This window comes from Streptomyces sp. bgisy027, assembly GCF_057710365.1.
The window spans coordinates 283547-326606 of sequence record NZ_JBYIVZ010000003.1; the positions used below are offsets into that span (position 1 = coordinate 283547).

At 71.7% G+C, this 43060-nt stretch carries 33 protein-coding genes and 2 pseudogenes (1 of these 35 only partly in view); 11 read left to right on the forward strand and 24 right to left on the reverse strand.

Translation table 11 applies throughout. The features are described from left to right. Window positions 1-244 carry the beginning of an SDR family oxidoreductase gene (locus tag AC3ETA_RS05010; RefSeq protein ID WP_432191576.1) on the reverse strand. 878 nt of this gene lie to the left of the window's left edge, so 244 of the gene's 1122 nt are visible here — the first part of the coding sequence; its start codon is at window positions 242-244; its stop codon lies beyond the left edge, outside the window. 192 nt (window positions 245-436) lie between these two features. Here AC3ETA_RS05010 and AC3ETA_RS05015 point away from each other — a divergent pair, with 192 nt between their 5' ends. Then, the gene (locus tag AC3ETA_RS05015; RefSeq protein ID WP_432191577.1) at window positions 437-1885 is read left to right on the forward strand and encodes a zinc-dependent metalloprotease; all 1449 of its coding nucleotides are present in this window, start codon (window positions 437-439) and stop codon (window positions 1883-1885) included. Continuing rightward, window positions 1882-2403, forward strand: a complete 522-nt coding sequence (locus AC3ETA_RS05020; RefSeq protein ID WP_432191578.1) for an NUDIX hydrolase — start codon at window positions 1882-1884, stop codon at window positions 2401-2403. Before AC3ETA_RS05015 ends, AC3ETA_RS05020 begins: the two co-directional genes overlap by 4 nt. 75 nt (window positions 2404-2478) lie before the next feature. Here AC3ETA_RS05020 and AC3ETA_RS05025 read toward each other — a convergent pair whose 3' ends face one another. From AC3ETA_RS05025 to AC3ETA_RS05040, 4 genes are all read right to left on the reverse strand, one after another. Continuing rightward, complete coding sequence (locus AC3ETA_RS05025; protein WP_432191579.1) at window positions 2479-3234, reverse strand: AIM24 family protein; 756 nt, start codon at window positions 3232-3234, stop codon at window positions 2479-2481. Window positions 3235-3253: 19 nt separating this feature from the next. Further along, window positions 3254-3934 (reverse strand): AIM24 family protein, encoded by a 681-nt coding sequence (locus AC3ETA_RS05030; protein WP_432191580.1) that lies wholly within the window; start codon window positions 3932-3934, stop codon window positions 3254-3256. Between the two features lie 11 nt (window positions 3935-3945). Then, window positions 3946-5667: a TerD family protein gene (locus AC3ETA_RS05035; RefSeq protein ID WP_432191581.1), complete on the reverse strand. Its 1722-nt coding sequence runs from the start codon at window positions 5665-5667 to the stop codon at window positions 3946-3948. Window positions 5668-5877: 210 nt separating this feature from the next. Then, a complete protein-coding gene (locus tag AC3ETA_RS05040) occupies window positions 5878-6474 on the reverse strand; it encodes a M48 metallopeptidase family protein (protein WP_093747224.1) in 597 nt (198 codons plus the stop codon). 314 nt (window positions 6475-6788) lie between these two features. On the opposite strand from AC3ETA_RS05040, the gene AC3ETA_RS05045 reads away from it, so the two are divergent. Next, the gene (locus AC3ETA_RS05045; RefSeq protein WP_432191582.1) at window positions 6789-8009 is read left to right on the forward strand and encodes a TOMM precursor leader peptide-binding protein; all 1221 of its coding nucleotides are present in this window, start codon (window positions 6789-6791) and stop codon (window positions 8007-8009) included. After that, the gene (locus AC3ETA_RS05050; protein WP_432191583.1) at window positions 8002-9372 is read left to right on the forward strand and encodes an ABC1 kinase family protein; all 1371 of its coding nucleotides are present in this window, start codon (window positions 8002-8004) and stop codon (window positions 9370-9372) included. Before AC3ETA_RS05045 ends, AC3ETA_RS05050 begins: the two co-directional genes overlap by 8 nt. An 85-nt stretch (window positions 9373-9457) precedes the next feature. On the opposite strand, the gene AC3ETA_RS05055 is transcribed toward AC3ETA_RS05050, so the two are convergent. From AC3ETA_RS05055 to AC3ETA_RS05075, 5 genes are all read right to left on the reverse strand, one after another. Continuing rightward, window positions 9458-9679 carry a hypothetical protein gene (locus AC3ETA_RS05055; protein WP_432191584.1) on the reverse strand — a complete coding sequence of 74 codons (222 nt, stop codon included), beginning with the start codon at window positions 9677-9679 and terminating at the stop codon, window positions 9458-9460. Window positions 9680-9816: 137 nt separating this feature from the next. After that, the gene (locus AC3ETA_RS05060) at window positions 9817-10140 is read right to left on the reverse strand and encodes a hypothetical protein (protein WP_432191585.1); all 324 of its coding nucleotides are present in this window, start codon (window positions 10138-10140) and stop codon (window positions 9817-9819) included. Next, window positions 10137-10505 carry a WhiB family transcriptional regulator gene (locus tag AC3ETA_RS05065; RefSeq protein ID WP_030947035.1) on the reverse strand — a complete coding sequence of 123 codons (369 nt, stop codon included), beginning with the start codon at window positions 10503-10505 and terminating at the stop codon, window positions 10137-10139. Before AC3ETA_RS05065 ends, AC3ETA_RS05060 begins: the two co-directional genes overlap by 4 nt. Window positions 10506-10680: 175 nt before the next feature. Continuing rightward, entirely contained in the window at window positions 10681-11007 is a 327-nt protein-coding gene (locus AC3ETA_RS05070) for a hypothetical protein (protein WP_432191586.1), read from the reverse strand. A 165-nt stretch (window positions 11008-11172) separates the two neighbouring features. Beyond that, the gene (locus AC3ETA_RS05075; RefSeq protein WP_432191587.1) at window positions 11173-13425 is read right to left on the reverse strand and encodes an ATP-dependent DNA helicase UvrD2; all 2253 of its coding nucleotides are present in this window, start codon (window positions 13423-13425) and stop codon (window positions 11173-11175) included. Window positions 13426-13553: 128 nt separating this feature from the next. Here AC3ETA_RS05075 and AC3ETA_RS05080 point away from each other — a divergent pair, with 128 nt between their 5' ends. Further along, the gene (locus tag AC3ETA_RS05080; protein ID WP_030947039.1) at window positions 13554-13796 is read left to right on the forward strand and encodes a mycoredoxin; all 243 of its coding nucleotides are present in this window, start codon (window positions 13554-13556) and stop codon (window positions 13794-13796) included. A 91-nt stretch (window positions 13797-13887) separates the two neighbouring features. Here AC3ETA_RS05080 and nudC read toward each other — a convergent pair whose 3' ends face one another. From nudC to AC3ETA_RS05105, 5 genes are all read right to left on the reverse strand, one after another. Then, window positions 13888-14832: an NAD(+) diphosphatase gene (gene nudC, locus AC3ETA_RS05085; protein WP_030947042.1), complete on the reverse strand. Its 945-nt coding sequence runs from the start codon at window positions 14830-14832 to the stop codon at window positions 13888-13890. A 156-nt stretch (window positions 14833-14988) separates the two neighbouring features. Further along, window positions 14989-16392 carry a dipeptidase gene (locus AC3ETA_RS05090; RefSeq protein WP_432191588.1) on the reverse strand — a complete coding sequence of 468 codons (1404 nt, stop codon included), beginning with the start codon at window positions 16390-16392 and terminating at the stop codon, window positions 14989-14991. A 10-nt stretch (window positions 16393-16402) separates the two neighbouring features. Next, the gene (locus tag AC3ETA_RS05095; RefSeq protein WP_432191589.1) at window positions 16403-19882 is read right to left on the reverse strand and encodes an ATP-dependent helicase; all 3480 of its coding nucleotides are present in this window, start codon (window positions 19880-19882) and stop codon (window positions 16403-16405) included. 114 nt (window positions 19883-19996) lie between these two features. Further along, window positions 19997-23572 carry an ATP-dependent helicase gene (locus AC3ETA_RS05100; protein WP_432191590.1) on the reverse strand — a complete coding sequence of 1192 codons (3576 nt, stop codon included), beginning with the start codon at window positions 23570-23572 and terminating at the stop codon, window positions 19997-19999. A gap of 311 nt (window positions 23573-23883) precedes the next feature. After that, entirely contained in the window at window positions 23884-24312 is a 429-nt protein-coding gene (locus AC3ETA_RS05105; protein ID WP_432191591.1) for an MGMT family protein, read from the reverse strand. Window positions 24313-24498: 186 nt separating this feature from the next. Here AC3ETA_RS05105 and AC3ETA_RS05110 point away from each other — a divergent pair, with 186 nt between their 5' ends. From AC3ETA_RS05110 to AC3ETA_RS05120, 3 genes are all read left to right on the forward strand, one after another. Then, window positions 24499-27321, forward strand: a complete 2823-nt coding sequence (locus AC3ETA_RS05110) for a lysylphosphatidylglycerol synthase transmembrane domain-containing protein (RefSeq protein WP_432191592.1) — start codon at window positions 24499-24501, stop codon at window positions 27319-27321. 195 nt (window positions 27322-27516) lie between these two features. Beyond that, window positions 27517-29067 (forward strand): alpha/beta fold hydrolase, encoded by a 1551-nt coding sequence (locus AC3ETA_RS05115; protein WP_432191593.1) that lies wholly within the window; start codon window positions 27517-27519, stop codon window positions 29065-29067. Window positions 29068-29255: 188 nt separating this feature from the next. Continuing rightward, window positions 29256-30806 (forward strand): alpha/beta hydrolase, encoded by a 1551-nt coding sequence (locus tag AC3ETA_RS05120; protein ID WP_432191594.1) that lies wholly within the window; start codon window positions 29256-29258, stop codon window positions 30804-30806. An 83-nt stretch (window positions 30807-30889) separates the two neighbouring features. Here the strand turns inward: AC3ETA_RS05120 and moeZ are convergent, their stop codons facing one another. The 9 genes and pseudogenes from moeZ to AC3ETA_RS05165 all read right to left on the reverse strand — a co-directional run bounded on the left by moeZ (window position 30890) and on the right by AC3ETA_RS05165 (window position 41308). Next, window positions 30890-32068, reverse strand: coding sequence for an adenylyltransferase/sulfurtransferase MoeZ (gene moeZ, locus AC3ETA_RS05125; RefSeq protein ID WP_107903077.1), 1179 nt, complete (start codon window positions 32066-32068; stop codon window positions 30890-30892). A 63-nt stretch (window positions 32069-32131) separates the two neighbouring features. Then, window positions 32132-32911 (reverse strand): spherulation-specific family 4 protein, encoded by a 780-nt coding sequence (locus AC3ETA_RS05130; protein WP_432191595.1) that lies wholly within the window; start codon window positions 32909-32911, stop codon window positions 32132-32134. Next, window positions 32899-33918: an SDR family oxidoreductase gene (locus AC3ETA_RS05135; protein ID WP_093747213.1), complete on the reverse strand. Its 1020-nt coding sequence runs from the start codon at window positions 33916-33918 to the stop codon at window positions 32899-32901. Before AC3ETA_RS05135 ends, AC3ETA_RS05130 begins: the two co-directional genes overlap by 13 nt. Window positions 33919-34528: 610 nt before the next feature. Next, a complete protein-coding gene (locus tag AC3ETA_RS05140; RefSeq protein WP_432191596.1) occupies window positions 34529-35842 on the reverse strand; it encodes a hypothetical protein in 1314 nt (437 codons plus the stop codon). A gap of 149 nt (window positions 35843-35991) precedes the next feature. Continuing rightward, complete coding sequence (locus AC3ETA_RS05145; protein WP_432191597.1) at window positions 35992-37701, reverse strand: DUF3492 domain-containing protein; 1710 nt, start codon at window positions 37699-37701, stop codon at window positions 35992-35994. 295 nt (window positions 37702-37996) lie between these two features. After that, a pseudogene (locus AC3ETA_RS05150) lies at window positions 37997-38206 on the reverse strand (ABC transporter ATP-binding protein); the annotation flags it as partial. 190 nt (window positions 38207-38396) lie between these two features. Beyond that, window positions 38397-38447: pseudogene (locus AC3ETA_RS05155) on the reverse strand (Ms4533A family Cys-rich leader peptide); the annotation flags it as partial. Window positions 38448-38552: 105 nt separating this feature from the next. Next, window positions 38553-40043 (reverse strand): DUF3152 domain-containing protein, encoded by a 1491-nt coding sequence (locus AC3ETA_RS05160; protein WP_432191598.1) that lies wholly within the window; start codon window positions 40041-40043, stop codon window positions 38553-38555. A 233-nt stretch (window positions 40044-40276) separates the two neighbouring features. After that, window positions 40277-41308 (reverse strand): alpha/beta fold hydrolase, encoded by a 1032-nt coding sequence (locus AC3ETA_RS05165; protein WP_432191599.1) that lies wholly within the window; start codon window positions 41306-41308, stop codon window positions 40277-40279. A 236-nt stretch (window positions 41309-41544) separates the two neighbouring features. On the opposite strand from AC3ETA_RS05165, the gene AC3ETA_RS05170 reads away from it, so the two are divergent. From AC3ETA_RS05170 to AC3ETA_RS05180, 3 genes are all read left to right on the forward strand, one after another. Continuing rightward, window positions 41545-41769 (forward strand): hypothetical protein, encoded by a 225-nt coding sequence (locus AC3ETA_RS05170; protein ID WP_432191600.1) that lies wholly within the window; start codon window positions 41545-41547, stop codon window positions 41767-41769. 265 nt (window positions 41770-42034) lie between these two features. Further along, window positions 42035-42676, forward strand: a complete 642-nt coding sequence (locus tag AC3ETA_RS05175; RefSeq protein ID WP_432191601.1) for a TetR/AcrR family transcriptional regulator — start codon at window positions 42035-42037, stop codon at window positions 42674-42676. Window positions 42677-42827: 151 nt separating this feature from the next. Continuing rightward, a complete protein-coding gene (locus AC3ETA_RS05180; RefSeq protein WP_432191602.1) occupies window positions 42828-43055 on the forward strand; it encodes a DUF3107 domain-containing protein in 228 nt (75 codons plus the stop codon). Window positions 43056-43060: the final 5 nt, after the last annotated feature.

Here is a 43060-nt window from a genome sequence, read left to right on the forward strand (position 1 = left end):
TCTCGGCGATGGCGGGGTCCCGTACGTCCAGGATGTGCCACTGCGCCGCGGCGCAGTCTCCGCGCCGCTCGTCGATGGCGATGACCTGCTTGACCTCGTCCGACGCGACCAGCCGCTCGGTGAGCAGCGCGCCGATCCCGGACGCGGCACCGGTCACCGCGACGACGGGTCCGCGCACGGCGCGCGCGGCGTGCGGGGTTGACTCGTTTCGCGCTGCGCGAACCTGCGGATCAGGGGAACTCACCGGGCGTCTCCAGCGGTTGTCTTTAGTACGAACGCGAGTGACGCGTACGTACCAGGTGGCATCCATCCTGCCGCAGGCCGAGAGTCGGCGAAGCACCGAGGCCCGATCGGCTCGCGGTGTCTACGCTGGGTGGTGTTATCAGGCAGTCGTGCCGTCGGCGTCAGCCGGTGGCCTTACCAGCCGAGGAATCCCGTGAGTGACACCCCATTCGGATTCGGCCTTCCGCCGGAGGAGCCGGAAGACGGCGACGAGGGCAAGAAGAAGGACCAGCAGAGCGGTGGTGGTCAGGGCCCGGCCAACCCGTTCGGTTTCGGGCTGCCGGGCGCCGGAGGCATGGGAGGAGGTGCGGACAATCCGTTCGCGGCCATGTTCGGCTCGCTGAACCCCACCGACCTCGGGGCCGCGTTCCAGCAGCTCGGGCAGATGCTCTCGTACGAGGGCGGCCCGGTGAACTGGGACATGGCCAAGCAGATCGCCCGCCAGACGGTCTCCCAGGGCACCGCGGACGGCACCAAGGACGCGAGCGTGGGCGCCTCCGAGCGCACCGCCGTCCAGGAGGCCGTGCGCCTGGCGGACCTGTGGCTGGACGACGCGACGTCGCTGCCGTCCGGCGCGAACACCGCCGTCGCGTGGAGCCGTGCGGAGTGGGTCGAGGCGACCCTGCCCGCGTGGCAGGAGCTCGTCGACCCGGTCGCGGAGCGGGTCGGCACCGCGATGGGCGACGTCCTGCCGGAGGAGATGCAGGCCATGGCGGGCCCGCTGATCGGCATGATGCGTTCGATGGGCGGCGCCATGTTCGGCACGCAGATCGGGCAGGCCGTCGGTGTGCTCGCGGGCGAGGTCGTCGGGTCCACCGACATCGGCCTGCCGCTCGGCCCGGCCGGCAAGGCCGCGCTGCTGCCGGTGAACGTCGAGACGTTCGGCAAGGACCTGGGCGTGCCGAAGGAGGAGGTACGGCTGTATCTCGCCCTGCGCGAGGCCGCCCACCAGCGCCTCTTCGCGCATGTGCCGTGGCTGCGCTCGCACCTGTTCGGCGCCGTCGACGGCTACGCGCGCGGGATCAAGGTCGACACCGCCAAGCTGGAGGACGTGGTCGGCCAGTTCGACCCGCAGAACCCCGAACAGATTCAGGACGCTCTCCAGCAGGGCATGTTCCAGCCAGAGGACACCCCGGAGCAGAAAGCGGCCCTGGCCCGTCTGGAGACGGCTCTGGCGCTCGTCGAGGGCTGGGTCGACGCGGTGGTCCACGCCGCCGCCAAGCCCCGTCTGTCGTCCGCCGACGCGCTGCGTGAGACGCTGCGCCGCCGGCGTGCCTCGGGCGGCCCGGCCGAGCAGACGTTCGCCACGCTGATCGGTCTGGAACTGCGTCCACGGCGCCTGCGTGACGCCTCCCGGCTGTGGGCCTCGCTCACGGACGCGCGCGGTGTCGACGGCCGGGACGCCCTGTGGGCGCACCCGGACATGCTGCCGACGGCCGGTGACCTGGACGATCCGGACGGATTCGTGCACCGCGAGCAGATCGACTTCTCCGAGCTCGACAAGATGCTCGGCGAGGCCGCGAGCGGCGCCGGCGAGAAGCCGAACCTGAAGAAGGACGGCGACTCCGAGGGCGGCGACGGCAAGGGCGACGGCACCGAGTGAGCCTGTACGACGACGCGGTCCTCGTACTGAAGGCGTACGAGGACCAGGAAGAGCTGCGCCGGACGTATCTGGAGCATCTGGAGACGCACCCGGACGGCATGTGGAAGGCCTGCGGCGACGGGCACATCACGGCGAGCGCGCTGGTGATCGACCCCTCACGCGGGCGGGTGCTGCTCACCCTCCACAAGAAGCTGCGCATGTGGCTGCAGATGGGCGGCCACTGCGAGCCGTCCGACGACACGCTGACGGCGGCGGCGCTGCGCGAGGCGACCGAGGAGTCCGGCGTCGCGGGGCTGTCCCTGCTGCCGGGCGGCCCGGTCCGCCTTGACCGCCATCACACGCCGTGCGCCTGGCATCTCGACGTCCAGTACGCGGCGCTCGCCCCGGCCGGCGCCGTGGCTGCGATCAGCGACGAGTCGCTGGACCTGCGCTGGTTCGCCTACGACGAGGTGGCGGACGTCGCGGACGGGTCGGTGGTCCGCCTGCTGGAGGCGACGCGGGCGAGGCTCGCGGTCTGAAGCACCGGCCGCTGCCGACAGACGTGTAAGGGGCGACCGCCCGGGCGGTCGCCCCTTACGTCTGCTTCCGGACGGTCAACTCCAGACGTTGCCCTGGTTCTGACCCCGTGCCCCTTGCTGCCCCATGCCGTACTGGGCGGCGAGGCCGGAGCCGATCTGGGCGTTCTGCGGCGGCAGCAGCTCGCTCGGCTGGACCAGCGCGAAGCCGGCACCCATGAAGCTGAGCTCCCAGCCCTCGCCGGTGCTGCCGCGGCGCCGCCACACTCCGGAGGAGTGCGTCTGGGCCTGCATCTGCACTCGCAGGGCGGTGGACCAGGCGACGATCGCGTCGGCGTCGCAGTTGACGTACTTGTCGGGCGTCACCTGCATCAGCAGCGGCATGCCGGAGGTCATGAGGGCGACCTTGCCGCGGCCGGTGATGTTGAGCTGGTACTTGCCCGAGCCGGAGATGCCGTAGAGGCTGTCCACGGCGATGACCTCGTGGTGCAGCGAGGATTCCATCGCCAGCACATAGCTGCTGTCGACGGTCAGCCCGTCCTGGTCGACATCCATGACATGGATGTGCTGCTTGAGGTTGGCGAGGTAGACCGTGCCCTGTCCGTGACAGCGCATGAGGTCGAGGCCCTCACCGGTGTGCGCACGCGAGCGTGACTGCTGGTTGTTCTGGTACTCGGCGTCGAACTCGACGAGTCCCTGATAGGCGACCATCGTGCCCTTGCGGGCGAGGAGGTCGTCGTGACCCTCCAGGTTCACGCGGAGCATCTGCTTGTTCTGCAGGCTCCAGCGGTCCTGGGTCTGCTGGTCGTTGTAGGCGAAAATCGGGCTCTGCATGGCGTTCTCTCGCTCCCCCTCAGCCCCGGACCCGGAGACGGTCGGTGCTGTCCTCGCTGGGCTGTACGACGACGATGCCCTGGCCGGAGAAGGCCATCTGGTAGGCCTCGCCGCTGCCCCGGCCGATGAGCGACTGCGCCTTGAAGCTGCGCTTGCCCTTCACCTTGAGGTTCGGGGACCAGGCGACGAGCGCGTCCGGGTCGACGTACGTCTCGTCCTCGCCACCGCCGCAGTCGACGACGATCGGCTTGCCCCGGGAGGTCAGCGCGACCCAGCCCTGCCCGGAGATCTTGGTGTTCCACAGGCCCTGCCCGGCGAACTTCGCCAGACCCTTGACCCGCTCGACGCCCCACGTCAGATGCGCGTCGAAGGCGAGCAGGTTGGTGGCGTTGACGGAGATGCCGTCGCCGTTGAGGTTGATCACGACGACGTTGGCGCCGTAGTCGGCGAGGTAGAGCAGTCCGTCGCCGGAGCACTTCATCAGGGGCGCGCCCTCGCCGGTCATCCAGTCCTTGGCGATCTGGCGCACGGCCGGCGGGTTGGGCTCGTACTGGACGAACCCTTCGTAGGCGACCATCGAGCCCACGCGCGCGAGGAGGTCGTGCCCGCTCTGCATGGCGACCTTCAGCATGTGGTTGCCGTGGTTCTCCATGCGGGCGGTGACAGGTGCGGGGGCGTAGCCCGCGAGTGGCTGGTTCATGACGGGCTCCCTCAGATCTCGTACGGCTGGACGACGATGAAGTTGCCGGGAGCGGCCCGGAACTGGAGGTTGACGCTCTCGCCGGTGTCGCCGGGGTAGGAGTTGCGGCGCATGCGGACCTGACTGGAGACGACCACCTGGGCGGCGGACGACCAGGCGACCACGGCGTTGCAGTCGGCGAACGTCGTGGGCGTCACCGGCAGCACCACGGGCGTGCCGTGCGTCTTGACGACGATGGTGCCGGTGCCCGTGAACTGCATCGTGAACAGCGCGCCGCCAGGGATGCCGTGCCCCTCGATACGGCGGACCTCGTACTGGAGGCCCTCGTCGAAGGCGAGGACGTTCTCGGCGGAGACACAGATGCCGTCGCCCTGGAGCTCGATGGGATGCACCATCGAGTTGTTCTCGGCGAGGAAGACCTGGCCCTGGCCGGAACAGCGCATCAGCTGCATCTCCTGGCCGGTGGCGTTGCCCACGATCCGGCCGGCGAATCCGGCGCCCTTGTAGCTGAAGTCGACCTTGCCCTGGTAGAGCACCATGCTGCCCTGGCGGGCGAGCACGGACTGGCCGCCGATGCCGAGGTCGACGCGGACCATCTTCTTGTTCTGCTGCGTCCAGCGCTGACCGGTCGGCGTCTCCTTGAACTGCTGGAGCGCGGCGGCCACACCGGGACCCTGAGGTGCGCCTTGCGGGGCACCCTGGGGGGCTCCGTAGGGCGCCGCCTGGCCCGGGACCTGCCCGTAGGGGGGCTGCTGGCCGTAGCCGGGAGGCGGGGTCGGCTGGCCGTAACCGGGCGGCGGGGCCGGGGCCTGCGGCGCCTGAGGTGCCGCGGGCGCCTGGGGGTAGCCGTAGCCGGGAGGCGGCGGCGCCGAGGGCTGGCCGTACGGCTGCTGTCCCGGCTGGCCGTAGGGCGCGGGCGCCGGGGCGGGCGGCGGTGGGGCGCCTCCGGGCGGCGTCATGGGCGCGACGATGGTCGGCTGCGCGTGCACCGGGGGCGCCGGGCTCGGCGGCGGGGTGGATCCAGGCGGGGGCGCGAAACCCTGTGCGGCCGGGGCCGGCGCGGGCGCCGGAGGGGCCGGCTGCGGGGCCGGCGCGGGAGCTCCGGCCGGGGCACCGAACGCGGGCGGCGCGGCGGCCTGGGCGGGGGGCGCGAAGCTGGGAGACGCACCGGCCTGGGGCTGCTGCGGGGCGGCGGGCGCCTCCTCCTCGGCGACCTCGCCGCCGAAGTTCTTCAGCAGCGCCTCGAGACCGCCGTCGAAGCCCTGGCCGACGGCCGCGAACCGCCAGACGTCCTTCAGGTAGAAGTCGCCCAGCATCACGGCGCGCTCGGTGGTGAACTCCGAGCCGTTGAAGGCGTACCGGGCCACCTCCTCGCCACCTGCGACGATGCGGATGTATCCGGGGCTGATCTGCGACATCTGTCCGGCGCCGTCGATCGTCGCCGTGAAGGACAGCTTCTGGATCTGCGGGGGGATCCTGTCGAGCGTGACCCGGAAGGACTCCGTGTCACCGGCCTGGGTACCGAGGAGCTGGATGGACTCCTCGGGGGACTTCGGCTGGTTGAAGAAGACGAAATAGCGGTCGTCCGAGAGCCGTTCGTCGGCGTCGAGACCGAAGCAGCTGATGTCGAAGCTCAGCCCTGGGGCGGCGATCTGTACCCCTACGTACAGATCCGTGCCCGCGGTGAGGTCACTGATCCTGGCCTTGTGGCCGCGTTGGAATTCCCTGGCCATGCGTAACGACCGTCCCCCATCCCGAATGTAAGTGCGTCGCGCCAGGCTAACGGCAAACTCGGACATCGGACGAAGCCGGTACAGACCCGGTACACAACCCGCGCCCGGCCGAAGCGGAGGCACCACCAGGCGGCCGCCTTCCGGCCTGCCCCATGGGCTGCCTCAGGGGCTCCTTCGGAGAACGGAGCGGCGCCGCAGCGAAACCGGGCCCTACTCGCCGCGCGCGCCGGGCAGATGGGGCAACCGCTCGGCGGCGACCACGCCTTCGAGGTAGCCCTTCGCCCGCTCGGTGCGGGGATACGCCTCCAGCAGCCGCCAGAAGCGTGGCCCGTGGCCGGGCACCAGGAGATGCGCGAGCTCGTGCAGGAGGACGTAGTCGACGACGTACTCGGGCATTCCCTGCAACCGGTGCGAAAGCCGGATACTGCCCTCGGCCGGGGTGCACGAACCCCAGCGGGTGTTCTGGTTGGTGACCCAGCGCACCGAGTTGGGCCGAGCACGGCCTTCCAGATACTGGCCCGACAACCGCTCGGCACGCTCCGCCAGCTCCGCGTCGCCGATGACCCGTTTGCTCTCCTGTGCGGCCAGCTTGTCCAGCATGACGTTCACCCAGCGTTGCTCCTCGGCCTCGGACATCCGGGCAGGGATGAGCACGACGGTGCGATCGCCCTCTCGGTACGCCGAAACCGTCCGGCGACGCCGGGCGCTTCTGCGGACCTCGATCGCGTTCGCCCCCGAGCCGCTCGGCGGCGGGCTCGTCGTACTGCGCTGTGGTGTTCCGGCGCGGTGCAGTGGGTCGGCGGACACGCCCCGACGTTACCCGTTGCGCATGGGGGAAGTCCCGACTCCGGGACGGTTCGATCCCGATCCCCCACCATGCGTTTGATTTGTACGACGAATATCCACTGCCTGTGGACAACTTTCGGCACCGGTCGCCGTGTCGAGGCATGCTGACAGGCGTCGGGGAAGCCGTGACCGAGCCTCTTCGGCACACGGGGATGTTCCACGACGGCTACGGGGGCCAGTTCATGCATGCAACGGATTCGACCAATTCAGGCATTTCAACCGGGCGGTCGCGGTCGACGCCTCCAGCCGCAGCCGCGCTTGCTCCAGCGACACCAGTGGCTCCGCTGGTGAAGCCGTCCCTCAGGCGCGGCTGGCGCGATCTCAACACCGTCCAATTCGGGATGACTCCGGCACATGCGCTGACGCTGGGTCCGATGGACACCGCGACGGGCAGCTTCCTCGATCTGCTCAACGGCACGCGCGGACTGGAGCTGTTGCGCGAGGAAGGCCGCCGCATGGACCTGCCGGACGGCCATGTCGACGGGCTGGTGCGACGCCTGGCGGGGGCCGGGCTGCTCGACGACGCGAAGGGCGGCGGCCCGGCCGGCGACACCCTTCGCCGCAAGAAAGAGGTACTGGACCGCCTGCGCCCCGATCTGGCCTCACTGTCCCTGACCACATCCGAGCCGGGCGAGGCGATGAGCCGCCTGACCGCGCGCCGCTCACTGCGCGTGCAGGTACGAGGCGCCGGCCGGGTCGGTTCGATGATCGCCTCGCTGCTGTCGGCGGCCGGTGTGGGCGAGGTCGACGTGCGTGACGTCGGCCGGGTCGAACCCTGGGACGTGGCGCCGGGCGGGCTGCCCGCGGAGACGGTCGGTGACCGCAGGGACGAGGCCGCGCGACGCATCGCACGCCACTGCGCACCGGACCGCCCACCACGCCGCGGCCCCCGCTCACCCCTGGGAGAGGAGAGCACCGGCCGCTCCCTGGTGATCATCGCGCCCCGGGACGACGTCGCCGTGCACGCCCCCTCCCCGTCCGCCGCCGAACCCCTCATCGCCTCCGGTACACCGCATCTGTACGCCGGTGTCGTGGAGGGAACCGGCGTGGTCGGCCCGCTCGTGCTGCCCGGCGAGACCGGCTGCGCCGGCTGCCTGAACGAAGGACGCACGGACCGGGACCCCGCGTGGCCGCGGCTGGTCGCGCAGTGGCGCTCGGGTTCGAGAAGGGCAGGTGAGGTGCGGCCCTGCGACCTCACTGTGGCCACCACGGTCGCCGGTCTGGCCGCCGCGCACGCCCTGACCTTTCTGGACGGCCGGGTTCCGTCCAGCGCGGGTGCACGCTGGGAAGTGTCACTACCCGGTCTGACCTGGCACGCCCGGCCGGTGTGGGCGCATCCGGCATGCTCGTGCGGCGCCACGGAGAAAGGTGAGGGAGAACACCCCTCCGAGGAGGCGGGGCGGCACGAGACAATGGCGGAGCAGCGGCCGTCGAAGGAGTCACGCCGTAGGGCAGACGCGGAGCGGCTGGCTGGGACCTGGAGGGCGCATGTCTGATCTTCCCCGCAAGGCGGTCACCCGCACCGCCAAGCTCGCCGCGCTCCCGCTCGGCTTCGCCGGACGGGCCACCTGGGGACTCGGCAAGCGGATCGTCGGCGAATCCGCAGAGCTCGTCGGCCGCGAGCTGCAGCAGCGCACTGCGGAGCAGATGTTCAAGGTGCTCGGCGAGCTCAAGGGCGGTGCCATGAAGTTCGGGCAGGCCCTGTCCGTCTTCGAGTCGGCGCTGCCCGAGGAGATCGCCGGCCCGTATCGTGCGGCGCTCACCAAGCTCCAGGAAGCGGCGCCTCCCATGCCGACGCGCACCGTGCACTCGGTGCTGGCGGAGCGGCTCGGCGAGGACTGGCAGGACCTCTTCGAGGAGTTCGAGGACAAGCCGGCCGCGGCCGCCTCGATCGGCCAGGTGCATCGCGGGGTGTGGCACGACGGCCGTGAGGTGGCGGTCAAGGTGCAGTACCCGGGAGCCGGCGAGGCGCTGCTCTCCGACCTGAACCAATTGAGCCGCTTCGCCCGGCTTCTGGGCCCGCTGATCCCCGGCATGGACATCAAGCCGCTGATCGCCGAGCTCAAGGACCGGGTCTCGGAAGAACTGGACTACGGCCTGGAGGCACAGGCTCAGCAGGCCCACGCGGACGAGTTCGCCGACGATCCGGACGTCGTCGTCCCCGCGGTGGTCCATCAGTGCGAGCAGGTCCTGATCACCGAGTGGATCGACGGCATCCCGCTCTCGGAGGTGATCTCCGACGGCACCGAGGAGCAGCGCAACCGCGCCGGCCAGCTCCTGGCCCGCTTCCTCTTCTCCGGCCCGGCCCGCACAGGCCTGCTGCACGCCGACCCGCACCCCGGGAACTTCCGCCTCCTGCCGGGCGGCCCGGACGGCGAGGACGAGTGGCGACTGGGCGTCCTGGACTTCGGCACCGTCGACCGCCTCCCGGGCGGCCTGCCGACACCCATCGGCGACTCCCTGCGCATGACCCTGGACGGCGACGCGGACACGGTCTACGAACTCCTCTGCGAGGAGGGCTTCGTCAAGGAATCCATCGACCTGGACCCCGACGCCGTCCTGGACTACCTGCTGCCGATCATCGAGCCGGCCCAGGTCGAGGAGTTCACCTTCACCCGCGGCTGGATGCGCAGCCAGGCCGGACGCGTGGCCGACCCCCGCTCCCCCGCCTACCAACTGGGCAAACAGCTCAACCTTCCCCCGGCGTACCTCCTCATCCACCGGGTCACGCTGAGCACGATCGGTGTCCTGTGCCAGCTGGGCGCGACGGTACGGCTGCGCGAGGAACTGGAGGATTGGCTACCGGGATTCGTCCTGGATGAGCCGACCGCTGAGGAGGGGTCGGCTGCGGAGGCATGATCTGAGGCGGTGTGCTTGGAGGGGCTGGGGCGGGGGGAGGGAGGGGGCGGGGGGAGCCCCCAGTGGTGAAACAGCCGCTGCCGCCCTACCACCAAGCCGAGTCCAACCGCCCCTCGATCGCTCTCAGGTTCTCCCGTGAGCACGTGTCACAGAAGTAGCGTCGGGTGCCGTTCTCCACGGAGCAGGTCCAGGTGGGCTGCGGGGACCGGGCCTCGGTGCCGCATCGGGCACATCTGAGGGGCCGGGGCTCGGGGGCGGAGCCGCCGTTTTCACTGCCTCTGTCACTGCCTCCGGAAAGACTCGTCACTCGGCGACGATACCGCCGCCTGATCCGATCGCCGGAACAACGCACCGCGGGGGCCGGTCCGTTCGTACGGACCGGCCCCCGCGGGGTGGAGTCACCGCCTCCCTGATCGGGAGGCAACCGCTCGGCGGTGGGGTCGATTACTGCATGACCGCCATGGCGAGCGCGCGGCGGGCACGCAGCGAGGCGCGCTCGGCACGGCGCTGCATCCGTCGCGCGGACACCAGGCGCATGGCCCGGCGTTCCCGCGCGGCCTCGTGCTGTCGCTCGTGCATATGCGCACGTGCCAGGGCTTCTTGGATGAGTTGCATCTCTCGGTTCCTGTTCTGACGCGAGTCGTTCGCGCCACTGGTGGTGAAGTCTTCAGGCGCGGAGCCTGTGAGTTCGCTGGTGGACGGCTTCATCGGGGCCTGCTTCTGGGGGTCGTGCGTGAGGGGACGGTCGATCGTGCCTGCGGTGTTCATGCCGTGACCGGGTTCTTGCGCGGGCGACCACGCGGCCGCTTCCGGGCGACGACAACACCCTGGACGAACAGCTCGCCACCCCAGACGCCCCAGGGCTCACGCCGCTCCTTGGCGCCGGCGAGGCAGGCCTCGATCAGCGGGCAGGTGCGGCAGAGGGACTTGGCGTACTCGACGTCCGCCGGCGACTCGGCGAAGAAGACCTCCGGGTCGTAGGAACGGCAGGGGACGGGTACGCCGAGGTTCTCGATGGCGTCGTCGAGCGCGGTGAGCGCAGTGAGCGGGGTCAAGGTCGTGTCCTCCGTGGGGCCGGGCTTGGGGATCGCTTCTGAGGGCGGTACTGACGGGGCGTGCGCTTCGAGTTGCACGGTTGGTCTTCCTCGTCTGTTCGTTCCGGCCCTGTTGGGCCGGGTGGCGGCTGGTACCGGGTTTTCCTTTGTCCCGAGGCCCCTTCGCCCTGTCATCCCCGTTCGAGGACAAACAGAAGGGCCGCGGATCCCGGATGGGGTTCCGCGGCCCTGAAGGCGCCGGCCTGATCGGCTGTCAGGCTGGATCACTCCAGGGTTCTGGCCCACGGAAGGCCCACATCTGGTGGTGCTGCGTCGTCTGCTTCCGGAATCCGGCACCGGTCGCTGCAAAGGCATAGGCGTGCGCCCTTGCCTCTACTGCCGCTTCCAGTGCCTTGGTCGGTCGCTCATTGCGCTCACGGATGGGAAGACCCGCGAGAGACACGGAGGACGCCGGCAGGACGGCACGGATGCCGGACAGACCGGTGCCCTGGTTCGAGGCGCCGAGCATGCACAGGGAAGCGACGACCGAGCGATCGGTCATTTTGACGTTGCTGATGGAGCTGGCGTTGATGCTGATCACTGGACTCGCCTCCTCTCGGCGTCTAGGGGGACTGGGGTGAGCCAGTCCGACGGGTATGCAAGTACAACACGGAATTGGGGCCTCCGAGAAGGCCTCCGTTCCCGTGGCTAAGAACCTATGGGGATTGCTGGGGCATGCGCAAACTATTTTTTCGACGAGTTCGTTTCATTCCCCGTCCGGACCCTGCTCAAGCTCCTGGCCTGCGCAGATGGCCAGCACATCGTCTCCGTAGCGGTCGAGCTTGCGCTTGACGACTCCTGGGATGCGGGACAGCTCATCCGGAGTGGTCGGCTCCGTCTCGGCGATGGCCATCAGGGTCTTGTCCGTGAAGACACAGAAGTCGGGCTGTCCGCTGAGCCGTGCCTGGACGCCCCGCCATTCGCGGAGGCGTTCGTAGAGGCCCTCGTCCATGTCGGACGGGCAGTCCTCGCAGCGCATCAGCTTCATTTCGCCTGCGTCGGTGAGCGTGCGCCCGCAGACGCGGCAGCGGGCGGGGCTGCGCTGTGTCCGTCTCGGGGCGGCGTCGGGTCTGCTGTGGAATCCTCGCTCGACACCGCCGGAGCCGCGGGCGGCCGTTCGACCGGCGGTGGCGGTCGAGCCGGGGCGCAGTCCGTCGAGGAAGCGGCTGGGGCGGCGGTTGGGGCGGCCGCCGGGGGCGCGGGTGAGCGCCCAGGAGACGTGGAGATGACGGCGGGCGCGGGTGACGCCGACGTACAGGAGGCGGCGTTCCTCCTCGACCTGCTCGTCGGTCCTTGCGTAGGTGATCGGCATCATGCCCTCGGCGACACCGACGAGGAAGACGACGTCCCACTCCAGGCCCTTGGCGGAGTGCAGGGAGGCGAGGGTGACGCCCTGGACGGTCGGGGCGTGCTGGGCGTTGGCGCGTTCGTCGAGTTCCGCGACCAGGTCGGCGAGGGTGGCGCCGGTTTTGGCGGCAGCGAAGTCCTGGGCGAGGTTCACCAGGGCCGCCAGCGACTCCCAGCGCTCTCTGACGGCGCCGGAGCCGGCCGGTGGCTCGGTCGTCCAGCCCTCTCCCGAGAGGACGGCACGCACCTGGGAGGGCAGGTCGACGGCGTCGTCGAGGAGGGTGTCGTTGCCGCCGAAGCGGGCCGCGCCGCGCAGGGCGATGCCGGCCTTGCGCACTTCGGGCCGGTCGAAGAAGCGCTCGGCGCCGCGCAGCTGGTAGGAGACGCCCGCGTCGGCGAGGGCCTGTTCGTAGGACTCGGACTGGGAGTTCGTGCGGAACAGGATGGCGATCTCGCTGGCCGGGACGCCGGAGGCCATGAGTTCCCGGATGCGGCGGGCGGCGCCCTCGGCCTCGGCGGGCTCGTCCGTGTACTCGGTGTAGACGGGTTCGGGGCCGGCGTCGCGCTGGGAGATCAGTTCCAGGCGGTGGTCGGCGGCGCGTCCGCTGGCCTGGGTGAGCAGGCCGTTGGCGAGGTGGACGACCTGGGGGGTGGAGCGGTAGTCGCGGACGAGTTTGACGACGGTGGCGCCGGGGTGGCGGGTGCGGAAGTCGAGCAGGTGGTCGGGGGTCGCGCCGGTGAACGAGTAGATCGTCTGGCTGGCGTCGCCGACCACGCAGAGGTTGTCCCGCTCGCCCAGCCACAGTTCCAGCAGGCGTTGCTGGAGCGGGCTGACGTCCTGGTATTCGTCGACGACGAAGTGCTGGTACTGGGAGCGGACCTGGTCGGCGATGTCGTGCCGGTCCTGGAGGATGGCGACGGTGAGGAGCAGGACGTCCTCGAAGTCCATGACGGAGCGGTCGCGCTTGAGGTCCTCGTAGACGTTGTAGATCTGGGCGATCTCGGCCGGGTCGCGGGGGGCTTCGCGGCCCGCTTTGACGGCGGCGGGGGCGTAGTCGGCGGGGACGGTCTGGGTGACCTTGGACCACTCGATCTCGGCGGTGACGTCGCGCAGCTCGTTGCGGTCGAGGCGGATGCGGCAGGCGGCGGCCGCGTCGGCGACGAGCTGGATCTTGCGGTCGACGAGTCGGGGCATGGAGCCACCGATCGCTTTCGGCCAGAAGTACTGGAGCTGGCGCAGGGCGGCCGAGTGGAACGTACGGGCCTGGACCCCGGCGGCGCCGAGCTGGCGGAGTCGGCCGCGCATCTCTCCGGCGGCGCGGTTGGTGAAGGTGACGGCGAGCACGCTGGAGGGCTGGAGGATGCCGGCGCGGACCCCGTAGGCGATGCGGTGGGTGATCGCCCTTGTCTTGCCGGTACCGGCGCCCGCCAGTACGCACACCGGTCCGTGCAGGGCGGTGGCGACCTCGCGCTGCTCGGGGTCGAGCCCGTCGAGCACCGCGTCGGCCGTCTCCGGTGCCTGCGGGAAGAGGGTGGAGTGCGTTGCTGCTGTCACATGGCCATGCTGCCAGGTCGCCGGAGACGGCTGTGCCGGTTGCCCACAGGCAGGCATCGATAGTCGTACTAATGCGGCAGGCGTCACGTCGGCGGGCATACCCCGGGTGGGAATGGAGGCCCGGTCGCGTACGTTCCCCCTCCGGACGACCTGTTCCCCCGAGCTATCAGAGGAGCGCGCGAGACATGCAGGGCACTGTGACGATGTACAGCACCACCTGGTGCGGCTACTGCCAGCGGCTGAAGAAGCAGCTGGACCGCGAGGGCATCGCGTACACGGAGATCAACATCGAGCAGGACCCCGAGTCCGCGTCTTTCGTCGAGAAGGCGAATGGCGGAAACCAGACGGTCCCGACCGTGCTTTTCGCGGACGGTTCGACGATGACGAACCCGTCGCTGGCTCAGGTCAAGCAGAAGATCAGCGCCTGACCGCACCGACGGTGCGGTCCCCGGAAGGCGGTCCCTGAGGCGCTTCAGGGACCGCCTTCGTGCTGTCCGCGTGGCGGCGACGAGGGTGGCCTCAGACGAAGCTCCTCGTCGGCAGGGGCTTGCCGTACCAGAGCTCGATCAGGCGGGCCGCGATGGAGATGCCGTAGGGCGGCAGGACCTCGCCGGCCTCGAACGCGACGCGCAGTTCCTCGCGGGAGAACCAGCGGGCCTCGTGGATCTCGTCGCCGTCGACCTCGACGTCGGTGGTGGTGGCGCGGGCCATGAAGCCGAGCATGAGGCTGGACGGGAAGGGCCAGGGCTGGCTGGCGACGTACTCGACCTGGCCGACGGTGATGCCGGCCTCTTCGAAGACCTCGCGGCGCACGGCCTGCTCGATGGACTCGCCGGGCTCGACGAAGCCGGCGAGCGTGGAGAAGCGGCCCTCGGGCCAGTGGACCTGGCGGCCGAGGAGGATGCGGTCGTCCTCGTCGGTGACGGCCATGATCACGGCGGGGTCGGTACGGGGGTAGTGCTCGGCGCCGCAGGCGGGGCAGCGGCGGATGTGACCGGCCGCGGCGATGACGGTGCGCTCTCCGCAGCGGGAGCAGAAGCGGTGGGTGCGCTGCCAGTTCTCCAGGCCGACGGCGTGCACCATCAGGCCCGTGTCGCGCGCCGACAGCAGCAGGCCCGCCTCGCGCAGGCCGGCCGCGCGCGCGGACTGGTCGATGCGGCCCGGCAGGGCGTCCTTCTGGAGGGCGAAGTAGCTGACGCCGTCGTCGTCGATGCCGAGGAAGTAGCGGTGCGCCTCGGTGAGGGGGGCCTCGAAGGAGGGGGTCATGACGAGTTCGGTGCGCCCGTCGGGCGTCTCGTCGATGAGGACCTGGCCGCCGGAGACCACGAAGCAGCGGGTGGTGGGGTGGCTCCACGCTGCCGCGAGCCAGGCCTCGTCGAGCCGGTGGTGGGCGGCGCGGTCGATGCCGCTCGGGGCGGTGAGCGAGATGGGTCGGTCGGCGGTGTGGTCGGTCCAGGTGGTCACGGGTGCTTCCAACTCCCCCAGTGGAACGGTGTGCTTCGGCGGGCGGATCGGCGGGACGTGGGACGGGAGGCGACCGGTTTCGGCAGGGCTGGGCGCTGCGGGGCGGCGTTTCCAGTGTGCCCCGCGCGCGACGCGCCTCCGGACGGGCCCGGTGGCTCAGGGTGCATGGCGCCAGTGCGCGGCGAGGTCGCCCCACAGGTAGGCGGTGGTCTCGACGCCTTTGAGGAGCAGGTCCAGCTCGACCTTCTCGTTCGGGGCGTGCCAGCCGTCGGAGGGGACGGAGATGCCGAGGAAGAGGACGGGTGCGGCGAGGACGTCCTGGAGGTCGGCGGCCGGTCCGGAGCCGCCTTCGCGGGTGAAGCGGACGGGGCCTTCGAAGGCGCGGCTCATGGCGCGTACGACGGACTGGAGGGCCGGGTGGTCCAGTGGCGTCAGGCACGGGCGCGTGGCGCCGGTGAAGGCGATCTCGCTGCGGATGCCCGCGGGCACCTGGTCGGTCGCCCAGGCGCGGACGGCCTTTTCGATGTGTTCGGGGTCCTGTCCGGCGACCAGCCGGAAGGAGAGCTTCACCATCGCTGAGGACGGGATGATGGTCTTGCTGCCCGGGCCCTGGTAGCCGCCGCCGATGCCGTTGACCTCGGCGGTCGGGCGGGCCCAGATGCGCTCCAGGGTGGTGAGGCCGGCCTCGCCGTGGGTGGCGTGGGACTTGGCGGTGCGCAGCCAGCGCGCTTCGTCGAAGGGCAGCTCGGCGAAGAGTTCGCGCTCGCGGTCGGTCAGCTCGACGACGCCGTCGTAGAAGCCGGGGATCGCCACGCGTGCGTGCTCGTCGTGCAGGGCGGCGACCAGGCGGGCGGCGGCGGTCGCCGGGTTGGGGACGGCGCCGCCGAAGGAGCCGGAGTGGATGTCCTGGTCGGGGCCGTACAGCCGGATCTCGCACTCGGCGAGGCCGCGCATGCCGGTGCACACGGTGGGGGTGTCCTCGGCCCACATGCCGGTGTCGGACACGATCACGGCGTCGGCCGCGAGCCGCGGGGCGTGCTCCTCGACGAGGGCGCGGAAGTGCGGGGAGCCGGACTCCTCCTCACCCTCGATGAGCAGCTTGAGGTTGACGGCGGGGGTGGTGCGGCCGGTGGTGGCGAGGTGGGTGCGGACGCCGAGTGTGTGGAAGAACACCTGGCCCTTGTCGTCGGCGGCCCCGCGCGCGTAGAGGCGTCCTTCGCGGACGACGGGCTCGAAGGGCTCGCTGTCCCAGCCGTCCTCGCGGGCGGCGGGCTGCACGTCGTGGTGGCCGTAGACGAGGACGGTGGGCGCTTCGGGGTCGTCGGAGGGCCACTCGGCGAAGACGGCGGGGGCGCCCGGCGTGGGCCAGACCTCGGTGGTCGGGAAGCCGGTCTCCTTGAGTTTGGCGGCGAGCCAGTCGGCGCTGCGGCGTACGTCGGGCGCGTGGTCGGGCTGGGCCGACACGGAGGGGATGCGCAGCCATTCGGCGAGGTCGTCGAGGAAGGCGGCACGGTGCTGCTCGATGTACGTACGGACGGCGCTGTCCGGGGTCTGGCTCATGGTCACGAGCCTATCGGCCCGCACCGACATCCTGGTTGGGCGGTTCCTCACAGTTCACCTCGGCGACGGGCTCTTCGCCAAGCAGTCGCTCCAGGGCCGCCCGGTCCGGCAGGCCGTCCGGGCGTACGACCTCGCCGGTGCGGACGTACAGGAACGCGGCGTCGACGGAGTCCAGGGGTACGCCCTGCTGCTCGGCCCAGGCGAGCCGGTAAAGGGCGAGCTGGAGCGGGTCGGCGGTGCGGGTGCGGTTGGTCTTCCAGTCGACGATCTCGTACGTCGCCTCCTCGCCGTCGCCGGTCCGGTAGACGGCGTCGATGCGGCCCCGTACGACGCGGCCGGCGACCGCGAGCTGGAAGGGGGCCTCGACGCGGTAGGGCGTGCGGTGGGCGTACTCGGTGCGTTCGAAGGCGTCCTTGAGGGACTCCAGGTCGTGCTCGTCGGCGATCTCGGCCTCGGTGCCGGGGAGGTCGTCCGGCTCCAGCATGGGCAGCATCAGCTCTTCGAAGCGGGCTTCGACCCAGGCGTGGAATCGGGTGCCTCGACGTGCGGCGGGTTGCGGGGGGCGCGGCATGGGGCGCGCGAGTTCCTGCGCGAACCCGTCCGGGTCGGCGGCCAGGCGCAGCAGCTGGGACGCGGTCAGTGACGCGGGCAGGGGTACGTCCGTGACGCTCGTGCGGGCGCGTAGGAGCTCGCCGGTGAGGGCGTCGAGGTCACGGTCCCAGGAGGCGAGGGTGCGGGCCTCCTCGGGGGTGAGGGGGGCCGGCCGTGCGGGGTGGGGACGGCCGGCGGGCTCCGCGGGTTGCGTCTGGTGCGGGATGGCAGGGGTGGGGCGGTCGGTGGTCCAGGAGTCCCAGTCCTCGGGGTCCTCGGGCTCCTCGTCGTGCGGGTCGTCTGCGAACGCCTCGTCGTCGTCCGGTGGCGGGGGCCAGTCCGGGTCGTCGTATGCGTCTGGGTCGTGGGTCGCGGCGGGGTGGCCGTCCTCGTGGGACGCCAGGTTCTCCAGGTGGGCCAGGACCGTCTCGGCGGCCGCGCGGCGGCGGGTCAGGGCGGCCGTGTCGAGGGGCAGGGGCCACAGCTGGTCGGCGATCTCCCAGTGCAGGGCCGGGTTCTCCTCGTCCTCGGCCGGTTCGTCCGCCCATGCCTCGATCTCGCCGTGGCCGGCGGTGCAGTGGTCGTACAGCGCCTGCAGGAAGTCGGAGGGGCCGCGTGGCTTCTTCTGGGTGGGGCCCCACCAGTGGCCGGAGCCGAGGAGCAGGGAGCGGGGGCGGGTGAAGGTGACGTAGCCGAGGCGGAGCTCCTCGGTGTGCTGGTGGTCCTTCATGGCCTCCTGGAAGGCCTTCAGGCCGCGGGAGTCAAAGGAGGCGACGTCGGGGAGGGTGTCGGTGTCGCCGCGCAGTTCGTGCGGGAGCACCTTGGCCTGGGCGGTCCACTTCTCGCGGCCCTGGGTGCTGGGGAAGGTGCCGGTGACCAGGCCGGGGACGGCGACGACGTCCCATTCCAGGCCCTTGGACCTGTGCGCGGTGAGGACCTTGACGGTGTTCTCGCCGCCGGGGAGGGCGTTGTCGAGGCCCTTCTCGTACTGGGCGGCGGTGCGCAGGAAGCCGAGGAAGGCGAGCAGACTCGCCTGGTTGTCGCCTGCCGCGAAGGAGGCGGCGATGTCGAGGAAGTTGGACAGGGTCTCGCGGCGGCGGGCGGCCAGCGCGTGCGGGGACGCCGACAGCTCGACCTCCAGGCCGGTGACGGCCAGGACGCGGTGCAGGACGTCCATGAGCGGGTCGGACAGGGAGCGGCGCAGGTCGCGCAGTTCGGTGGCGAGGCGGGCGAACCGCACGCGCGCGTCCGGTGAGAAGGGCAGCCCGTCGTCGTCCCCGTCGCCGTCCAGCGGCGTCTCCAGGAATGTGTCGAGGGCGTCCGCGAGCGAGATGACCTCGGCGGGGTCGACCCCCTCGACGGCCTCGGCGAGCCGGCGGTCGGGGTTGTCGTCGCCCTCCACGCGTGCGTGTGACACGAGCGTGCGCGCCCTGCGCCCCAGCAGAGCGAGGTCGCGGGGGCCGATGCGCCAGCGGGGGCCGCTGAGCAGGCGGACCAGGGAGGCGTTGGCGCCCGGGTCCTGGAGGACCTCGCAGACGGCGACCAGGTCGGCGATCTCGGGCAGGTGGAGCAGCCCGGACAGGCCGACCACCTCGACGGGGACGTCGCGGGCGACGAGCGCGCCCTGGATCTCCGCGAAGTCGGTCGCCGTGCGGCACAGGACGGCGATCTCGCCGGGTGCCTTGCCGGTGTTCACGAGGTGGGCGACGGAGTCGGCGATCCAGTCGATCTCCTCGGCGTGGGTGGGCAGCAGGGCGCAGCGGACGATGCCGTCGCGTTCGGCGCCGGGTGCCGGGCGCAGGGCCTCCACGCCCGCGTGCATGGCGCGCAGGGGCTCCGCGAGGCCGTTGGCGAGATCGAGGAGGCGGCCGCCGCTGCGGCGGTTCTCGCTGAGAGCCTGGCGGGTTGCGGGCCGGCCGTCGGCGTGGGCGAAGTGCTCGGGGAAGTCGTCGAGGTTGGCGACGGAGGCGCCGCGCCAGCCGTAGATCGCCTGGCAGGGGTCGCCGACGGCCGTCACGGGATGGCCGGTTCCGTCGCCGAACAGGCCCGCCAGGAGGACGCGTTGGGCGACGGAGGTGTCCTGGTACTCGTCCAGGAGGACCACGCGGAACTCGTCGCGCAGGATGCGGCCCACTTCGGGGATGGCGGCGAGCTGTGCCGACAGGGCGATCTGGTCGCCGAAGTCGAGCAGGTCGCGTTCGCGTTTGGCGGCGCGGTAGCGGACCACGAGGTCGGCGAGTTCACGGCGTGCCGCCGCCGCTTCGGGGACCTTGCGCAGGTCGGCGTTGGTGAGCTTGGCGGACTGGAGGGTGAGCAGCAGTTCGGCGTCGTGTGCGCGCAGCCTCTCGGGCCGTACGAGGTGCTCGGCGAGTTCCGCGTCGAGGTTGAGGAGGTCGCTGACGAGGTCGGCGAAGGAGCGGGTGAGGGCCGGGTAGGGTCCGGGGGCCTCACGCAGCACGCGCGCGGCGAGCTGGTAGCGGGTGGCGTCGGCGAGCAGCCGGGAGGTCGGTTCGAGGCCGATGCGCAGGCCGTGGTCGGTCAGCAGGCGGCCGGCGAAGGCGTGGTAGGTGGAGATCACCGGCTCGCCGGGCGGGTTGTCGGGGTCGATGACGTCCGGGTCGGTGACGCCTGCCCTGACGAGTGCCTTGCGGACGCGCTCGGCGAGTTCACCGGCGGCCTTGTTGGTGAAGGTCAGGCCGAGGACCTGTTCGGGGGCGACCTGGCCGGTGCCGACCAGCCACACCACGCGGGCCGCCATCACCGTCGTCTTGCCCGACCCGGCTCCGGCCACGATCACCTGCGGGGCGGGCGGCGCGGTGATGCAGGCCGTCTGCTCCGGGGTGAACGGGATGCCGAGGAGCTCCTTGAGCTGCTCGGGATCGGTGATACGGGCGGACACTCCAGGAAGGCTAGCGGCGGGCACTGACAGTGGATGCCGGACCGCCTCTCGGGCCGGAAGAAGCACTGGTCAGCACGGGGGGTGTGATCGGTCACTCCGGATGCTGACGATGCCTCACTCCACTACGTGCCGCCCCTCGGGCCGGGCGCTGCACGACGCCCGGAACACGCAGTGTGTGCAGTGTTGTCCTGTGCTGGGTGCGAACCGTTCGTCGAGGACCTTGCCCGCAGCGGTGGCCAGCAGGTCGCCGACCCACTCCCCTTCCGGGCCGTCCAGGGGCTGCTGTCCCTGCACCTTGGGCAGGGTCTCGCCGCCGTCGCGCTTGGCGGCTCCCTGGCGCAGCTGGACGAGCTCGGCGCCGCCCGGCTCCGGGCGCACGCCGTCGAAGGCGTCGTCGACGGCGCCCTCGCGGACTGCGAGCTGGTAGACGGCGAGTTGCGGGTGCCGGGCCACCTCGGCCGCACTGGGGGCCTGCTTGCCGGTCTTGAAGTCGACCACGTAGGCGCGTCCTTCGCCGTCGGCCTCGACGCGGTCCATCTGGCCGCGGATGCGCACCTCGAAGTCCCCGGCCTCCAGGGTCACGTCGAAGTCGTGCTCGCTCGCCACCGGGGTGCGTCCCGCGCGGTCCATCACGTGCCACTCCAGGAAGCGTTCGAGCGCCACGCGCGCGTTGCCCTTCTCCTGGGCCGACTTCCACGGCGCGTCGAAGGCCAGCGCGTTCCACACGGAGTCGAGACGCTCCATGAGGACGTCGAGGTCGGCCGGGGTGTGTCCGGAGGCGACCTCGTCGGCGAGCACGTGCACGACGTTGCCGAAGCCCTGGGCGGCGGTGGCGGGCGCGTCGGCCTTCACCTCGCGGCCCAGGAACCACTGCAGGGCGCAGGTGTTGGCGAGCTGGTCGAGGGCGCTGCCCGAGAGCACGACGGGCTGGTCCCGGTTGCGCAGCGGCACCTTGGACTCGGTCGGCTCGAACATGCCCCACCAGCGGTACGGGTGGGCGGCGGGGACCAGGGGGCGGCCGTCCTCGTCGGCGAGTGCCGCCAGCCGGGCCAGCCGGCGCGCGGCGGCCTCCCTGAGGGCGTCGGAGGCGCGCGGGTCGACGGTCGTCGCCCTCAGTTCGGCGACGAGCGCGGCGACGGCCAGCGGCCGCCGGGGGCGGCCCGTGACGTCCCTCGGTTCCACGCCGAGTTCGGTCAGGAAGCGGGAGGGCTGATCGCCGTCGTCGACCGCACCCTTCACCGCGGTGACGACCAGGCGTTCACGCGCGCGTGTGGCGGCGACGTAGAACAGGCGGCGCTCCTCCGCGAGCAGCGCCCCCGGGGTGAGCGGCTCGGCGAGTCCGTCGCGGCCGATGCGGTCGGCCTCCAGGAGGGAGCCGCGGCGGCGCAGGTCCGGCCACAGGCCCTCCTGGACGCCCGCGACGACGACCAGGCGCCATTCGAGGCCCTTGGAGCGGTGCGCGGTCATCAGGCGTACGGCGTCGGGGCGTACGGCGCGCCGCGTCAGGGTGTCCGCGGCGATGTCCTCGGCGTCGATCTCCTCCAGGAAGTTCAGGGCACCGCGGCCGCCGGTGCGCTCCTCCGCGCGGGCCGCTGTCGCGAACAGCGCGCACATGGCGTCCAGGTCACGGTCGGCGTTGCGGCCGGCGGCGCCGCCGCGGCGGGCGGTGCGCTCCAGTCGGGCGGGCCACGGGGTGCCCTCCCACAGGTCCCACAGCGCCTCCTCGGCCGTACCGCCGCCCGCGAGGCGTTCACGGGCCTTGCGGAGCAGCGCGCCGAGTCGCTGGGCGCCACGCGCGTACGTGGGGTCGTGCACCGCCAGCCGCTCCGGCTCGGCCAGCGCCCGTGCGAGCAGGTCGTCCGAGGGCGGCGGCAGGGCGTTGCCCGCGGCCCGCTCCTCCTCGCGCAGGGCACGGCCGAGGCGGCGGAGGTCGGCGGCGTCCATGCCGGCGAGGGGGGAGGCGAGGAGGGTGAGGGCGGTCTCGGTGTCGAGCCAGCAGGTGTCCGACGCCGCCTCTTCGGGAGCCTGCGCCGCGGAGCCGCCCGTGTCCGCCGCCTCGTCGGCATGCGCCCCTGATCCGCCCGCGTCGACGACCTCGCCGGCCCGCGCCACAGAGCCACCCGCGCCGACCACCTCGCCAGCCCGCGCCACAGAGCCGCCCTCGCCGGCCCGCGCCACAGAGCCACCCGCGTCGACCGCCTCGCCGGCCCGCGTCACAGAGGCGGTGTCCCCCTCACCGTCGGAGGCCGCATCCGTCGCGGCATCAGCATCGTCGTCGCCATCGCCGCGCGGGGCCGCCTCCGCCGTGGCCACCGCCCGCAACGCCGTCAACAGCGGCGCCACCGCGGGCTCGTGCCGCAACGGCAGGTCGTCGCCGTCGATGTCCAGGGGCACCCCGGCTGCGGCGAGCGCCCGGCGCACCGTCGGGATGGTGCGCGAACCCGCACGCACCAGTACGGCCATCTCGCCCCATGGCACGCCGTCCTCCAGGTGGGCGCGGCGCAGGATGTCGGCGATGTTGTCCAGCTCGGTGCCGGGCGTCGGGTAGGTGAAGACCTCGACGCGGCCGCCCTCGCGGACCGGGGTGAGTTCGCGGTGCGCGCGCACTTTCTCCGCCGGGAGGCGGGTCAGCGGCATGCGCTGGGTCAGCAGCCGGGTCGCGGCCAGCAGGCCGGCGCCGGAGCGGCGGGAGGTGCGCAGGACCTCGACCGGCGCGGGGCGGCCGTCCGCGCGCGGGAAGGCGTGCGGGAAGTCCAGGATGCCGTTCACGTCGGCGCCGCGGAACGTGTAGATCGACTGGTCGGGGTCGCCGAACGCGACCAGGGTGCGGCCGTCCCCGGCGAGCGCGTGCAGCAGCCGTACCTGCGCCGGATCGGTGTCCTGGTACTCGTCGACGTACACGGCGTCGTACTGCGCGGCCAGTCGTGCCGAGTTCTCGGGGCGGCGGGCGAGGAGGACCGCGCGGTGGACCAGTTCGGCGTAGTCGAGCACGCCCTGCAGGTCGAGCACGTCGAGGTACTCGGCGAGGAAGGCGGCCGCGGCGCGCCAGTCGGGGCGGCCGATGCGGCGGGCGAAGGCGTCCAGGGCGTCGGGCGCGAGGCCCAGCTCGCGGCTGCGGGCGAGGACCGCGCGGACCTCGTCGGCGAAGCCACGGGTGGTCAGGCAGGCGCGCAGGTCGTCCGGCCAGCGCACATGGGCGAGTCCGAGCCGCTCCAGGTCCGGCTGGCCCGCGAGCAGCCCGCGTACGGTCACGTCCTGCTCGGGGCCGGACAGCAGCCGCAGTGGCTCGGTGAACAGGTCGCTGTCCTGGTGGGCGCGGACGAGGGCGTAGCAGAACGAGTGGAAGGTGGTCGCCTGCGGTGCGCCGGCCGCCCCTATGCGCAGCGCCATGCGGTCGCGCAGTTCGACGGCGGCCTTGCGGCTGAACGTCAACACCAGGATGCGTTCGGGGTCCCCGCCACGGGCGATGCGTGCCGCCACGGACTCGACGAGCGTGGTGGTCTTGCCGGTGCCCGGACCTGCGAGGACGAGCATCGGGCCGGTGCCACGGTCAACCACGGCGCGCTGAGCGGCGTCAAGACGAGGGGGAGCCACGCGGACCGCAGGGGTACGTACCAGCCGGTAAGCGCCACGGGTCCCCTGTCGCACCTGGGGGTGCGACAGGCGCCTGGTGGAGAAAGAGGAGCTCACGTGGTTCGCCGGTCCTGGTGGGAGTGCAGGTTGTCACTGGCGGCGCGAAGCGCCGTCGTCGGGGGCTGGTGGTCGGGTGCCGGGTGGGCCGCCCCGCGCGTGTGCAGGGCGGTGGCCGCGGGGTGAGGGGGACACGCGCAGCCGACGCTACGCCGCGGGATGGTGCGGAAGCAGGGCTTCCGATTCATCCCTCGGGCCTCTCGCCTCACGTGCGTCCCTCGCCTCACGAACGTACGTCATGTCACGGGCGTGCCCTGTTTCCCCCTTACGGATCACGGGTCACACGGCGGGCGCCGCGATGTCGGAAGCTGTCAGGTGTGACCCTGTGCGCGTTCGCCGCCGTCCCACCGCGCCCGCTTCATGTCCAGGCGCGGCAGGTGGCCCTCGGCGGCTCTGCTCGCCTCCTTGAGCGGCGTGCCCTCCGCGCGGTACTGCTCCAGGGCTCTGAGCTCGTGGCCGGGCAGCAGGACGCCGTCCGAGCGGACCACGCGCCACCACGGCACGGCTCCTCCGTAGAGGGCCATCACCCGGCCGACCTGCCGGGGGCCGCCCTCTTCCAGCCATTCGGCGACGTCTCCGTACGTCATGACGCGCCCCGGCGGGATCAGCTCGCTGACCTCAAGGACCCGCTCGGCGTACTCCGGCAGCTCACCGGCGTGCTCCGGGCCGGCACCGGTGTACTCCGGACGGGCGTCGCCTTGGGCCGGGCGGGCGTCGTCGGGAAGGCTCTCCTCGCTCATCCGCCCCATCCTGCCCCACGGCACCGACAATGTGACTCGCTCGCCACTGTGCGTATCCCTCGCCCTGCGGCGGCGCTTCGGGCAGACTGTGCGCCCCCGCATTTGCACCCTGATGCCCCCGTGTGTCGGTGGGGCATGCCACCATCGTGCGGGCGGTGACTGGTGATACGAGACCAAGAAGAGACGATGAAGCAGCAGGGTGTGCACCCGGAGGATGCGGAGAGCACCTCTGACGCTTCGTCGCGCCCTGGCACCCCGAACGCCGGCAAGAAGGACACCGCCGACAGCGACGACGACAAGAAGCACGAGGCAGGCAAGGGCACCGACCCGAGCGGCGCCGGCCGCAAGGCCGTCGAGGGGAAGGCCGCCCACGGCCCGGAACTCGACGAGGTGCACGCCGACGAGGTCGAGGGCGACGAACCGCTGCTCCCCGCGCGCGTGCACCGTCCGTCGGACCTGATGCGGCTCCTGTTGGGCGTGCTCGGCATCGCTTTGCTCCTCGCGATCGCGGCGTTCGCACACGGCACGACCTCGGGACTCGAACAGGACATCAACAAGGGCACCGGACAGGCGCCCGACGTCTTCAGCAAGATGGCCGGGCTGGTCTCCAGCATCGCGATCCTGCTGGTCCCGGTCGCCTTCGCGATCGAGCGGCTGATCAAGCGGGACGGCCTGCGCATCGCCGACGGCGTCCTCGCCGCGGTCCTCGCCCACGGTGTGACACTCGCCACCGATCTGTGGGTCGCGCGCGCCGCCCCGGACTCCATCCGGGACGCCCTCACCCAGCCCTCGCCCGGCGACGTCGGCTCCCTCACCGACCCGGTGCACGGTTATCTCGCCCCGGTCATCGCGTACATGACGGCCGTGGGCATGTCCCGCAGACCCCGCTGGCGTGCGGTACTGTGGGCGGTCCTGGTCCTGTACGCCTTCTCCATGCTGGTCACCGGCTACACCACGCCGTTCTCGATCCTGCTGACGCTGCTGATCGGCTGGACCGTCGCCTACGGCACGCTGTACGCGGTCGGCTCGCCCAACGTCCGCCCCACCGGCCGGACGCTGATGGCGGGCCTCAGGCATGTCGGCTTCCGCCCGGTGAGCGCGGCCCGCGAGGAGATCTCCGACTCCCAGGAGACCGGCGACCGCGGGCGGCGCTACTTCGTCACCCTGGAGGACGGCCCGCCGCTGGACGTGACGGTCGTCGACCGGGAGCAGCAGGCCCAGGGCTTCTTCTATCGCGCGTGGCGCAATCTGACGCTGCGCGGCTTCGCCACCCGCAGCAGCCTCCAGTCGCTGCGCCAGGCCCTGGAGCAGGAGGCCCTGCTCGCCTACGCGGCCATCGCGGCCGGCGCGAACGCACCCAAGTTGATCGCCACCTCCGAGCTCGGCCCGGACGCCGTGATGCTGGTCTACGAGCACACCGGCGGGCACACCCTGGACTCGCTGCCGGACGAGGAGATCACCGACAGCCTGCTGCACGGCACCTGGCGTCAGGTCAAGGCGTTGCAGTCGCGGCGGATCGCGCATCGCAGGCTCGTCGGCGACGCGATTCTGGTGGATCGTTCCGGCAAAGTGATCATCACAGATCTGCGGATCGGTGAGATCGCGGCCAACACTCTGCTGCTGCGGATGGACATCTCCCAGCTGCTGGTCACGCTCGGCCTGCGCGTCGGCGCCGAGCGCGCGGTGTCCTCGGCGGTGAGCGTGCTCGGCCCCGACGCCGTGGCCGACTGCCTGCCGATGCTCCAGCCCATCGCGCTGAGCCGCTCCACGCGCGCGACGCTGCGCCGGCTCGCCCGCGAGCGCGCCCAGCGCGAGCGCGAGGCAGTGCTGGAAGCGTCCCGGCAGGCCAAGCACGTCCGTAGCGAGGAGGCCGCGGGCGACAGCGGGGCCGTACTCGACAAGCCGGACGCGAAGTTCGACAAGCCGGACAAGAAGACCGTGCGGGCGCAGGCGCGGGCCGAGAAGCGGGCCATCGACGACGCGGTGGAGGAGGCGCGCGAGGAGGATCTCCTCACGCAGATCCGGCACGAGGTGCTGCGCATCAGGCCGCAGGCGCCGGTCGAGCCGGCCCGCCTGGAGCGGGTGCGCCCGCGCACGCTGATCAGCGTCATCGCCGGTGCCATCGGCGCGTACTTCCTGCTGACGCAGCTCACGCACATCGAGTTCGGCCCGCTCGTGGCCAACGCGCAGTGGGGCTGGGTGGCCGCGGCCGTGCTGTTCTCGGCGGCCAGCTACTTCGCGGCGGCCATGGCGCTGCTGGGGTTCGTGCCCGAGCGGGTGCCGTTCCGGCGGACCGTGGCGGCGCAGGTCGCCGGGTCGTTCGTGAAGATCGTCGCGCCGGCCGCGGTGGGTGGCGTCGCCCTGAACACGCGCTTCCTCCAGCGCGCGGGAGTGCGGCCGGGGCTCGCGGTGGCGAGTGTCGGCGCCTCGCAGTTGTTCGGGCTCGGCTGCCACATCCTGATGCTGCTTGCCTTCGGCTATCTGACCGGCACCGAGAAGACGCCGTCGCTGTCGCCGTCCCGGACCGTCATCGCGGGTCTGCTGACGGTGGCGGTGCTGGTGCTCGTGGTCACCTCGGTGCCGTTCCTGCGGAAGTTCGTCGTCACGCGCGTGAGGTCGCTGTTCGCGGGCGTCGTGCCGCGCATGCTCGACGTGCTCCAGCGGCCGCAGAAGCTGGTCACCGGCATCGGCGGCATGCTGCTGCTGACGGCCTGCTTCGTGATGTGCCTGGACGCGTCGATCCGGGCGTTCGGCAGCGACGGCACCTCGCTCAGCATCGCCAGCGTCGCGGTCGTCTTCCTCGCGGGCAACGCGCTCGGCTCGGCCGCCCCGACCCCGGGCGGTGTGGGCGCGGTGGAGGCGACCCTGACCGTCGGTCTCATCGCCGTGGGCCTGCCCAGCGAGGTCGCCGCACCCGCGGTGCTGCTGTTCCGTCTGCTGACCCTGTGGCTGCCGGTCCTGCCGGGCTGGCTGGCCTTCAACCACCTGAGCAGCAAGGGCGCGCTGTAGCGCGAGGGGGCGCGCGGACGGGTCCGCGCAGGCCGGGCAGCGGCAGCGGCAGCGGCAGCGGGAGACGCCCTGGGGGCTTGCCGTACGAGGACCCGGGCGCCGTACGTTGGTGAAAGTTCGGAAGGTGAGGCGCCGCCGTACCTCGTACGGCCCGTGCCCCGAGCGCCCCACCACGTACGACCTCAGGATGGGACCATGCCGAAGCCTCCCCGGATGCGCGCCGCTGCTCTGACCGCCACCGCTCTGCTGCTCTCCTCCCTGCTGGCCGGTTGCAGCGACGACGATTCCGGGAACGACGAGGACCTGACGGCTCAGGAGCTGAACTGGAAGGCCTGCCCGGCCCCCGACCAGGCACAGGGCGGCGGAGGCAGCCCGTCCCCGCTGCCGGGCGACGGCACCTGGGAGTGCGCCACGATGAAGGCGCCCCGCGACTGGGACGAGCCCGAGGGCGACACGATCGGCATCGACCTGATCCGGGTGAAGGCCAGCGGCGCGGAGAACCGGCGCATCGGCTCGCTGATCTTCAACTTCGGCGGCCCCGGCGGCTCCGGAGTCACCACGCTGCCCGCCTTCGGCGACCTGTACGAGAAGCTGCGCACCCGCTACGACCTGGTGAGCTTCGACCCGCGCGGGGTCGGCCGCAGCGCGCCGGTGCTGTGCGAGGACGACCAGCAGCTCGACGCCTACTTCCAGCAGGACGCCACACCGGACAACGCCGCCGAGCGGACCGAACTGGTGGACAGCACCAAGAATTTCAACGCGGCCTGCGAGAAGAACTCCGGGGAGATGCTGCCGCACGTGGCCACCACCGACGCGGCGCGCGACATGGACCTGATGCGCCAGGTCCTCGGCGACGACAAACTGCACTACTTCGGCATCTCCTACGGCACCGAACTCGGCGGCGTCTACGCCCACCTGTTCCCCGAGAAGGTGGGCCGCGCGGTCTTCGACGCGGTGGTCGACCCGACGCAGAACGCCGAGCAGGGGTCGCTCGGACAGGCCGAGGGATTCCAGCTCGCGCTCGACAACTTCGCCGCGGACTGCACCTCCCAGGTCGAGGACTGCCCGATCGGGGACACCGCCCAGGATGTGAAGGACCGCATCGCGAAGCTGCTGAAGGACCTCGACAGCGAGCCGATCGAGGGGATCTTCCCGCGCCAGCTGACCCAGTCCGCCGCGACCAACGGCATCCTGCAGGCGCTGTACTCGAAGGACTTCTGGCCCTATCTCACCCAGGGGCTCGAGGAGGCGTACGACGGCAACGGCATGACCCTGATGCTGCTGTCCGACTCGCTGAACGGGCGCAGCGACAACGGCGAGTACAGCAACATCACCGCCGCCAACATCTCGATCAACTGCGCCGACGACAAACCCCGGTACACCCCCGAGTACGTGGAGAGGAAGCTGCCAGAGTTCCGGTCCGCCTCGAACCTGTTCGGCGACTCCCTCGCCTGGTCCATGCTCAGCTGCACCGACTGGGCTGTGGAAGGCGCAGCCGAGCATCCCGACGTCAGCGCGCCCGGTTCGGCGCCTATCCTCGTCGTGGGCAACACGGGCGACCCGGCAACGCCCTACGAGGGCGCGCAGAAGATGGCCCAGGCCCTCGGCAAGGGCGTCGGTGTCGAGCTGACGTACCGGGGGCAGGGACACGGCGCCTACGACAGCAAGAACAAGTGCGTGCAGGACGCGGTGAACGGCTATCTGCTGGACGGGAGGGTCCCGAAGGCCGGCACGGTGTGTTCCTGAGACCGGCCCGCCGAGCCCCGACCTGTACGACAGCAAGCCCCAACCCGGACGACGGCGAGCCGCAACTCTCACGAATCCGCAGGTCAAAGAGTTATCCACAGGCTGCGACGGCCAGATCGTGATCCGCCTACTATGGCCTGACCGCCATCCGCGGCACAACGCGGACGGCCTGCGAGGGGGGAAGCGACATGACGCGTTTCGTACGGTGGGCGGCCGTGGCAGCCGCCTCCGCGCTCTTGGCGACGGGGTGCAGCGGCAGCTCGTCCGACGGCGCGCAGACCGGTGACAGGACGAGCGACGCGGATGCATCGGCGCCCTCCACCGGCTCGTCCGCAACCGCGTTGCCGTCCTCCCTGACCTCACAGAAGCTCGACTGGGGCGACTGCAAGGCGACCGGGGACTCCCCCGCGCCCGGCGACGAGTGGCGGTGCGCGACGCTCAAAACACCGCTGGACTGGGCGAAGCCGGAGGGCAGGATGATCGACCTCGCGCTGATCCGCACCAAGGCCACGGGCGACGACCGCATCGGTTCGCTCCTGTTCAACTTCGGCGGCCCCGGCAGCTCGGGGATCTCCACGATGCCGTGGTACGCCACCAACGCCTCCGAACTGGGCGAGCGGTACGACCTGGTGAGCTTCGACCCGCGCGGGGTCGGCGCCAGCGAGGGCGTGCGCTGCCGCAGCGACAAGGAGATCCAGGCCTCCGAATCGGTGGACATCACACCGGACACCCCGGCCGAGGAGACCGCTTACTTCCAGGACGCCGCCGCCTTCGGCAAGGGCTGTCAGAAGGCCGAGGGGCAGCTGATGGCACATGTGTCGACCACCGACACCGCCCGCGACATGGACCTGATCCGTCAGGTCCTCGGCGACAGGAAGATGCACTACTTCGGCATCTCCTACGGCACCGAACTGGGCGGCGTCTACGCCCACTTGTTCCCCTCCACCGTCGGGCGGATGATCCTGGACGCCGTCGTCGACCCCAGTGCGGACTCGGAGGGGCACACCGAGAACCAGGCCAGGGGCTTCCAGCGCGCGCTGAACAACTACCTGAAGTCCACCGGCCAGGGCGCCGAGGCCGGCACCCAGAAGATCGTGGACCTGCTGAAGCGGATCGACGCCGACCCGATGCCGACGTCCTCCGACCGCAAGCTCACGGAGTCGCTCGCACTCACCGGCATCATCAGGCCGCTGTACAGCGAGGCGAGCTGGCCGACCCTGACCAGCGCCCTGAAGGCGGCCGAGCGGGGCGACGGCTCGGAACTGCTGGCGCTCGGCGACGACTACAACGACCGCGACGCGTCGGGGCACTACGGCACGGGGACCCACTCGCAACGGGTCATATCGTGCCTGGACGACAAGCAGCGGCCGACGCTCGAGGAGACGAAGAAGCTGCTGCCTCGGTTCGAGAAGGTCTCGCCGGTGTTCGGTCCCATGCTCGGCTGGGACACGGGCGGCTGGTGCCACGACTGGCCGGTGGCCGGGCAGTACGACACCCCGGAGGTCAGCGCCCCGGGTGCGGCTCCGATCCTGCTGGTCGGCAACACGGGCGACCCGGCGACGCCCTACGAGGGCACCCGCAGGATGGCCGACGAACTCGGCGAGGGCGTCGGTGTGACGCTCACCTGGAAGGGCGAGGGCCACTCCGCGTACGGCAAGGGCAGCAACTGCGTCGACTCGACGGTGAACGCGTATCTGCTCCAGGGGACGGTGCCGAAGGACGGCAAGGTCTGCTCATGACGACGGCGGGGGCTTCGAGCACCCATGGTGCGCGAAGCCCCCGCCGCTGGAGCAGGGCTCGCCCTATGAGCGAGGCCGTCCGCTCAGTAGACCGGCTTGTCCGGCTCGATCTGGTTGACCCAGCCGATCACGCCGCCGCCCACGTGGACGGCGTCGGCGAAGCCCGCGGACTTCAGGACCGCGAGGACTTCCGCACTGCGGACACCCGTCTTGCAGTGCAAGACGATCTTCTTGTCCTGCGGGAGGCTCTCCAGGGCGGTGCCCATGAGGAACTCGTTCTTCGGGATCAGTCGGGCGCCGGGGATCGAGACGATCTCGTACTCGTTGATCTCGCGGACGTCGATGATGTCGATGTTCTCGCCGTCGTCGATCCACTCCTTGAGCTGCTTCGGAGTGATCGTCGAGCCGGCGGCGGCCTCCTGGGCCTCCTCGGAGACGACGCCGCAGAAGGCCTCGTAGTCGATGAGCTCGGTGACGGTCGGGTTCTCGCCGCAGACGGCGCAGTTCGGGTCCTTGCGGACCTTGACCTGGCGGTACTGCATCTCCAGGGCGTCGTAGATCATCAGGCGGCCGACCAGCGGCTCACCGATGCCCGCGAGCAGCTTGATGGCCTCGTTGACCTGGATGGAGCCGATGGACGCGCACAGCACGCCCAGCACGCCGCCCTCGGCGCAGGAGGGGACCATGCCCGGCGGCGGGGGCTCCGGGTACAGGCAGCGGTAGCAGGGGCCGTGCTCGGACCAGAAGACCGAGGCCTGGCCGTCGAAGCGGTAGATCGAGCCCCATACGTACGGCTTGTTCAGCAGCACGCAGGCGTCGTTGACCAGGTAACGGGTCGCGAAGTTGTCCGTGCCGTCGACGATCAGGTCGTACTGGCTGAAGATGTCCATCACGTTGTCGGCTTCGAGCCGCTCTTCGTGGAGGATCACGTTCACGTACGGGTTGATGCCCTTGACGCTGTCGCGGGCGGACTCGGCCTTGGAGCGGCCGATGTCGGACTGGCTGTGGATGATCTGGCGCTGGAGGTTCGACTCGTCGACCTCGTCGAACTCCACGATGCCGAGCGTGCCGACGCCCGCGGCGGCCAGGTACATCAGCGCCGGCGAGCCCAGACCGCCGGCGCCCACACAGAGCACCTTGGCGTTCTTGAGCCGCTTCTGCCCGTCCATCCCGACATCGGGGATGATCAGGTGGCGGGAGTACCTGCGAACCTCGTCTACGGTGAGCTCGGGGGCCGGCTCGACCAGGGGTGGCAGCGACACGGGGACTCCGTTGGTCGGTCGATCACTACGATTGTTCTCCTGGTAACAGTGCCATGGCCTTTTTCATTCCGAGACACCTGTTCCGATCCGCGAGACGATTTCGTCCCAGTAGCCGGGCATGGTCTCCCAGGGGTCGGTGCGCCCGCCGCGGTCCGTGTGGTCGGTGAACCAGATCGTCGCCGCCCCCTGCCAGCGTGCGATGCGCAGTGCCTCGTCGAGGTGGCCGAGGGGCACTCCGTGGACGAAATGGCAGAAATGGTCGGGGGGATAGTCCGCCGTCCACTCCGCGACCTGCGACCAGCGGTAGTCGCGCCACGGGCCGGAGAAGGTGACGAGCTGGTCGGCGCACTCGGCGTAGCCGGGGTGGGGGTGGGTGCCGTGACCCAGGACTATGTGGGCCTTGTCACGCAGCGCGCGCAGGGTGGTGATGGTGCGCAGGACCTCGGGCAGTGCGGTGCCGTCGGTCGGGCAGCGGTCCAGCAGGAAGCCGTCGACGCGGTACCAGTCCAGGTAGCGGTGCGCCTTGGAGATCACTTCGCCGAAGACGCGGGCGCCGTGGGTGGTGCCGAGGTGGATCCGGTCGAGGTGGGCGGTGTCGAGGTTGCCGAGGACACGGATCCCCGCGTTGCGGAGCCGGCCGGCGGCTTCGAGGCAGTGCGGGTCGGGGCGGGCGCCGGGGCCGTCGGCGACGTTGAGGACGACCCAGTCCAAGGGGGTGCCGGGGCGGGCGAGTTCGGTCCATTCGGTGGGGGCGAGGAGGGGGTGGGCATAGCCCGGCACGCCGAGACCGGTACGCAGACCGGTGCTCGGCGTGGTCCGTTTCATGCGGGTCAGATACGGCATGCCGCCTCCATCCAGATGTCGCCCAGGGACTCTTCGAGGTTGATCCGGGGGCGCCAGCCGAGCCGGTCGCGTGCGGTGCGTACGTCGGCCTGCTGCCAGCTGCCGCAGCCGTCCGGGTAGGCGACGGGGGCGGCGTGGGCCGCGTGCGTCGAGTGGACCGCGTGTGCGCTGTGCGCGGACGCGTGGGCCGCATGGGTCGCATGGTCCGGGTCGGACCGCGGGTGGCCGATGGTCGGACGCAACGGGCCGGGCGGGCCGTCGAGTTCGTGGAGGGCACCGCCGTAGCCGGCCACGCGGGCGAGGATCGCGGCGGCGTCGCGCAGCCGGACGGCACGGCCGGAGCCGATGTTGATGACGCCCTGCGCGGCGGAGAGCGAGGCGGCGTGCACGGCGCGGGCCACGTCGCGGACGTCGACGAAGTCGCGTTGGGCGCCGAGGCCGGTGAGTTTGAGCTCGCCGTCGCCCGACTGCATCGCGCGGCGCATGGCCTCGGCGAGGCGGCCGAGGGGGGAACCGGCGGGGGTGCCGGGGCCCGCGGGTGAGAAGACGCGCAGGACGACGGCGTCCAGGCCGGAGCCCAGGACCAGTTCGGTGGCGGCGAGTTTGCTGACGCCGTACGGGCCGCCGGGGCGGGGGACGGCGTCCTCGGCCGTGGAGGAGCCGGGCTGGCTCGGGCCGTACTCGGCGCCGCAGCCGATCTGGACGAGGCGGGCGCCGCAGCCGCTGCGGCGCAGGGCCTCGCAGACGGTGGCGACGGCGACGGTGTTGTGGCGGGTGAGCTCGCGGGCACCGCCCCTCGTGGCACCGGCGCAGTTGATGACGACGCCGGGGTGGACCGCGTCAAGGAAGCGGGTGAGGGCGCCGGGGCTGCCGGACGCGAGGTCGAAACGGACGTCGGCGTCGTCGCCGCGGCCCAGCGCGGTGAGTTGAACCGCGGGGTCGGCGAGGAGGCGGTCGGCCACGAAGCGGCCCAGATAGCCGTTGGCTCCGATCAGCAGAACTCTCATCGCGCGGCTCCCGGGGCCGAGGGGAGGTCGGATCGGGAGGTGATCATTTGGGGGTCTCCTTCGAGGACTTCGGGCAGGAGGGTTACAGCGGTTCCGTGGGGGGCTGTGCCGGCGGTGACACGCGCGGATCGGTGGGGGTATGCGTGTCGTGGCCTGCGGGGGTGCCGGGCGATTGGGGCCGCGCCGGTGGTGTTCGTACTCGGTCCGGTGGTGGGTCGAGCTGCGCCAGGAGTGTCCGAGTTCGGTCCGATACCGCCTCGGGGCCGCCGAACGCGCCGAGCGGGTCGGGCCGCGCCGGGGGCGTCCGTGCCGGGGCCGGTAGCGGGTCGGGCCGCGCCGGGGATGGACGAGCCGGGGCCCATGGCGGATCGGGCCGCGCCGAGGGTGGACGAGCCGGGGCCCATGGCGGATCGGGCCGCGCCGAGGGTGGACGAGCCGGGGCCCATGGCGGATCGGGCCGCGCCGAGGGTGGACGAGCCGGGGCCCATGGCGGATCGGGGCCGCCGGACGTGCGGCGGTGCGGGGGCGGGCCGCCGTGGGGGGACACTCCCCGGCGTTTCGGCTTCCCGCCGTACACGGGTGCGGCGGGTCGTCATAGGGCGGTGGGGGGTCAGCATGCGTCGTCCGCCCTCGTGTGCGCGGACGCCCTGGTCAGGGTGCGCATCGCGTGCACCAGAAGTGTCAGTGCTCCTGCCCCGCAGGCCATCGTGGGGATGGCGGCCGGGCCCCAAACGTCGAAGAGCGTCTGTACGGGGGTTCCCAGCCAGTCGCAGCCGGGAAGGCGGGCGGCGAAGACGGTCGCCAGGGCGGTCGCCTCGGCCGAGGCCGCCGCGGTGAGGACCAGGGCGGGGGCGTGGGTGAAGCCGTGGGTGGTCAGCAGGCGGGACAGGAACAGGAGGGCGCCCAGCGTGAGGGTCTGGGCGTAGGCGGCGGGCTCGTCGAGAGCCGTGGCTGTCAGCGCGAGCAGAGCAGTCAGGGCGCCGAGGTAGAGGGCGAGTGTGGCCAGGAGCAGGGGCTTTGCCGAGGTGGCGAAGTCCTTCAGGGCACGGCTGGCCGAGAGTTTGTGGCGGGCCCGCACGGCGAGGAGGTGAGCGCACCAGGCCGCCGGTGCGCACGAGAGGGCGAGGGCCAGGACAGGGGCGACGGCGAGGGGCCAGGGGCCGTCTGGCGTACCGGCGGGGAGGTGGTCGGGGCCGCCTGCGACGGCTGCCTGGAGGAGTCCGTCGCCGAGGAGGGCGTAGCCGAGGAGCCAGCAGGTCCGAGTGGCCGTGGGGCCGGCGGCGTGCTCGCCGGCCAGGGGGCCTCGGGCGACGGCCGCGCGCAGGGCGAGCACCACGGCGAGGACTCCCACCGAGGCCGCGATCAGGCGGTTCTGGCCCTGGGTGAGGTGGATGGCGGTCACGGCCGCTGCGCAGAGGGCGCCGGGGAGGAGGGTGAGGACCGTCCAGTCAGCTCGTGCGCGGGGGGTGGTGAGGGGCTGCGCGCCCTGGGAACGTTCCGCGTCGTGCGACGTCCGGGCGTACATCTCCTCCGCCAAGGAGAAGACGTCCCGGTGCAGGAAGCGGGCGGCCGTGCGGTCGGTGACGCCGTGGGCTTCGAGGCCGGCGGCGATATCCAGGGAGTCCACCGCACGTTCGCACAGCTCGCGGTGGCGGTGCATCAGGGCCTTGACCGGGTCGGCACCGCCTCTGCGGTTGGGGCGGGCAGCGACCGCCGTTTCCTCTACGGACGTTGCGGGGGAAGCGCCGGTCGCCACGTCATGCCGTACGTCCGTCCCCGCCCCGAGCCACTCCTCCGAACGCTCGTCCCAGGCCCCGGGACTGGTCGGAGCGGCGGGCCGGTCGAGCCCACCCGGGCCACTCGAGAGGCGGTCACCGCCACCCAGGCCGCTGGCCGCGCGCCCGCGCTCACCCGGACTACTCACCACGGCTCCGGCATCACCGAGACCACTCACCACGCCCCCGGCACCGCCAAGACCACTCACCACGCCCCCGGCATCACCGCCGAGACCGCTCATCACATCCCCGGCACCACCAGCCCCGTCCGCCACGCGCCACCCCTCCCCCCGCCCGCTCATCGCGCCCCCTCCGGCGCAGGCATGGCCGTGGCGCGTACGGGCGTGCCCGGAGGGCGGGGTGGGACGTTGCGGGGCGTCGGGCGTGCGGGGCGTTCGGTCCAGCGGCCGGGGACGTGGGCCTCGGCCGGGACGGCGAAGGGCAGGGGTTCGCCCGTGTCGTCGAGGACGACGCGGCGGACCGGTGTCCGCGAGACGATCTCCAGGTAAATGCTGTTAAATGCCGCGACGTTCTGCTCGACGGTGAACAGTTCGAGCGCACGCGCGCGTGCGGCTGCGCCCAGGCGTTCACGGCGCTCGGGATCCCGCAACAACGCCACGCACGCCTCCGCGAGCGCCCGCGGATTGCGCGGCGGTACGACGAGCCCGGTGCCGCCGATGACCTCGACCACCGCGCCGACGTCCGTGGACACCGTCGCGCGACCGCAGAACATGGCCTCGACCAGGCCAATCGGGAAGCCCTCGACGACGCTGGACAGGACGGCCACCGCGCCGGAGGCGTACGCGCCGGCCAGGTTCGGGATGTCCGGGGCCCCGATCTCCTCGAAGGAGACGGGGTTGTCGCCGACCCGGTGCGGGCCCTCCGCCTCGTCGGGGAAGAGCTGCGCGGCCAGCGCCCGGCAGTGGCCGAGGTAGGCGGCGCCCTCGGGGCCGGCCGGGGAGCCGACGATCCGCAGCCGGGTCTTCGGCTCCTCCTTGCGCACCTCGGCGAAGGCGTGCAGCAACGACACCAGGTCCTTGGCGGGTTCGACCCGGCCGACCCAGACCAGCGAGTCCGGGTCCGCGCACGCCGCGCTCTCGCCGACCTCGGCGAAGCGGCCGGCGTCCATGCCCGGGTACACCGTGCGGAGCTTGGCGCGGTCGGCACCGCACCGCTCCTGCCAGCGGCGGGCGTGACCGTTGCCCGGCGTGACGAGGGCGGCCCGCGCGTAGGTCTCGGCGGCGAGTCCGCCGTGGAATGCGGCGAGCAGCGAGCGCACGGCCGGCGAGGAGTCGGGGGCGGCCAGGTAGTGCGTGCGGAGCCGGACGCCGTACTCGGTCAGCAGCAGCGGGACGCCGCAGAAGTGGTGCGCGAGCAGGGCGGGCAGGGCCGCGGAGCCGCCGGAGGTGGCGTGGCACAGGTCGACGGCGCCCAGGCCGTCGTCCTCGTACCAGTCGAGCGAGAGGGGGCGCAGGGCGCGTTCCAGATGCGCGGCGACGGCCAGCAGATCGGGCACACGCGCCTCGCGCGCCGTCCGCAGGGCACCCCGGGACCGGCAGACGCGCTCCAGGGCGCGTACGGCCGCCTCGGAGCGGAGCGCTCCCACGAGGCCGCCCTCGTCGCGGGCGAGTTCGGCGAGGCCGTACAGCGCGCTGCCGAAACGGTCCGCCTCAGTGGTCGACGCGTCCTCGGAGGCATCACCGGCGTCCGCGCCGCCCCCGGCGCAGAGCACGGCCGCCAACTCGCCGTAGTGCGCGGCGAACCGGCGGCGCGCCCGACGGCCGTACACCACTCCGTCGTCCTCAGCGGACCACATCGGCGCGGTGCGCACCCGGCTGACCTGGGCCGGCAGCGGGACCCAGCCCTCGTCCTCCTGGCGCTCGCTGCGGCTGAGCGCGTAGATGTCGAACTCGTGCCGGTCGAGCCCGCGCACGAGCCGGTCGCACCAGAGTCTGGCGTCACCGCTCGCATAGGGATAGCCGCCCTCCGCAATCAGTCCGATGCGCACGAGTACACCCCCGATCTCCCATAAGGGGAGCCGCCGTTCCCGTGACGGCTCGCAGCGGGACGAACGTATGCGGACAAGGCGGTGGCGCGACGGACGGTTGTCCATCGCGCCACCAAAAGGGGTGAACGGTCGTAACTTTCCCGTGCGGGTCGCGTTCCGTCGCGCTAGAAGATCAAATGCGCACGGATCGTCACACCCGAACCGCCCGAACCGCCCGAGCCGTCTGAACCGCCCGAAGGGTCGCAGCGGTCGGAGCGGTCGCAGCGGTCCGAACGGTCACACCGCGGCCAACTCCCCGTCGCGCGCCACGCCGCTGCGCCGCGATCCGCGGATCGAGTGCCGGTACGGCGGCCAGGAGCTGCTTGGCGCACGGGTCCTGCGGATTGCCGTAGACCTCGTCGGCGGGGCCCTCTTCGACGATCCGCCCGCGCCGCATCACCGCGACCCGGTCGCCGGCCTGGCGCACGACGGCGAGGTCGTGGGCGACGAAGACGAGACGTCTGCCCCGGCGTCGGGCCGTCGGGCCGGCAGGGCGTCGGGCCGTCGGGCCGGCAGGGCGTCGGGCCGTCGGGCCGGCAGGGCGTCGGGGCGTCAGGCCACCAGGCCACCAGGCACCCGTGATCGCAGCACGGGACGAAAAGGTCACGTGAGCACGGGAGGGAGAGAGAGCGCGACGCGAACCCCAGGGGCCAGCGTCAGTGACAGTGAATGTCGGCCACGGAAAGAGCGGTCACACCGATGAGCGCCTACTCGATGGCTGCGCAAGTGGAGGCGTGACGGGACGACATGCGCAGAAAGCAGAAACATGGATGATCTCGCTGCACATACCAATGTGACGTCCGAGGCACCCGTCAACTCCCGGGGTACGCCCAGGCATTGACCCGGCAGTGGATCCCGTCGTGGTCGAGGAACTTGGTCTGCTGCTGCATGACCGGCGCCAGCTCGCCGTCCTTGTCGCAGGTGACGTGACCGAAGCCGAGCCGGTGGCCGACCTCGTGGTTGATCAGCATCTGCCGGTACTCGAGGATGCGGGCGTCACCGTACGTCTTCGAGCCCTGCGCCCACCGGTAGGCATTGATCATGATGCGCTCGGTGGAGGCCGAGTCGCACGAGACGTTGTCCTCGGTGGTGTCGAGTCCTGACTTGGCGCACCAGTCGGCGGTGGTGCCGGGGCTGGCCAGCGTGATCACGAAGTCGGGCTTGCCGGTGTAGATGCGCTCGAAGGTGCGGGCGCCGTTGTGGGCCCAGCTCCGGTCGTCGTTGAGGGTCTTCTGCACGGCCTCGGCGAACAGTTCGCCGTCCAGCCCGAGCCCCTTCTCGACGTCCACGCGATAGGTGAACTTCTGCCCCGTGCCCGGCGCCTTGGCGACTCCCTGTATCGCGTCGAACTTCCCCGGGCCCCTGAGGGTCGCGTCGAGCGGGTAGGTCACGGCCATCTTCTGGCCGTACGTCAGCGGCGCCACGGCCTCGGAGCCGGACTGCGTCGGCCGCCCGTCCCCGCGCGAGGCGGAGTCCCGGGCGTCGCGCGCCTGGTCGGTGGCGGACTGCGACTGCGTGCCGCCGTCGTCCCGCCCCTTCGTGACCTGCCCGGCGACGACGACCGCCAGCACGGTGACGACGGCGGCTGCGGCTACACCGGTGAAGGTCCGCCCCTTGCCGCCCTGTGCCGAGGCGGGCTCGCCGGTCGGCGGAGCGTCGTCGTCGACATCGGCACCGCTCCGGGTGTCCCAGTCGGTGACGGCGGCGTACGCGTCGAAGGCGTGCGCGGTTTCGGCCGTCCGGGGCGCGAAGACGTCGACGTCCTCACCGAAGGCGTCGACGTAGTCCTGCCGGGGCCCTTCGGAGCGGGGCGCCCGCCGGGGGCGCGGGAGGGGTACGCCGGTCGCGGGCGGTGCGCCGACCGCCCCCGGAGTGCCGTACGTGACTCCGGTACGGCCCCTCAACTCGCCCCAGCCACCGCCGGGTTCACGCTGCTCGGGGTGGCTGCCGCGGGCCTGGGGGACGCCGTGGGCGGGCGTGCCGTCCGCGAACCGAGGGATGCCCTGAGCGGGCGTACGGCCGGGGAACCGCGGCACACCCTGGGCCGGGGTCCCGTCGGGGAGCCTGGGGAAGCCGTGCGCGGGCGTACCGTCGGGCAGCCCCGGGAAACCCTGGGCCGGGGTACCGTCCGGCAGCCCCGGGACGCCACGCGCGGGCGTACCGTCAGGCAGCCCCCGGAAACCCTGGGCCGGGGTCCCGTCCGGCAGCCCCGGGAAACCATGCGCGGGCGTGCCGTCCGGGAGTCTCGGGAAACCATGGGCGGGCGTACCGTCGGGGAAGCCCTGTCCGCCGTACGCCGGCATCGGCATCCCCTGTCGTCCGGGAGCCGGTCCGGGGCGGGGCCCGGGAACCCTCCCGGGCCCCGCCCCGGGCCCGGCGCCGGGACTTGCGCCGGGACCCGCGCCGGGTACGGACGGGCCGCGCCGGGCCGCGCCCGGGTCCGGCTGTGCTCCCCGGGAGCCCTGTCGTGCGGTGGTGTCCGCGGCGTCGCGTTTCGCGCCCGACCCACGGCGGCTGTGGCGTCCCACGTCGCGCCTCAGCCTCCCGCGTTCTCGGTCGTGGCCTCGCCGTCACCGGCGACGGCGGCCCGCTCGCGCGGGTTCACGGCCTGCGCCTGCCCCGTCTCCTCCAGGAGTCCGCAAAACGCCCGGGCGACGACCTCCGGGTACTCCATCATCGCCACGTGCCCGGCGTCCGGCAGGGTCAGCAGGCGGGAGTCACGGAAGCTGTGCACGGCCTTGCGGCTCATGCGGTGGCCGACGAGCTGGTCCCTGCCGCCGTAGATGAGCAGCGTCGGCGCCAGCACCCGCTCGGCCTGGCGCCACAGCGCGTGCTGGCCGCCGAGCGTGTAGGCGTTGACCAGTCCGCGCGCGGAACGCGTCATCGCGTCCCAGAAGTACGGCAGCTGCAGACGGCGCTCCATCTCCTCGACCGCGTTGCGGAATCCTTCCGGAGTGGCTCGCCCGGGGTCGCCGTAGCAGAGGTGCATCACGCCGCGGACCCGCTGCTCCGCCGTCCATCCCCGGGTCAGGCGGCTGAAGAGCGCGGTCACTCCGGGCACCGAGAGCAGGGCGGTCGGTACGGCGGTGCGCTGGACGCGGAGCTCCGGCAGCGCGGGCGACACGAGGGTGAGGGTGCGGACGAGGTCGGGACGCACCGCGGCCACGCGGGTGGTGACGGCGCCCCCGAGCGAGTTCCCGAAGAGGTGCACGGGGCCGCGGTCGGAGGCGTCCAGATAGCGGATCACCGCGCGTGCGTGCGCGGTGATCGAGTAGTCGCCGTCGTCGGGTGGTGGTGAGTCGCCGAAGCCCGGCAGGTCGACGGCCTCGCAGTCGACCTCGCCGTCGAGCTGCCGCATCAGCGCCGACCAGTTCTGGGAGGAACCGCCGAGTCCGTGGACGTAGAGCGCGGGCGCCAGCCCCTCGCGCGCGGGCGGTCTCGACCGCACCGTCAGCGTGATCCCAGGCAGTCCGACCGATCGCAGCCGCTCGCCCTCCGCGACCCGGACGGTCGCCACCTTGGGGAGCACGCTTGCGGCCGGCGCGGACGGGAGCTCGGTCGAAGACATGCGGCAATGTTACGAGACGATCACGCAGTGGTTCATGTGTTCGCCGTCACAAGTCGTCACGTACATGGCATTCACAGGAGCGGGAAACCGGCTGCCCCCGGCGCAGATCCCCGCGCGGATCGCATGGCGCCCGAAACCGGTGTCTCCTAGGCTCGTACGCAGGGCACCCGGATGTGGACCCCTGCTTCACCCAGGGACGCCGTCCCCCCGGGGACGTTCTAGGAAGGGAGCCCGCCATGGCCGTCGATCCGACCGACCCCGACACGTTCGTGGACGAGGACACCGACGAGTCCGAGGAGTTCGACGTCGAGGCCCCCTCGGCCGACGCCGCCGAGCAGCACGCCGACGTCCGGAGCGACCGCGACGACACACTGACCGGCGCGGACCGGGACCGGGCGAACGAGGCCGATCTGATCGAGCAGGCGCGGGTCGTCTCCATCGACGAGGACGACTACCGGTGACAGGGAGCCGATCACCGGTGACAGGGAGCCGATCACCGACGACAGAGAACGACCGCGGGTGACACCGAACGACCAGCCGTGAGAGTGCCGCTGAGCAGGAGAGAGGCCGATTGTTGCCCGCTCTGCCCGGGTTTCAAACTTTGTGCGCGACTTTCGCCACCGTCCGGTCCGTGAAATTCTGCGCTCGCACCGCGCACACCAGGGTTACCGAAAAGTACGATGGCGGCGCGGCGCACACCGCATGTGGACGACATTGGGAGGCGGCGTGACAGCCATCGAGCAGACAGAGGCGGCACGCCCGCGGGGCACGCGCCTGCCGCGCCGTGCCCGACGGAACCAGCTGTTGGGCGCCGCCCAGGAGGTCTTCGTCGCGCAGGGCTACCACGCCGCCGCGATGGACGACATCGCCGAGCGCGCCGGCGTCAGCAAGCCGGTGCTCTACCAGCACTTCCCGGGCAAACTCGACCTCTATCTCGCACTGCTGGACCAGCACTGCGAGTCCCTGATCCAGGCCGTTCGCAACGCCCTCGCGTCGACGACCGACAACAAGCAGCGCGTGCGGGCGACCATGGACGCGTACTTCGCGTACGTCGAGGACGACGGCGGCGCCTTCCGTCTGGTCTTCGAGTCGGACCTGACCAACGAGCCCGCCGTGCGCGAGCGCGTCGACAAGGTCACGAACGAGTGCGCCGAAGCGATCTGCGATGTCATCGCCGAGGACACCGGTCTCTCGCGCGCCGAGTCGATGCTGCTGGCCTCCGGCCTCGGCGGCCTCGCGCAGGTCGTGGCCCGCTCCTGGCTGCACAGCGACCGCAGCGTCCCGCGCGACCAGGCGGTGCAGCTGCTGACGTCCCTCGCATGGCGCGGCATCGCGGGCTTCCCGCTGCACGGCATCGAGCACCACTGACGCACGCCCGCCCCCCGGGCACGTTTGTTCCCGCCTCCTGTTCGCTGTTGGCGTTCTTGGTCGGAGCGTCTACGTCCCCTCACCGGGCTAATGTGTGCTGGGTACGGCGCGGAAGGTCGCGCACTTCACTGACCGTCGGAGGGACATAGCCGTGGAGGTCAAGATCGGCGTGCAGCACGCGCCCCGCGAGATCGTTCTGGAGAGCGGTCAGAGTGCCGAAGAGGTCGAGCGGGCGGTGTCCGAGGCGCTGGCCGGGAAGACGCAGCTGCTCAGCCTCGTGGATGAGCACGGCCGCAAGGTCCTCGTCCCGGCCGACCGCCTCGCCTATGTGGAGCTCGGCGAGCCGGCTCCGCGCAAGGTGGGCTTCGGGGCACCCTGAAAAAG

Bases quoted from the DNA above. Each gene is read 5' to 3' on its own strand.
- AC3ETA_RS05025 (WP_432191579.1), bottom strand. From the start codon at position 3,234: ATGCAGAGCCCGATTTTCGCCTACAACGACCAGCAGACCCAGGACCGC.
- AC3ETA_RS05030 (WP_432191580.1), bottom strand. From the start codon at position 3,934: ATGAACCAGCCACTCGCGGGCTACGCCCCCGCACCTGTCACCGCCCGC.
- AC3ETA_RS05035 (WP_432191581.1), bottom strand. From the start codon at position 5,667: ATGGCCAGGGAATTCCAACGCGGCCACAAGGCCAGGATCAGTGACCTC.
- AC3ETA_RS05050 (WP_432191583.1), top strand. From the start codon at position 8,002: ATGTCTGATCTTCCCCGCAAGGCGGTCACCCGCACCGCCAAGCTCGCC.
- AC3ETA_RS05060 (WP_432191585.1), bottom strand. From the start codon at position 10,140: ATGAACACCGCAGGCACGATCGACCGTCCCCTCACGCACGACCCCCAG.
- AC3ETA_RS05075 (WP_432191587.1), bottom strand. From the start codon at position 13,425: ATGCCTGCCTGTGGGCAACCGGCACAGCCGTCTCCGGCGACCTGGCAG.
- AC3ETA_RS05080 (WP_030947039.1), top strand. From the start codon at position 13,554: ATGCAGGGCACTGTGACGATGTACAGCACCACCTGGTGCGGCTACTGC.
- AC3ETA_RS05090 (WP_432191588.1), bottom strand. From the start codon at position 16,392: ATGAGCCAGACCCCGGACAGCGCCGTCCGTACGTACATCGAGCAGCAC.
- AC3ETA_RS05105 (WP_432191591.1), bottom strand. From the start codon at position 24,312: ATGAGCGAGGAGAGCCTTCCCGACGACGCCCGCCCGGCCCAAGGCGAC.
- AC3ETA_RS05110 (WP_432191592.1), top strand. From the start codon at position 24,499: ATGAAGCAGCAGGGTGTGCACCCGGAGGATGCGGAGAGCACCTCTGAC.
- AC3ETA_RS05115 (WP_432191593.1), top strand. From the start codon at position 27,517: ATGCCGAAGCCTCCCCGGATGCGCGCCGCTGCTCTGACCGCCACCGCT.
- AC3ETA_RS05120 (WP_432191594.1), top strand. From the start codon at position 29,256: ATGACGCGTTTCGTACGGTGGGCGGCCGTGGCAGCCGCCTCCGCGCTC.
- AC3ETA_RS05130 (WP_432191595.1), bottom strand. From the start codon at position 32,911: ATGCCGTATCTGACCCGCATGAAACGGACCACGCCGAGCACCGGTCTG.
- AC3ETA_RS05135 (WP_093747213.1), bottom strand. From the start codon at position 33,918: ATGAGAGTTCTGCTGATCGGAGCCAACGGCTATCTGGGCCGCTTCGTG.
- AC3ETA_RS05160 (WP_432191598.1), bottom strand. From the start codon at position 40,043: ATGCCGGCGTACGGCGGACAGGGCTTCCCCGACGGTACGCCCGCCCAT.
- AC3ETA_RS05165 (WP_432191599.1), bottom strand. From the start codon at position 41,308: ATGTCTTCGACCGAGCTCCCGTCCGCGCCGGCCGCAAGCGTGCTCCCC.
- AC3ETA_RS05170 (WP_432191600.1), top strand. From the start codon at position 41,545: ATGGCCGTCGATCCGACCGACCCCGACACGTTCGTGGACGAGGACACC.